This is a genomic window from Paenibacillus abyssi (assembly GCF_014640295.1).
Lineage (GTDB): Bacteria > Bacillota > Bacilli > Paenibacillales > Paenibacillaceae > Paenibacillus_D > Paenibacillus_D abyssi.
In genome coordinates, this window is record NZ_BMGR01000017.1 from 1 (window position 1) to 57,671 (window position 57,671).

At 53.5% G+C, this 57,671-nt stretch carries 54 protein-coding genes, 2 pseudogenes and 1 riboswitch (1 of these 57 running past the window's edge); of the genes and pseudogenes, 8 read left to right on the forward strand and 48 right to left on the reverse strand.

Annotated features, from left to right (window positions below; translation table 11 throughout):
- Window positions 1–119: 119 nt before the first annotated feature.
- The 20 genes from IEW11_RS21040 to IEW11_RS21135 all read right to left on the reverse strand — a co-directional run bounded on the left by IEW11_RS21040 (window position 120) and on the right by IEW11_RS21135 (window position 23,345).
- Window positions 120–482, reverse strand: a complete 363-nt coding sequence (locus IEW11_RS21040; RefSeq protein WP_229725535.1) for a hypothetical protein — start codon at window positions 480–482, stop codon at window positions 120–122.
- 64 nt (window positions 483–546) lie between these two features.
- A complete protein-coding gene (locus IEW11_RS21045) occupies window positions 547–1,728 on the reverse strand; it encodes an MFS transporter (protein WP_188533053.1) in 1,182 nt (393 codons plus the stop codon).
- Window positions 1,729–1,972: 244 nt separating this feature from the next.
- Complete coding sequence (gene purD / locus IEW11_RS21050; protein WP_188533054.1) at window positions 1,973–3,259, reverse strand: phosphoribosylamine--glycine ligase; 1,287 nt, start codon at window positions 3,257–3,259, stop codon at window positions 1,973–1,975.
- A gap of 79 nt (window positions 3,260–3,338) precedes the next feature.
- Window positions 3,339–4,886, reverse strand: a complete 1,548-nt coding sequence (purH, locus tag IEW11_RS21055) for a bifunctional phosphoribosylaminoimidazolecarboxamide formyltransferase/IMP cyclohydrolase (RefSeq protein WP_188533055.1) — start codon at window positions 4,884–4,886, stop codon at window positions 3,339–3,341.
- Window positions 4,887–4,990: 104 nt separating this feature from the next.
- Entirely contained in the window at window positions 4,991–5,599 is a 609-nt protein-coding gene (gene purN / locus IEW11_RS21060; RefSeq protein ID WP_188533056.1) for a phosphoribosylglycinamide formyltransferase, read from the reverse strand.
- Window positions 5,599–6,642, reverse strand: a complete 1,044-nt coding sequence (gene purM / locus IEW11_RS21065; RefSeq protein WP_188533057.1) for a phosphoribosylformylglycinamidine cyclo-ligase — start codon at window positions 6,640–6,642, stop codon at window positions 5,599–5,601. Before purM ends, purN begins: the two co-directional genes overlap by 1 nt.
- Window positions 6,643–6,730: 88 nt before the next feature.
- Window positions 6,731–8,209, reverse strand: a complete 1,479-nt coding sequence (gene purF / locus IEW11_RS21070; protein ID WP_188533058.1) for an amidophosphoribosyltransferase — start codon at window positions 8,207–8,209, stop codon at window positions 6,731–6,733.
- Window positions 8,194–10,437 (reverse strand): phosphoribosylformylglycinamidine synthase subunit PurL, encoded by a 2,244-nt coding sequence (purL, locus tag IEW11_RS21075; protein WP_188533059.1) that lies wholly within the window; start codon window positions 10,435–10,437, stop codon window positions 8,194–8,196. Before purL ends, purF begins: the two co-directional genes overlap by 16 nt.
- The gene (gene purQ / locus IEW11_RS21080) at window positions 10,415–11,110 is read right to left on the reverse strand and encodes a phosphoribosylformylglycinamidine synthase subunit PurQ (RefSeq protein ID WP_188533060.1); all 696 of its coding nucleotides are present in this window, start codon (window positions 11,108–11,110) and stop codon (window positions 10,415–10,417) included. The genes purL and purQ overlap by 23 nt, the downstream gene beginning before the upstream one ends.
- 3 nt (window positions 11,111–11,113) lie before the next feature.
- On the reverse strand, window positions 11,114–11,356 hold the full coding sequence (gene purS / locus IEW11_RS21085) for a phosphoribosylformylglycinamidine synthase subunit PurS (RefSeq protein WP_188533061.1): 243 nt from the start codon (window positions 11,354–11,356) through the stop codon (window positions 11,114–11,116).
- Window positions 11,357–11,454: 98 nt separating this feature from the next.
- Window positions 11,455–12,339 carry a phosphoribosylaminoimidazolesuccinocarboxamide synthase gene (locus tag IEW11_RS21090; protein WP_188533062.1) on the reverse strand — a complete coding sequence of 295 codons (885 nt, stop codon included), beginning with the start codon at window positions 12,337–12,339 and terminating at the stop codon, window positions 11,455–11,457.
- 24 nt (window positions 12,340–12,363) lie between these two features.
- Entirely contained in the window at window positions 12,364–13,659 is a 1,296-nt protein-coding gene (purB, locus tag IEW11_RS21095; RefSeq protein WP_188533063.1) for an adenylosuccinate lyase, read from the reverse strand.
- A 6-nt stretch (window positions 13,660–13,665) separates the two neighbouring features.
- Window positions 13,666–14,832 (reverse strand): 5-(carboxyamino)imidazole ribonucleotide synthase, encoded by a 1,167-nt coding sequence (gene purK / locus IEW11_RS21100; protein WP_188533064.1) that lies wholly within the window; start codon window positions 14,830–14,832, stop codon window positions 13,666–13,668.
- Entirely contained in the window at window positions 14,829–15,314 is a 486-nt protein-coding gene (purE, locus tag IEW11_RS21105) for a 5-(carboxyamino)imidazole ribonucleotide mutase (protein WP_188533065.1), read from the reverse strand. The genes purK and purE overlap by 4 nt, the downstream gene beginning before the upstream one ends.
- Window positions 15,315–15,541: 227 nt before the next feature.
- Window positions 15,542–15,643, reverse strand: a riboswitch (purine riboswitch).
- A 223-nt stretch (window positions 15,644–15,866) separates the two neighbouring features.
- Window positions 15,867–18,023 carry a transglycosylase domain-containing protein gene (locus IEW11_RS21110; protein WP_188533066.1) on the reverse strand — a complete coding sequence of 719 codons (2,157 nt, stop codon included), beginning with the start codon at window positions 18,021–18,023 and terminating at the stop codon, window positions 15,867–15,869.
- Between the two features lie 195 nt (window positions 18,024–18,218).
- Window positions 18,219–19,301, reverse strand: a complete 1,083-nt coding sequence (locus IEW11_RS21115; protein ID WP_188533067.1) for a Gfo/Idh/MocA family protein — start codon at window positions 19,299–19,301, stop codon at window positions 18,219–18,221.
- A 19-nt stretch (window positions 19,302–19,320) separates the two neighbouring features.
- Window positions 19,321–20,043: a ThuA domain-containing protein gene (locus IEW11_RS21120; RefSeq protein ID WP_188533068.1), complete on the reverse strand. Its 723-nt coding sequence runs from the start codon at window positions 20,041–20,043 to the stop codon at window positions 19,321–19,323.
- A gap of 179 nt (window positions 20,044–20,222) precedes the next feature.
- Entirely contained in the window at window positions 20,223–21,389 is a 1,167-nt protein-coding gene (locus IEW11_RS21125) for a Gfo/Idh/MocA family protein (RefSeq protein ID WP_188533069.1), read from the reverse strand.
- Window positions 21,390–21,463: 74 nt separating this feature from the next.
- Window positions 21,464–22,522 carry a LacI family DNA-binding transcriptional regulator gene (locus IEW11_RS21130; protein ID WP_188533070.1) on the reverse strand — a complete coding sequence of 353 codons (1,059 nt, stop codon included), beginning with the start codon at window positions 22,520–22,522 and terminating at the stop codon, window positions 21,464–21,466.
- A gap of 82 nt (window positions 22,523–22,604) precedes the next feature.
- Window positions 22,605–23,345, reverse strand: a complete 741-nt coding sequence (locus IEW11_RS21135) for a YwaF family protein (RefSeq protein WP_188533071.1) — start codon at window positions 23,343–23,345, stop codon at window positions 22,605–22,607.
- A 197-nt stretch (window positions 23,346–23,542) separates the two neighbouring features.
- Between IEW11_RS21135 and IEW11_RS21140 the strand changes: the two genes are divergently transcribed.
- Entirely contained in the window at window positions 23,543–23,896 is a 354-nt protein-coding gene (locus tag IEW11_RS21140) for a TM2 domain-containing protein (RefSeq protein WP_188533072.1), read from the forward strand.
- Between the two features lie 6 nt (window positions 23,897–23,902).
- Window positions 23,903–24,325 carry a TM2 domain-containing protein gene (locus IEW11_RS21145; protein ID WP_188533073.1) on the forward strand — a complete coding sequence of 141 codons (423 nt, stop codon included), beginning with the start codon at window positions 23,903–23,905 and terminating at the stop codon, window positions 24,323–24,325.
- Window positions 24,326–24,425: 100 nt separating this feature from the next.
- On the opposite strand, the gene IEW11_RS21150 is transcribed toward IEW11_RS21145, so the two are convergent.
- The 3 genes from IEW11_RS21150 to IEW11_RS21160 all read right to left on the reverse strand — a co-directional run bounded on the left by IEW11_RS21150 (window position 24,426) and on the right by IEW11_RS21160 (window position 28,727).
- Entirely contained in the window at window positions 24,426–26,012 is a 1,587-nt protein-coding gene (locus IEW11_RS21150; RefSeq protein WP_188533074.1) for a peptide chain release factor 3, read from the reverse strand.
- Between the two features lie 145 nt (window positions 26,013–26,157).
- Window positions 26,158–27,711 carry a glucose-6-phosphate dehydrogenase gene (gene zwf, locus IEW11_RS21155; RefSeq protein ID WP_188533075.1) on the reverse strand — a complete coding sequence of 518 codons (1,554 nt, stop codon included), beginning with the start codon at window positions 27,709–27,711 and terminating at the stop codon, window positions 26,158–26,160.
- Window positions 27,712–27,893: 182 nt separating this feature from the next.
- On the reverse strand, window positions 27,894–28,727 hold the full coding sequence (locus tag IEW11_RS21160; protein ID WP_188533076.1) for a YwmB family TATA-box binding protein: 834 nt from the start codon (window positions 28,725–28,727) through the stop codon (window positions 27,894–27,896).
- Window positions 28,728–28,787: 60 nt separating this feature from the next.
- Here IEW11_RS21160 and IEW11_RS21165 point away from each other — a divergent pair, with 60 nt between their 5' ends.
- Together IEW11_RS21165 and IEW11_RS21170 are read left to right on the forward strand one after the other, a co-directional pair.
- On the forward strand, window positions 28,788–29,138 hold the full coding sequence (locus IEW11_RS21165) for a hypothetical protein (protein ID WP_188533077.1): 351 nt from the start codon (window positions 28,788–28,790) through the stop codon (window positions 29,136–29,138).
- A gap of 282 nt (window positions 29,139–29,420) precedes the next feature.
- On the forward strand, window positions 29,421–30,680 hold the full coding sequence (locus IEW11_RS21170; RefSeq protein WP_188533078.1) for a flagellar cap protein FliD N-terminal domain-containing protein: 1,260 nt from the start codon (window positions 29,421–29,423) through the stop codon (window positions 30,678–30,680).
- 69 nt (window positions 30,681–30,749) lie between these two features.
- Here IEW11_RS21170 and IEW11_RS25385 read toward each other — a convergent pair.
- From IEW11_RS25385 to IEW11_RS21195, 5 genes and pseudogenes are all read right to left on the reverse strand, one after another.
- Window positions 30,750–31,157: pseudogene (locus IEW11_RS25385) on the reverse strand (gephyrin-like molybdotransferase Glp); the annotation flags it as partial.
- A 267-nt stretch (window positions 31,158–31,424) separates the two neighbouring features.
- Window positions 31,425–32,306 (reverse strand): annotated as a pseudogene (locus IEW11_RS25390) (molybdopterin molybdotransferase MoeA); the annotation flags it as partial.
- A gap of 184 nt (window positions 32,307–32,490) precedes the next feature.
- Window positions 32,491–33,342 carry a formate dehydrogenase accessory sulfurtransferase FdhD gene (fdhD, locus tag IEW11_RS21185; RefSeq protein WP_229725536.1) on the reverse strand — a complete coding sequence of 284 codons (852 nt, stop codon included), beginning with the start codon at window positions 33,340–33,342 and terminating at the stop codon, window positions 32,491–32,493.
- 30 nt (window positions 33,343–33,372) lie between these two features.
- Entirely contained in the window at window positions 33,373–35,727 is a 2,355-nt protein-coding gene (locus IEW11_RS21190; protein WP_188533079.1) for an FdhF/YdeP family oxidoreductase, read from the reverse strand.
- A gap of 235 nt (window positions 35,728–35,962) precedes the next feature.
- Window positions 35,963–36,331 (reverse strand): Na-translocating system protein MpsC family protein, encoded by a 369-nt coding sequence (locus tag IEW11_RS21195; RefSeq protein WP_188533159.1) that lies wholly within the window; start codon window positions 36,329–36,331, stop codon window positions 35,963–35,965.
- Window positions 36,332–36,525: 194 nt separating this feature from the next.
- Here IEW11_RS21195 and mobB point away from each other — a divergent pair, with 194 nt between their 5' ends.
- Window positions 36,526–37,077 (forward strand): molybdopterin-guanine dinucleotide biosynthesis protein B, encoded by a 552-nt coding sequence (mobB, locus tag IEW11_RS21200; protein WP_188533080.1) that lies wholly within the window; start codon window positions 36,526–36,528, stop codon window positions 37,075–37,077.
- 32 nt (window positions 37,078–37,109) lie between these two features.
- Here mobB and IEW11_RS21205 read toward each other — a convergent pair whose 3' ends face one another.
- The 15 genes from IEW11_RS21205 to IEW11_RS21275 form a co-directional block, all read right to left on the reverse strand.
- Window positions 37,110–37,817 (reverse strand): PspA/IM30 family protein, encoded by a 708-nt coding sequence (locus IEW11_RS21205; protein ID WP_188533081.1) that lies wholly within the window; start codon window positions 37,815–37,817, stop codon window positions 37,110–37,112.
- 227 nt (window positions 37,818–38,044) lie between these two features.
- Entirely contained in the window at window positions 38,045–38,716 is a 672-nt protein-coding gene (locus IEW11_RS21210; protein ID WP_188533082.1) for a PspA/IM30 family protein, read from the reverse strand.
- 33 nt (window positions 38,717–38,749) lie between these two features.
- Complete coding sequence (locus IEW11_RS21215) at window positions 38,750–39,043, reverse strand: LiaF transmembrane domain-containing protein (protein ID WP_188533083.1); 294 nt, start codon at window positions 39,041–39,043, stop codon at window positions 38,750–38,752.
- A gap of 268 nt (window positions 39,044–39,311) precedes the next feature.
- Window positions 39,312–39,962, reverse strand: coding sequence for a response regulator (locus tag IEW11_RS21220; RefSeq protein ID WP_188533084.1), 651 nt, complete (start codon window positions 39,960–39,962; stop codon window positions 39,312–39,314).
- 4 nt (window positions 39,963–39,966) lie between these two features.
- A complete protein-coding gene (locus IEW11_RS21225; protein ID WP_188533085.1) occupies window positions 39,967–40,962 on the reverse strand; it encodes a sensor histidine kinase in 996 nt (331 codons plus the stop codon).
- A 328-nt stretch (window positions 40,963–41,290) separates the two neighbouring features.
- Window positions 41,291–41,980 carry a PspA/IM30 family protein gene (locus IEW11_RS21230; RefSeq protein ID WP_188533086.1) on the reverse strand — a complete coding sequence of 230 codons (690 nt, stop codon included), beginning with the start codon at window positions 41,978–41,980 and terminating at the stop codon, window positions 41,291–41,293.
- Between the two features lie 2 nt (window positions 41,981–41,982).
- On the reverse strand, window positions 41,983–42,438 hold the full coding sequence (locus tag IEW11_RS21235; RefSeq protein WP_188533087.1) for a PspC domain-containing protein: 456 nt from the start codon (window positions 42,436–42,438) through the stop codon (window positions 41,983–41,985).
- A gap of 7 nt (window positions 42,439–42,445) precedes the next feature.
- Window positions 42,446–43,132, reverse strand: a complete 687-nt coding sequence (locus IEW11_RS21240; RefSeq protein WP_188533088.1) for a PspA/IM30 family protein — start codon at window positions 43,130–43,132, stop codon at window positions 42,446–42,448.
- A 33-nt stretch (window positions 43,133–43,165) separates the two neighbouring features.
- Window positions 43,166–43,459: a hypothetical protein gene (locus IEW11_RS21245; RefSeq protein ID WP_188533089.1), complete on the reverse strand. Its 294-nt coding sequence runs from the start codon at window positions 43,457–43,459 to the stop codon at window positions 43,166–43,168.
- Between the two features lie 243 nt (window positions 43,460–43,702).
- On the reverse strand, window positions 43,703–44,452 hold the full coding sequence (gene tatC, locus IEW11_RS21250; protein ID WP_188533160.1) for a twin-arginine translocase subunit TatC: 750 nt from the start codon (window positions 44,450–44,452) through the stop codon (window positions 43,703–43,705).
- 84 nt (window positions 44,453–44,536) lie between these two features.
- On the reverse strand, window positions 44,537–44,770 hold the full coding sequence (tatA, locus tag IEW11_RS21255) for a twin-arginine translocase TatA/TatE family subunit (protein ID WP_188533090.1): 234 nt from the start codon (window positions 44,768–44,770) through the stop codon (window positions 44,537–44,539).
- A gap of 46 nt (window positions 44,771–44,816) precedes the next feature.
- Window positions 44,817–45,842 (reverse strand): molybdopterin-binding protein, encoded by a 1,026-nt coding sequence (locus IEW11_RS21260; protein WP_188533091.1) that lies wholly within the window; start codon window positions 45,840–45,842, stop codon window positions 44,817–44,819.
- The gene (locus IEW11_RS21265; protein WP_188533092.1) at window positions 45,842–46,333 is read right to left on the reverse strand and encodes a MogA/MoaB family molybdenum cofactor biosynthesis protein; all 492 of its coding nucleotides are present in this window, start codon (window positions 46,331–46,333) and stop codon (window positions 45,842–45,844) included. Before IEW11_RS21265 ends, IEW11_RS21260 begins: the two co-directional genes overlap by 1 nt.
- Before the next feature lie 46 nt (window positions 46,334–46,379).
- Window positions 46,380–46,889 carry a cyclic pyranopterin monophosphate synthase MoaC gene (gene moaC / locus IEW11_RS21270; RefSeq protein WP_188533093.1) on the reverse strand — a complete coding sequence of 170 codons (510 nt, stop codon included), beginning with the start codon at window positions 46,887–46,889 and terminating at the stop codon, window positions 46,380–46,382.
- Entirely contained in the window at window positions 46,886–47,587 is a 702-nt protein-coding gene (locus IEW11_RS21275) for a 5-formyltetrahydrofolate cyclo-ligase (RefSeq protein WP_229725537.1), read from the reverse strand. The genes moaC and IEW11_RS21275 overlap by 4 nt, the downstream gene beginning before the upstream one ends.
- A gap of 87 nt (window positions 47,588–47,674) precedes the next feature.
- On the opposite strand from IEW11_RS21275, the gene IEW11_RS21280 reads away from it, so the two are divergent.
- Complete coding sequence (locus tag IEW11_RS21280) at window positions 47,675–49,612, forward strand: ABC-F family ATP-binding cassette domain-containing protein (RefSeq protein ID WP_188533094.1); 1,938 nt, start codon at window positions 47,675–47,677, stop codon at window positions 49,610–49,612.
- Between the two features lie 132 nt (window positions 49,613–49,744).
- On the opposite strand, the gene IEW11_RS21285 is transcribed toward IEW11_RS21280, so the two are convergent.
- Both IEW11_RS21285 and IEW11_RS21290 read right to left on the reverse strand, forming a co-directional pair.
- The gene (locus IEW11_RS21285) at window positions 49,745–50,629 is read right to left on the reverse strand and encodes a trypsin-like peptidase domain-containing protein (protein ID WP_188533095.1); all 885 of its coding nucleotides are present in this window, start codon (window positions 50,627–50,629) and stop codon (window positions 49,745–49,747) included.
- A gap of 692 nt (window positions 50,630–51,321) precedes the next feature.
- Window positions 51,322–52,884, reverse strand: coding sequence for a 2-isopropylmalate synthase (locus IEW11_RS21290; RefSeq protein ID WP_188533162.1), 1,563 nt, complete (start codon window positions 52,882–52,884; stop codon window positions 51,322–51,324).
- Between the two features lie 953 nt (window positions 52,885–53,837).
- Between IEW11_RS21290 and IEW11_RS21295 the strand changes: the two genes are divergently transcribed.
- Window positions 53,838–54,263, forward strand: a complete 426-nt coding sequence (locus IEW11_RS21295) for a flagellar basal body-associated FliL family protein (protein WP_188533096.1) — start codon at window positions 53,838–53,840, stop codon at window positions 54,261–54,263.
- The gene (locus tag IEW11_RS21300) at window positions 54,260–55,336 is read left to right on the forward strand and encodes a phosphodiester glycosidase family protein (RefSeq protein WP_188533097.1); all 1,077 of its coding nucleotides are present in this window, start codon (window positions 54,260–54,262) and stop codon (window positions 55,334–55,336) included. The genes IEW11_RS21295 and IEW11_RS21300 overlap by 4 nt, the downstream gene beginning before the upstream one ends.
- A 540-nt stretch (window positions 55,337–55,876) precedes the next feature.
- Here IEW11_RS21300 and tsaD read toward each other — a convergent pair.
- The 3 genes in view from tsaD to tsaB are tightly spaced (at most 4 nt apart) and all read right to left on the reverse strand, a layout consistent with a single transcriptional unit that may run on beyond the window.
- Window positions 55,877–56,932 (reverse strand): tRNA (adenosine(37)-N6)-threonylcarbamoyltransferase complex transferase subunit TsaD, encoded by a 1,056-nt coding sequence (gene tsaD / locus IEW11_RS21305; RefSeq protein ID WP_188533098.1) that lies wholly within the window; start codon window positions 56,930–56,932, stop codon window positions 55,877–55,879.
- On the reverse strand, window positions 56,929–57,441 hold the full coding sequence (gene rimI, locus IEW11_RS21310) for a ribosomal protein S18-alanine N-acetyltransferase (protein WP_188533099.1): 513 nt from the start codon (window positions 57,439–57,441) through the stop codon (window positions 56,929–56,931). The genes tsaD and rimI overlap by 4 nt, the downstream gene beginning before the upstream one ends.
- Before the next feature lie 4 nt (window positions 57,442–57,445).
- Window positions 57,446–57,671, reverse strand: partial view of a tRNA (adenosine(37)-N6)-threonylcarbamoyltransferase complex dimerization subunit type 1 TsaB gene (gene tsaB / locus IEW11_RS21315; protein ID WP_188533100.1) — the 3' portion only. Its footprint extends 602 nt past the window's final position; only the last 226 of its 828 coding nucleotides appear in the window; its start codon lies off the right edge, out of view; it ends in the stop codon at window positions 57,446–57,448.

Sequence of the window (57,671 nt, forward strand, 5' to 3'; positions counted from 1 at the left end):
ACTACTCCAATAGTGACATTTTCTCGGATGAGTTAGGGTGACATTTTCTCAGACAATTGACATCCGCTCACATAATCAATCCGTCGAAGTATCGTACCTCCGGCGGAGAACCACCGCATTTACCGGTCACTATTGTCTCGCCGCTCAGACTTGACCTTCATGTATGTATCGACAAATGAGCGGGGCTCCTCCCGTATATAAAAGGTGCGCACCCCGCTGTCCGTATGCAAATAAAGGAAGCCAATGGCTTCCTTATCGCCGTTTTTCCGGTAGGAGATATCGAATACATTGTTTAAATGGAACCGGTCATTCTTAACCGAAATAGCATCCTCATAAAGAATCATATCAAATGAAGTCTCGATGATTCTTTTTTCCGTCCGGTTGATCTCGTGTTTGATTTCAATGCAGCGGTGCGATGCCAAAGCCCTCATCCGGATCAGTTCCTTTCTTTGGCCTGCGCCTATCGTTGCTGAATACAGCATTCATATCTTACATTCAGCATGTATAGCGTATTTCAACCTATAACATGCGCGGCCTTTATCGCTTTCATGCGTGATGTTTACCGGCGCAAGGCTGTACATCCATTCTGCGCAGCATGACAGTTAATCCGGCGCTTACAAGCAGTACGCCTATCGTCACGAAAATCCAGTGGATGTTCAGGAAGAACCCCAGCCCTCCGCCTACAAGCGGTCCGATCATCGCCCCCAACTGATTGGCGCTTGTCGTGAGACCGAATGACCGGCCCCGGAACTCGTCCGCCGTACTCTGCACCACCAGCGTATTGATCGTTGGTACAATGCCCGCCATAAACAAGCCGAATATAAACTGAACCGCTGTGAACAGCCACAGGTCATACACAAAGAACTGCAAGCTGACAACAATCCCCGAGGTGATCAGGCAAAAAGCCAGCACGTTCGCGTAACCGCGTTTCACCCCTGCTTTGCCCCACATTGGAGAGGCCAGAATGCCGGCGATGCCGATCAGCGCAAATACGATACCCGACGATAACACCGCTCCCTTTACATCTCCCTGCAGCTCGGCAATATGCAGCGTTAGCAGCGGCTGAATCATATTGAACGACAGCTGGAAGGTAATCAATAACAGCAGCAAATTTGTCAGCGTACCGCTCTGCAAGACAACTCTAAAGTCCTCCATAATGCTCGTTCTCTTGCCGGCAGTCCCTTGGGTGCCTTCCTTGACCCAGACTATGACCGCAATCGTGGCAATAAAGATCGTGACCGCTGCAATAACGAACGACATCCGCTGACCGAAATAGAGCGCCAGCAGACCGCCGAACAACGGCCCGACAATGCCGCCTGTCATCGTTCCGGCCTGCATCATCCCAAGGCTCCAGCCCATTTTCTCTTTTGGCGACACCGAGGCAACAATTGCCATCGAAGCAGGCACGAAGCCGCCGACAAATCCGTGCAGCATCCGCACGATGACCAATTCCCACGGATTCCGCACAAAGGCGATGAGCGCATAAATGACGGCCAAGCTGAGCCCCGCCCGGATGACCATTTTACGCTTGCCATATTTGTCCGCCAGCGATCCCCATAACGGAGCCATAATGGCGCCCACGAGAAACGCCGATGAGTGTACGATACCGGCCCACAGATTGACCGCACTTTTATCCACGCCAAGATCAAACAAAAACAGCGGCAGAAAAGGGATAGCCATCGTATAGCTGGCACTGCAGAGAAGTACGCCGACCCATAAAATCCACATCGTTCGCTTCCAAGATTCCAAATCCGTTCACATCCGTTTTTTGGTCTTTTGCTGCAGTTAAGCTTATTATCCGGGTTTCTATACCTTTATTTTACCGTAATCTTCCACTTCATACGAGGTGATAAAAAATTGTTATCGATCATTCGAAAAAAACGAACATTGCCGGAGAAGGAGCAGTCATGCCCTAGGCTTAGTAAAAAAAACCGCCAGCCCCGCAAAAAAGCGGCAACTAGCGGTTTTCACATTATATAATCGAGCTATTGTCCTGCAAAGCTTTGACGGCAATGTCCGAACGGTAATGCACACCGTCAAAATGAATGCCTTTGGCCGCATTATAAGCCCGCTCGCGAGCTTCTACGGTATCTTTGCCGACGCCGACAACGCCTAGTACGCGCCCTCCGCTCGTTACGATGCGGTCATTCTCCATAGAGGTTCCCGCATGAAACAGCAGCACGCCGTCCATTCCTGCCGCCTCGTCGAGGCCATCGATCACACGGCCTTTCGGATAGCTGGCCGGATAGCCTTCAGAAGCGAGAATGACGCATACTGCCGCATCATCGCTCCACTCAATGTCCAATTCATCCAGACGGCCGTTAAGCGAAGCGAGAATGATGTCTACCAGATCGGTTTTCAGCCGCGGCAGCACAACTTGCGTCTCCGGATCGCCCATACGCGCATTGAACTCGATTGTTTTCGGGCCATCCTTTGTAATCATCAGACCGGCGAACAGCACGCCGCGGAACGGGCGTCCTTCGCTAACCATCGCCTTCGCGGTCGGTTTGATGATATTCTCGATGGCGTTCTCAATAATCGAATCGGCAATGTGCGGAAGCGGGGTATACGTACCCATCCCGCCTGTATTCGGACCTTTATCGCCATCGAATACCGGCTTGTGGTCTTGGGCAGGAACCATCGGACGGACGATCTCGCCATCTACGAAAGCGAGGATCGACATTTCCTGTCCTTCGAGGAATTCCTCGATAACAACCTGCGTTCCGGATTCGCCGAACACTTTGTTCACCATCATATCGGTAAGCGCCTGCTGTGCTTCTTCCATCGTAAAAGCAACGGTTACCCCTTTACCCGCTGCAAGTCCGTCCGCTTTAATAACGATTGGCACAGCCTGCTTGCTCAAATAATCCGAAGCCGTCTCGTAATCAGTGAAGGTCTCGTACTTTGCTGTAGGAATGTTATATTTCTTGAGCAGCTCTTTCATGAAAATTTTGCTGCCTTCGATCTCTGCCGCATTCTTCCGTGGTCCGAAGATCGGAATGCCTTTCGCTTCGAACGCATCCACAATGCCTGCCGCCAGCGGATCGTCCGGACCGACAACGACTAGGTCAATCGCGTGGTCGATCGAGAACTGGATTAAATCCGTAAACCGGCTGACCGGGATCGGTACGCATTCAGCAAGCTGGGCGATGCCCGCGTTGCCCGGCGCACAATAGATTTCTTTTACCTTCTCGCTTTTCTTCAATGCCCATACGATTGCGTGCTCACGCCCGCCGCCGCCGATAACTAATATACGCAATTGGAACCCTCCCATAATGTTCGTCTATCAATCGGCGAGTCCGAACGCTATGCAGCATCCGGACTCCTCAATGTACGCATTAATGTTTGAAATGACGCACTCCGGTCATGATCATGGCGATATTATGCGCATTCGCTACCGCGATCGACTCTTCATCCTTAATGGAGCCGCCTGGCTGAATGACTGCTGTGATGCCTGCTTTAGCAGCCAGCTCAAGCGTGTCGCCCATTGGGAAGAAAGCATCCGAAGCGAGAATCGCGCCCGCCGCTTCAGCACCCGCTTGTTCGATTGCGATGCGGGCCGCGCCGACACGGTTCATCTGGCCTGCGCCTACGCCAATTGTCATATTGTTTTTCGCCAGCAAAATCGCATTGGATTTCACATGTTTAACAACCTTCCAGCCGAACAGCAGCTGCTTCAGCTCTTCTTCAGTCGGCTGACGGTTGGTAACGACCTTAAGGTCCGCTTCCGTGAGGCTGTGCACATCGCTTTGCTGCACGAGCATGCCGCCGTCTACCGAAGTCACGAGCCATTCCGGTTTGCGCTCTGCTGCCGCTTGGAGCTCGCCCAGCTTCATCAGGCGGATGTTTTTCTTCTTCGTCAATACATCCAAAGCTTCTTGCGTGAAGTCTGGAGCAATGACGATCTCAAGGAAGATTTCGTTCAGCAGCTCAGCCGTTTCCTTGCCGATTGTGCGGTTTGCCGCTACGATGCCGCCGAAAATCGACGTTGGATCGGCTGCATAAGCTTTTTGATACGCTTCGTGGATATCTGCTCCGATGCCCACGCCGCAAGGGTTCATATGTTTAACTGCGACAACCGCCGGTTCGGTGAATTCCTTCACGATCGCGAGCGCAGCATTTGCGTCATTAATGTTATTGTAGGAGAGCTCTTTGCCGTGAAGCTGCTGCGCTGTCGTAATGTTGCCGGATGCCGCAAGCGGTTTGCGGTAGAACGCAGCCTGCTGATGCGGGTTTTCTCCGTAGCGCAGATCCTGTACCTTCTCGTAAGTGACTGTATATTTCTCAGGCAGCGGTTCGCCGTTGAGCTTGGAAAGATAATCCGAGATAAGTGCGTCATAAGCTCCGGTATGACGGAATACTTTGGCAGCAAGACGTTTGCGCGTATCGAGCGTAGTATCGCCGTCCGCACGCACTTCCTCCAGCACGGCCGCATAATCCGAGCTATCCACCACAACGGTTACGAACGCGTGGTTCTTCGCAGCGGAACGCAGCATCGTCGGTCCGCCGATATCGATATTTTCGATGGCATCCTCATACGTGACATCCGGCTTCGCAATCGTCGCCGCGAACGGGTACAGGTTAACGATGACCAGATCGATATAGTCCATGCCCAGCTCTTTCATCGCTTTCTGATGCTCTTCATCATCACGCACCGCAAGCAGTCCGCTGTGAACAGCCGGATGCAGCGTTTTGACGCGGCCATCCAAAATTTCCGGGAATCCGGTCACATCCGAGATACCGATAACTGGAACGCCTTCCTTCTCCAGCAAGCTTGCCGTACCGCCTGTAGAAATAATCTCCACACCCAACTTTGCCAGTTCACGGGAAAACTCCACAATGCCCGTCTTGTCGGACACACTAATCAACGCTCTACGTATAGCCAACTTTATAAACCCTCCTTGAGAAATGTGTATGGGCGAGCCCCCATATGACGCAGACCCGCTATTCAAAGCCCCTCAGGGCATAATCCCGATGCCGGTTACCGGATCTATCGCACCGTTACACGCCGGCCGTCCAGCGTGACGTTGCCTTGCGCGATTTGCTGCACAGCCCATGGAAGCAGCGCTTGCTCCGCCGCATGAATCCGCTGCGCAAGCGAGGCTTCCGTGTCGCCGTCAGCCACTTCGACAGCGCGCTGCGCGATAATCGGGCCGCTGTCCATTCCGCCATCGACATAATGAACCGTCACACCGGTAATCTTCACGCCATACGCCAGCGCCTGCCCAATCCCGTTCACGCCCGGAAACGCCGGCAGCAGTGCCGGATGGATATTGATCATCCGACCGTAATAAGGCTTGACCAGCACCGGAGTAATGATTCTCATATACCCTGCAAGCACGATCAGCCCGATTTCACGCCGCTGCAGCTCAGCTAAGATCTCCGTCTCATACGCTTCGCGGGAAGCATAGTCCTTCGGATTAAACAGCCAGGTGTCCACGCCCGCTTGGCGAGCACGCTCCACTACGGGCGCAGAAGGCTTATCACAGACAAGAAGCTCGATGGAACCATCGAGCCGCCTCTCCTTTGCCGCATCGGCCAGCGCCTGGAAGTTCGTTCCTTGGCCTGACGCGAACACGGCAATTTTTAATACTGCCATTACACATCCGCTCCTGTGAATGTCACAACGCGGCTGCCTTCCGTTACCGTTCCGATCCGGTAGGCTTGCTCGCCAAGCCCGTTAGCAGCGCGAAGCGCTTCTTCCGCTTGCTCGGCAGGAACGACAACGACCATGCCGACGCCCATGTTAAACGTCGTGAACATATCGCGGTTGGAAATGCCGCCCTTGGACTGCATCAGCTGGAAGATCGGCAGAATCGGCCAAGAGCCGTATTCGATTTCCACATTGACGCCTTCAGGAAGCACGCGCGGAATGTTCTCGATGAAGCCGCCGCCGGTAATGTGCGCCATCCCTTTCACATTCACGCGCTGGATGAGCTCGAGCGCAGATTTCACATACAGCTTCGTCGGCTCCAGCAGCACATCGCCAAGGCGCGCACCGTCAAGCTCCGGCAGCGTATCAGTCAATGCGTAACCGCTCTGCTCGAGGAGCAGCTTGCGTACGAGCGAGAAGCCGTTGCTGTGAATACCGCTTGAAGCGAAGCCGAGCACCGCATCGCCAGGGGCGATCGTGGAGCCGTCGATGATTTTCTTCTTGTCGACGATCCCAACCGTAAAGCCGGCAATGTCGTACTCGTCCTCATCGTACATGCCCGGCATTTCAGCCGTTTCGCCGCCGATCAGGGCGCAGCCGGACTGCACGCAGCCGTCGGAGATCCCTTTCACGATCGCTTCGATTTTCTCCGGCACCACTTTGCCGCATGCCAGATAGTCGAGGAAGAACAGCGGCTCCGCGCCCTGCACGACGATATCGTTGACGCACATCGCCACCGCATCGATGCCGATTGTGTCATGCTTGTCCATCGCAAAAGCGAGCTTTAGCTTCGTTCCGACTCCATCCGTACCCGATACCAGCACCGGCTCTTCATACTTATCCTTGTTCAAACCGAACAAAGCGCCGAAACCGCCTAAATCTGTCAGCACCTCCGGGCGGAACGTTCTTTTCACATGTTTCTTCATCCGTTCGACCGCTTCATTACCTGCAGCGATATCGACGCCGGCTTGCTTATACGCCTCTGCCACCTTCGATCACTCCTCCTAAAGGTCCTTCTACCAGTTCTATTAAGCTTGATCTAATCTTGAAACAACCGATGATTCGGTATCGCGGCTGCTAACAGCTGCAGCTTTTTTCCGATTCCGCATCAATCGGTGTTGGATAGTCATTATCAAAGCACGCCATGCACATGCCGCGGTTTATCTCGCCGTCATTGCCGCCTACCGCATCGACATACCCTTGGTTGCTGATGAAATAGAGCGAATCGGCATTGATAATTTCGCGGATTTCTTCCACGGACTTCGATGAAGCAATCAGTTCCTTGCGGTCAGGCGTATCAATCCCATAATAACAAGGATTGGCAAAAGGCGGTGACGTAATCAGCACATGAACCTCGGTCGCACCGGCCTCGCGCAGCAAATTGACGATCCGGCGGGACGTCGTGCCCCGTACGATCGAGTCGTCAATCATAACGACGCGTTTGCCCTCAACGACCTTGCGAACGGCGCTCAGCTTCATCTTCACGCCCTTCTCGCGCAGCTCCTGGGAAGGCTGAATAAACGTACGGCCCGTGTACTTGTTCTTGATCAAGCCAAGCTCGTAAGGAATGCCCGTCTGCTCGGCATAACCGATCGCCGCGGAAATACTCGAATCCGGAACGCCGGTTACGATGTCCGCATCCACAAACGATTCAATGGCCATCCGGCTGCCCATCCGCTTGCGGGCGGAGTGCAGGTTGATGCCGTTAATATCGCTGTCGGGGCGGGCAAAATAGATATATTCCATCGCACAGGTCGCGCGGCGCACCAGCGGCGCATACCGGTCCTCATGCAGACCGTCCTTGTCCAGCACCAGCATCTCGCCTGGCTGTACATCGCGAACATAAGCCGCGCCAACGGTCTCCAATGCACAGGTTTCGGAAGCGAATACGTACCCGTCGCCAAGCTTGCCCATCACGAGCGGACGAAGGCCATGCGGATCCGACGCAACGACCAGCTTGTCATTGGTCATAATAAGAAAAGCAAATCCGCCTACAATACGCTGCAGCGCATCTTTGGCCGCCGACACGAAATCCTTCGGCGAGCGCGCGATCAGATGGGCGATAACCTCGGTGTCGCTCGTCGTCTGAAAGATCGAGCCTTGGTACTCGAGCTCGCGGCGGATTTCCGGCGCGTTCACGATGTTGCCGTTGGTTGCGACAGCCAGATCGCCGTCTCGGTATTTGAAGATCAGCGGCTGCGCGTTAGCCAGCTGGCTCTCGCCAGAGGTGGAATACCGCACATGGCCGATCGCTCTGGTGCCTTTTAAGCCTTCCAGCTTAGGCTGATCGAAGACTTCTTTGACCAGTCCCATGCCGCGGTGGTAGTGGAAGCCTTTGTTCTCCACGTCCACCGTGCAGATGCCGCAGCTCTCCTCGCCGCGGTGCTGCAGCGCATGCAGTCCGTAGTAAGCAAGCGAAGACGCGTCCGAATAACCGAACACGCCGAATACGCCACACTCCTCTTTCAGCTTGTCAAACATATCGTCCCGGCCAATGCCCTCGTTGTAATGGTCGCCTGTCCACAGCTTCGGAAGCTGTCTTACTTCATCAGACATGGAATCGCATCCTTCCAGACCTTCTCCAGTTGCTCAACCGGTGAATCAATCGCCGGTTTGCCGTTCACGCTAATCGTTAATCCGTTACCTCCAACTACGCCGACTTCCGCATTCACAACGCCTTGCTCGTTCAACCAAGCTTTCAGCTCTGCCGCTTTTTCAGGTTTAACCGACAGCAGAATACGCGATTGGCTCTCACTGAATAAAGCTACATCCGTGCGAAGCCCTGTTTCCACATTAACCTTCGCGCCCAGACGGCCGCTGATACAGGATTCTGCAACCGCAGCTGCCAATCCGCCCTCGGACAAGTCATGCGCCGATGCGACAAGCCCTTGCTGAATCGCACCCAGAACCGCGCTAAGCAGCGTTTTTTCTTCCGCCAGATCAAGCGCCGGCGGACGTCCTTCCGTCACGCCGTGTACCGCATACTGCAGCTCGCTTCCGCCAAGCTCGGCTTTTGTCTCGCCCAGCAGCACGATGATATCGCCTTCTGCCTTGAAGCTTTGTGTTGTAATGTGATCCGTATCGTGTACGAGACCTACCATGCCGACAACCGGCGTCGGGTAGATCGCGCCTTTGGCATTCTCGTTGTACAAGCTGACATTGCCGCCGATAACCGGCGTATCCAGGATACGGCAAGCCTCTGCCATACCATCGACGGCTTTCTCGATTTGCCAGAACACTTCCGGCTTCTCCGGGTTACCGAAGTTCAGGTTATCCGTAATCGCAAGCGGCTCTGCACCGGAGCACACAATGTTGCGCGCTGCTTCCGCAACGGCAATGCGTCCGCCGACTTCAGGATCAAGATAGACATAACGTCCGTTGCAATCCGTTGTCATCGCCAGCGCCTTGCGCGTGCCGCGAATCGTGACAACAGCCGCGTCCGAACCAGGCTGCACAGCTGTGCTCGTGCGAACCATATAGTCATATTGATTATATACCCATTCCTTGCTGGCGACAGTCGGGGATGCCAAAACTTTCTTGAGTGCATCCGTCAGATCCGTCACTTCAGCATAGGCTGCCGTATCGATTGCCGCATTCGCCGCATAATAAGCCGGCTCTGCGCTTGGCTTGTTATATACCGGACACTCGTCGACGAGTGCGGTTACCGGCATATCGGCTACCTGCTCACCTTGATGGAACAGACGCAGGCGGCCGTCGTCGGTTACTTTACCGACTTTGGCGCATAGAATGCCCCAACGCTCGAAGATTTCTCTTGCTTGCGCTTCATGCTGCGGCTCCACAACGAATAGCATGCGCTCCTGGGATTCCGACAGCATCATTTCATATGGCGTCATGCCCGGCTCGCGCTGCGGCACCTCGTCCAGATACAGCTCCAGGCCGTTGCCGGCTTTGGATGCCATCTCCGAACTGGAGGAAGTCAGGCCTGCTGCGCCCATATCTTGAATACCGAGCACGATGCCGGTATCGATCAATTCCAAACACGCTTCCATAACGAGCTTCTCCATGAATGGATCGCCAACTTGAACCGCCGGACGTTTGGCATCCGAGTCCTCTGTCAGCTCCTCGGAAGCAAAGGTCGCGCCGTGGATGCCGTCGCGGCCTGTAGCCGGTCCGACATAGAATACCGGATTGCCTACGCCTTTGGCGACACCGCGCTGAATTTTGTCATGGTCGATCAGACCGACGCACATCGCATTAACGAGCGGATTGCCTTCATAGCTCTCGTCGAACATCACTTCGCCCGCTACTGTCGGAATACCGATACAGTTGCCGTATCCCGCAATCCCGCTGACGACATGCTCGAACAGATATCGTACGCGCTCATTCTCCAGGCGTCCGAAACGCAAGCTGTTCAACAATGCGACCGGACGTGCGCCCATCGAGAAGATATCGCGAATAATACCGCCCACGCCGGTTGCCGCGCCTTGATAAGGCTCGATCGCCGATGGATGGTTATGCGATTCGATTTTGAATACAACCGCCTGGTTGTCGCCGATATCCACGATCCCCGCGCCTTCGCCCGGTCCCATCAGGACGCGCGGCCCGCTTGTCGGGAAACGGCGAAGCACGTTTTTGGAATTTTTGTACGAGCAGTGCTCAGACCACATAACGCTGAATACGCCGATTTCCGTGTAGTTCGGCTGACGGCCCAGAAATCCGCAGATTAGCTCATATTCCGCGTCCGTTACACCCATTTGCTTATATATTTTCTGCTCGGCAATTTGCTCCGCTGTCGGTTCTTTAGCCGTTAACTGCTGCGCCATGCTGTTCCCTCCATGCGTTCAAGATCGATGTAAACATCCGTTTTCCGTCCTCGGATCCAAGAATCTGATCAATTGCGCGCTCCGGATGCGGCATCATGCCGACCACGTTGCCGCGTTCGTTGCTCACGCCTGCGATATCCGCTACCGAACCGTTCGGATTGTTGCCCGCCACATAGCGGAACACAATCTGATTGTTCGCTTTCAGCTGCTCCAGCGTCGCATCGTCGCAATAGTAGTTGCCTTCGCCGTGCGCGATCGGAATGTCGATCACTTCACCTGCGCTGTATTGATTCGTGAATGCCGTCTTGTTGTTCACTACTTCAAGCAGTGCGGAATGACAGCGGAATTTCATGTTGTTGTTGCGAAGCAGCGCGCCCGGAAGCAGTCCCGCTTCGGTAAGAATTTGGAAACCATTGCAGATGCCAAGCACATATTTGCCCGCTTCCGCCGCCTTGCGGACTTCATTCATGACCGGTGCAAAACGGGCGATCGCGCCGCAGCGCAGGTAGTCGCCGTAAGAGAAACCGCCGGGAACGAGAATGCAATCATATGCCGACAAGTCTGTCGCCGTATGCCATACAAAATCAACCGGTTGACCGATCGTATCTTCTACTGCTTTGTAGCAGTCAATGTCACAGTTCGAGCCTGGAAAAACGAGTACCGCAAACTTCATCGTTTATCCCTCCAATTCAAAACGGTAGTCTTCGATCACCGTGTTAGCGAGCAGCTTTTCGCACATTGCCGTAATGCGGGTTTCAGCCTCGGAGCGGTCGGTTGTATCCAGCTCCAGCTCCAAATATTTGCCGATACGCACTTTGCCTACTTCAGCAAAGCCCATGGAATGAAGCGCACCTTGCACCGCGCTGCCTTGCGGGTCCAAGACGTTCTGTTTGATTGTGACATAGACGGTTGCTTTCATCGTTCGTAGTTCCTCCTAGGAATAAGAAATGGTTTCGTTCTAGACTTGCACCAGAAATATAAATGAAGAGCGTTAGAGTTGAGGTTATTCCGGCCTGCTCAGCGTCCGGTCAATTTCTTATATATATCGAGATAACGGTTCGTCGTTTCCTCTACCACTTCCGCAGGAAGCGGTGCAGGCGTGCTGTTTCGATCCCAATCCGATTGCAGCAGATACGTGCGGACAGGCTCTTTATCCATGCTGTCGATCTCAATATCAAGCTCGTACTTTTCCTTTGCCCAGAAGCGCGAGGAGTCCGGCGTGAACAGCTCATCGATCAAGATGACCTTGCCGTCCACCAAGCCGAATTCGAACTTGCAGTCGGCTAGGATGATGCCGCGCTCCGCGCAGTAGGCATGTGCGAATTCATACAGCTTGATGCTGCGGTCGCGCAGCTCTTCCGCCAGTTCCGCACCGACCATCTCCTCCATCCGCTCGAACGGAATATCTTCATCATGGCCGACATCGTTCTTCGCCGCCGGCGTGAAGATCGGCTTCTCGAAACGCTCGTTTTTCCTCAGGCCCGCCGGCAGCGCAATGCCGTTGATGGCGGAGGTTTGTCCATATTGTCTCCACCCGCCGCCGGTGATATAGCCGCGCACGACACATTCGATGTCGATCCGCTCCGCTTTGCGGGTCACCATAATCCGGTCCTTCAGCAATTCCGGCTCCGTTATCACATCGCCGAGTTTCGTTACATCGGTATGGATCACATGGTTCGGTTGAATATCCTTCGTCTGGTCAAACCAAAACGCGCTAAGGCGGTTCAGCACATTGCCTTTGTTCGGCACGGCCGGCTCCAGCACATAATCGAACGCCGAGATCCGGTCGGTCACCACAATCAGGTAAAACTCGCCAAGATCATACAGCTCGCGCACTTTGCCTTTGTATAGCAAAGGGGCTTTTACATAATCCACCGCAGTGGAGATCGCTTGCGTATTCATCGCCCGGTCGCCGCCTCCCTCTCTTTAGCTCAGTCCGAGCCGTTTGAATATCGTATCGACATGCTTCAGATGCCACGAAGGATTGAATGCATCCTCGATCTCATCCGCAGACAGCGCGCTTGTTATTTCCGGCGTTGACTCAATGATGTCGCGGAATTGACGCTGCTCTTCCCAAGCCTGCATCGCGCGCGGCTGAACTGTATCATACGCTTGCTCGCGGCTGAAGCCTTTATCGATCAGCTTTGTCATGACGCGGCCGGAGAACGGCACGCCATACGTACGCTGCATATTGCGTTTCATATTTTCAGGGAATACGGTCAGGTTCTTAATAATGTTGCCCAGACGGTTCAGCATGTAATTCAGCAGCATCGTTGCATCCGGCAAAATAACACGCTCTGCCGATGAGTGGCTGATATCACGCTCATGCCACAGCGGCACGTTCTCATAGGCGGTCAGCATATGGCCGCGAATGACGCGGGAGAGACCGGAAATATTCTCGCAGCCGATCGGGTTGCGCTTGTGCGGCATTGCCGACGAGCCCTTCTGGCCTTTGGCGAACGGCTCTTCCACCTCGCGGAACTCGCTCTTTTGCAGGGCGCGGATTTCCGTTGCGAATTTGTCGAGCGAAGTCGCAATCAGCGCCAGCGTCGCCATATATTCGGCATGACGGTCACGCTGCAGCGTTTGCGTCGAGATCGGAGCCGGTTTTGTGCCGAGCTTGCCGCATACGAACTCTTCTACGAACGGATCGATGTTGGCGTACGTACCGACCGCACCGGAGATTTTACCGTATTGAACGCCGTCAGCCGCATGGTTGAAGCGCTCCAGGTTCCGTTTCATTTCCTCATACCACAGCGCCATTTTCAAACCGAACGTTGTCGGCTCGGCATGTACACCGTGCGTACGGCCCATCATTGGCGTATCTTTATATTCAATCGCTTTGTCGCGCAAAATCGCAATGAACTGCTCGACGTCGCGCTGCAAAATTTCGTTGGCTTGGCGAAGCAGGTAACCGAGCGCCGTGTCGACAACATCGGTTGAAGTCAGACCGTAGTGCACCCATTTGCGTTCCGGTCCGACGGTTTCGGATACCGCACGGGTGAACGCGATCACGTCATGGCGGGTCTCCTGTTCGATCTCGTAAATCCGGTCGATATCAAAGCTCGCGCTTTTACGCAGCGCTTCTACGTCTTCCTTTGGAATAACGCCCAGCTCAGCCCAAGCCTCACAGGCGCAAAGCTCAACCTCAAGCCATGCCTTAAATTTGTTCTCTTCCGTCCAAATCGCTCTCATTTCCGGTCTGCTATAACGTTCCAACATACGCTCTTAAACCCTCCAAATAGTGGTTTCGGCTATCCAGGCCAGCGCTGCATCCACATCAGGCGCCAGCACGTTCACATGGCCCATCTTCCGTTTTGTTATCGCTTCGCTCTTGCCATACAAATGAATCTTCGGCTCGACGCCGAGCCGTTTTGCAGCGTCATCGGCCACAGCCATCCGTGCGAGCAGCGGCTCCACATGCTCACCGAGCACATTGACCATCACGACCGGCGTCAGCAGCTCGGTTCCGCCAAGCGGAAGATTGCATACCGCACGAACATGCTGCTCGAACTGTGATGTCCTGCATGCTTCCATCGTGTAATGGCCGCTGTTATGCGGCCTTGGAGCCAGCTCATTGACGAACAGCTCGCCGCCCGATGTCAGGAACATCTCGACCGCGATCAGTCCGACGACGTTCAGCCCTTCGGCAATTCGCATCGCCAGCTGCCTGGCTTCCTCTTGAACCCGCTCCGCAACCCGTGCCGGAACAATCGACAGGTGGAGAATGTTGTCCACGTGAATGTTCTCCGCCACCGGGAAGGTCTGAATCTCGCCCTGTGGACTGCGAGCGGCAATAACCGACAGCTCCTTGTCAAAACGGATGAACTGTTCGAGCACAAGCTCCACACCCGAGCGGCTCAATTCGGCATAGGCTTGTCCGATCTCCGCTTCGCTGCGGATCACCCACTGGCCTTTGCCGTCATAACCGCCGGTCGCCGTCTTCAGCACGCTTGGAATGCCCAGCTTAGCGACCGCCTCGCGCAGCTCCTGCTCGCTGCGGATCTCCGCATACGGCGCGACGCGCACGCCGGAAGCTTCGATAGCGCGCTTCTCGCGCAGGCGGTGCTGCGTCGTGTACAGCAGCTCGCTGCCCTGCGGCACGTACGATTCCTCCATCAGCATCGCCGCCACGCCGGCGTCGACGTTCTCGAACTCGTACGTAATCACATCGGCCCGCTTCGCCAGCTCACGCGCCGCTTCGCGGTCGTCGTAAGCGGCAGTGATCTGCGCCGACACTTGGCCGCATGGCGCATCCGGAGCCGGATCCAGCGCCACAAAGCGATAGCCCAGGTTGCTTCCGGCCAGCGCCATCATCCGGCCGAGCTGGCCTCCGCCGAGAATGCCGATCGTACTGCCCGGCAGAATCGTCTGGCCCCTCTTACTTATGCTCATAAAGTGTCACTGCTTTCCAGCACTTCCTGTGCCACGCGGTCGCGGCGGGCTTGCACGCGTGCCTGCGCTTCCGGGTCGAATGCCCCGAGGATTTGCGCGGCCAGCAGGCCTGCGTTAGTGCCGCCTGCATTGCCGATCGCTACGGTAGCAACCGGAATGCCGCCCGGCATTTGGACAATCGATAATAATGAATCGAGCCCGCTCAAGTTAGAGGACTTGACGGGCACGCCAATCACCGGCAGAATCGTCTTCGCAGCGACCATGCCAGGAAGATGGGCGGCTCCGCCAGCTCCCGCAATGATCACTTTAAGACCGCGCTCTGCGGCTGTTTCTGCGTATTCGAACATGAGATCAGGCGTACGATGCGCCGAGACCACTTTCTTCTCATAAGGAATTTGCAGCTCTTCCAAAACGTCACAGGCTAATTTCATCGTATCCCAATCCGACTTACTGCCCATGATGACGCCTACTTTCGCAGACATGACATCAAACCCACTTTCTTTATTCAGATAATAGACAAGCCAAATTTAAACACGGTGTTATCTTTTCCAATGTGGATGCTGAAAAAAGAAAAGTCCCGGTAAGCTACACTCAAATAAGCGCCGCCGCGGGACACAAGCCACAAGGAAAATGCCAAGAAGGCAATGCCTGCCGTCCTCACAAGAAGGTACGAAAAGACAGGAGAAGGCTGCCCCCTGCGGGACAACCTGTTCTTATTTTCCAAGCTCGTAGTCCGAAAATTTATGGTTTCCGGGTAGAGACTTTCGGGCCTTATTCCCGAGAATATACGAGGCTTCTACATAAATCGACATATACGATCAATTAACCTCTTTTAGTTTATCAATCCTAACACACCTTGTCAACGATAAAAGACGAACATTAATTATAAATATCCATAATAAAGTTCGTTTTTTGGATAGGTTTACAAAATCCCCTACCATCTGTTACCTAAAACATCGTCCTGATCCTCTTTTTAAGCGTTACAATCATCATTCAACATTCTCCCTTATTTTCGCAAAGCTTGCGGATCACGCTTAATCATCATCGTCATCGTCGTCATCCCTCTCGCGCTTTTTTTCCCTTTCCTTGCGTTCCTTTTCCCGTTCTTTTCTTTCCTTTTTCTCTTCTTTTTCACTTTTTTTCCGTTCTTTCGCTCGTTCCTTACGATCCTCTTCCAGCTTCTTCTCCCGTTCTTCCCGTTCTTTCTCGCGTTCCTTCCGGTCTTCCTCCAGTTCCTTTTCCCGTTCCCGGTCCCGGTCCCGATTTTCTCGTTTAGGCACAAACACAGGCATCTCCAACGTATAGCCGTCAGGAATCTGGAACTCGGATACCGGCACATCGACCAGCGCTTTGGACATCATTTCTTTGAACAGCACTGCCGTATATGAACCTCCCGTAGCATCCATGAAGTGTTTGCTGTCTGTTTTGTCATATCCCATCCATACCGCCGCGGCCAGCTCCGGCGTATAACCGGCAAACCAAATATCATTCGTTCCGCTTATGCCCTCGAACTCTTTTGTTCTCGGGAGCTGCGTCGTGCCTGTCTTGCCGGCTGTCGGCCGGTTCAGCTGTGCGCGCTTACCTGTGCCGTCCGTTACAGCCTCCTGCAGCAGACGCGTCATCGTATACGCTGTAGCTGCGCTAACCACCTGCACTTCGCTCGGCTTCGCCTCGGCAATGAGACGTCCGTCCTTCGTCTCGATCTTTACAATTGCATGAGAGGTCACCCGCTTTCCGCCATTGGCGAAAGAACCATATGCCCCGGCAAGCTCCAAAGGTGACACCCCCCGGTTCAAGCCGCCAAGCGCTATGCTCAGATTGCGATCCTGATCGGTAACGGGGATGGCCATCCGTTCGAGATATGTCAAGCTTTGCTGGACGCCAATCTCATTAAGCAGCCACACAGCCGGGATGTTATACGAATATTTCACCGCATCCGCAAGTGTAACTTCTCCGCGTGTCTGGCGGTCATAGTTCTGCGGCTGGTAACCGTTAATATCCAGCTCATCATCATATAGAATGGAAGAAGGTGAATACCCGGCTTCCAGAGCAGGCGCGAACACAGCCAGCGGTTTGAATGCCGAGCCCGGCTGCCTTTTCATCTGAGTTGCCCGGTTAAAGCCCCGAAATACCTGTTCACCACGCCCCCCTGCCAAGCCGCGAATGCCGCCGGTAGCAGGGTCAATGATTGCCGCTCCGCTCTGTACCGGAATCTCATCCGGACTGCCGGGGAAGAGGGTTTCATCTGCAAAGACCTCCTCCATCGCCCCCTGCACCGCCGGATTCAGATTCGTATACACTCTTAGGCCGCCGCGCAGTATTTCGTCCTCGGTCAAGCCATAGATCTTTTCCGCTTCTTCAATGACATGGTTGACATAAGGCGTATATTTTCCCGAAAGCTCATCGACGACTGTTTTTTGCACCTGCAGCGGCTCATTAACCGCTTGACTATACTCCTCTTCAGTAATCATCCCCTGATCTTTCATCAGGGAGAGCACCAGATTCCGGCGCTCCAGCGCCTTGTCAGCATCCACCAGCGGAGAATAATTAGACGGCGCCTTTGGCAGCGCGGCCAGCAGAGCGGATTCCGCCAACGTGAGATCCGCGACAGTTTTGCCGAAATACGTTCTGGATGCCTGCCCGACTCCCCAACTGCCCTCGCCAAAATAAATCTGGTTCAAATACATCTCCAGAATCTCGTCTTTTTCATACGTATTATCGATTTTTATGGCCATGGCAGCTTCCTTCAGCTTGCGTTCATAGGATCTCTCGGACGTTAAAAACACATTTTTCGCAAGCTGCTGCGTGATCGTGCTGCCACCTTCGACAACGTCGCCCGCTTTCGTATTCCGATACAGCGCACGGAACAATGCGCTCGCATCGACGCCCTCATGATCATAGAAACGTTTGTCCTCAACTGCAATAATGGCATTGCGCATCGATTGCGGCACCTGCTCCAGGGATACCGGAACAATCCGTGAACCGGTCAGCCGGGAAGCCGGTTTTCCGTTCATATCATAAATAATTGTCGGCTCCGGCAATGGATTGTCTAACGCGCTGACGTCCTGCCGGTCGATAAATACTGCTGCTGTAAGCACAAGGCCAATGACTGTCAAGATTAGAACAAAGATAGCCAATTGCCATATACGTTTCTTTGTGGATTTGGAGTTTTTTGCGGTTTTTGTCGCCATGTTCTCTCTCCCCTTTTTATCTATACCCATAGTATTCGAACAGTTCCCATGGTTTGGGGACTTAAACAAATACTATGCGGTTATTAAACCAGTAGAGGAGGAACAAAACAGGTAATGCTGCGGCCACTTCAGCGGGTGCCCCAATATGAAAAGCCTGCCGGTCTCCCGGCAGGCCTATTCTTCAATATGGTGCACTTACAGCGCCGGCATCGGAGCCGGGCGATCGCAGGTGCTTTGCATGGCGTAATGCTTTCCGTCGCGCGAGGCGTCGTGGAAACCGTGCATCGCCTCCAGCACATGGTAGGCCATTTCCCCGCTTGCGCGATGCGGCCCGCCCTCTGCCAATGCGCGTGCCAGATCGGCCACGCCAATGCCGCGGTTGTTGTCCGTGAAACCGTGCGTCAGCGGAATCTCCTCCCATTCCGAATCACGCGAGCGGCGCAGCTTCACCGTCCCGCCGAATCCATTCGGATCAGGAACGAGCAGCGTTCCTGCGCTGCCGTGGATCTCAATGTTCGGCAGCGAGGTTCCAGCCATTGCATCAAAGCTGGTGATCAGCGTACCGACAGCGCCGCTCTGGAAATCGAGCACGCCGGCGATGTGGGTCGCCGTTTCCACTTGGATCTTTTTGCCGTGCTTCGGCTGGCTCGTGATCGTGCGTTCCGGATAAGAAATCACGGCTGAGCCGGTTACGCGGCGAATCGGGCCCAGCAGCGTAACAAATGCGGTTAAGTAGTACGGCCCCATATCAAACATCGGCCCGCCGCCGATCTGGTAATAAAACTCCGGATCCGGATGCCAATGCTCGTGCCCGGCACCGATCATGAAGCCGGATACCGAGATCGGCGTTCCGATCACACCGTCATCGATCAGCTTGCGGCAGGTCTGAATGCCACCGCCCAAGAACGTCTCCGGCGCGCTTGCCACCCGCACCCCCTTCTCACGGGCAACCCGCAGAATCTCCTGCCCTTCCTCCCGCGTTACCGCCAGCGGCTTCTCCACGTACACATGCTTGCCGGCCTGAAGCGCTTGGATGCACACCGACGCATGCGCCTGCGGGATCGTAAGGTTGACGACGATGTCGATATCCGGATCGGCGAGTAATTGCTCGACCGTATAAGCCTTCGCCACATCGAATTCCGATGCCCGCGCCTGTGCGCGCGCCACATCCAAATCCGCGGCGGCCACAAGCTCCACTTCCTCATATTTCTTCAAATTCGTAAAATAGATTTTGCTAATATTTCCGCATCCGACGATCCCGACTCTGCTCTTCATCATCGCTTCACTCTTCCTCTATCTATAATTGGTTGTCTGCCATGCCGCTGTATGCCGCTTCCGTACTTCCCGACCGCTGGGCCAGCGCCTTGCCCTCAGCAGTCCAGAGGAACCCTCTGCGCATCAATTCCTTCACTACGGGCATATCGATGATATTAGCTACGTGGCCAAGGGCATTGTAATAGACCCGTCCTACGCCCCAGCGCTTCGTCCACACAACAGGCATATCCACAGCTTTATTTAATGAGTGCGGCCCGGGCACAACCGGAAAACGGGTTGTCGCGAGCACCTCGACCGCAGGATCAACGTGCAGATAATACTGCTCGGACTTCACAGGAAAGTCCTCGATTCCATCAACAAGCGGACTGGAGCTATGCTTGACGTTGACGACATATTCCACGCCGTCATTACCCGGATGAGCCACCCAGTTGCCGCCGGTCATGAACTGCCAATCCACATTTTCACGGAACGCGTCACACATGCCGCCGTGGCAGCCCGCTAGCCCGACACCGCTCTGGACCGCAGCCGATACATTGTTTACCAGCTGTTGTTCAATGCGTCCCATCGTCCATACGGGAATGATCAGATCCAATGATTTCAATTTCTCCGCATCTGCAAATGCCTCCAGCGTATCCGACACTTCCACCTCGAAGCTTTCCTGCTCGAGCACCTCTTTGAAGATGCCGGAGACCTGTTCAGGCTCATGTCCGTCCCATCCGCCCCATACTATGAGTGCTTTTTTCATCGCAACGAATACCGCCTTTCCTATGCTGATTGTCTTCCGCTGTTATCCGACTTCCCGACTGCCGTTTCGTTCCATGTTTCTTTTTCCCGGGGCTTTGTTTTTCGTTAGCTGCTCCTACCCCGTTAGCCTCTATGCCATTAGGTCTTTGCCATTAGGTCTTTGCCATTAGGTCTTTGCCATCAGGCTTGATATTCTTTCAAGGACACCCATCTGCGCTCAGCGATCGACCGGTCGACCGCCTCGAGCACTTCCTGGCATTTCACCCCGTCCACGAAGTTGGGCACCGGTTGGCGGTCCTCTTGAATCGCTTTCATCAGCTCGTGCACTTCATGCGTAAAGGTGTGCTCATAACCGATTGAATGCCCCGCCGGCCACCAAGCGTCCATATAAGCGTGTGCGGCGTCCGTGGCATGCACGCGGCGGAAGCCCTGTACATCCTCGGCATCATCCGAGAAATACACTTGCAATTCGTTAAGCCGTTCAAAATCGAACTTGATGCTGCCTTTGCTGCCATTGATTTCAAACGAATTCGTGCAGCGGTGGCCTGCCGCAAAACGCGTAGCTTCAAAGCTGCCGAGCGCCCCGTTTGCAAAACGTGTCATAAACAGCGTAGCGTCATCCACGGTCACTTCGCCGCGCGGCGCGTCTTTGCTGCCTTTGGCGCTCAGGCCGGTCATCGCCGATGGCATCGGACGTTCCTTAATGAACGTTTCGCTCATCCCGATCACTTCATCAAATTCTCCAACCAAATAACGGGCCAGATCGATCAAATGTGCGCCAAGGTCGCCATGCGAGCCCGAGCCGGCTATCTCCTTCTGCAGGCGCCATACGAGCGGGAATTCCGGATCGATAATCCAATCCTGCAAAAACCACGCGCGGTAATGATAGATCTCTCCGATTCGGCCTTCCGATACCAGCTTCTTCGCCAGCTGTACCGCAGGCGCAAACCGGTAGTTAAAGCCAACCATATGTTTAACGCCCGCATTCTCGGCTGCCACCAGCATCTCACGGGCATCTGCAAGCGTAAGCGCTAACGGCTTTTCACAGAACAGATGTTTACCTGCCGCGGCCGCAGCAATCGCGATCTCCTTATGCGCGTCGCTCGGTGCGTTGATATCGATCAGATCAATATCATCCCTGCCGACAAGCTTCCGCCAATCCGTCTCGGCTGTTTCCCAGCCGAACTGCGCACGCGCCTGTTCGAGCCCTGCCGGATCGCGGCCGCAGATCGCTTTCATCTCCGGCTTCGGCACATCCGGCAAAAACATCGGCAAAGCACGGTAAGCATTGCTGTGCGCTTTTCCCATAAATTTATAACCGACCATTCCTACGCGAACATTACTCATTCCTGTTCATCCACCTTTCCAAGTGAGAAGATTGGATCGTGATTGATCCGGATCGTTGAAGCATCAAATCATGATCAATTCGGTTTATATCGCAAAGAAGAAGCACGCGGAATCAGCCGCACGGGAAGCTTCTCCACATTGAAGCCGGTCTCGGTGTCAATTATCGCTGGTTTTTCCTGTCCGATCAGCTTGGATACCGCTGCAGCCCCCATCTCATAGAACGGAACGGAAACAGAAGACAGCTGCGGATCGGTATAACGCGCCTCTTCAGAATCGTCATATCCGATCAGCGCTGCATCGCGCCCGGGCTCAATCCCATGCTCCCGCAAGCCTTGAAGCAGGCCCAGCGCCATCCGGTCGTTCGCGGCAAATACAGCATCGATCCGCTGATCCTTAATCGCGCCGGCAATCTCAGGCGCAGCTATGTATCCGCTCTTTCGGCTGTAATTCCCCGTGAACAAAATATCCTGGTTGACCGAAATGCCGTTGTCTGCAAGCGCTCTGCGGTAGCCATCATAACGGTCCGCGCTGTTCGAGTAGGTTAACGGTCCGTTGAGGAAAGCAATGCGGTCGCAGCCCTGCCCGATCAAATGCGCGGTCGCCGCATAGCTGCCGCTTACATGATCCGCTTCAATCGTAGGGAACGCCTCGCCTTCAAAACGCTGGTTAACGAGGCAAAAAGGATGCTCTTCCTGAAGGAGCTCCCGAAGCGCCTGCCGCTCTTCCTCTCCGTCCTGCGTGCCCAGCATGATGCAGGCATCGACCTTCTGCATGCGGAACAGCCTTGAATAATTACGCTTCTCCTCAGGCGATAAGAACATCAGGAGCATATCGTATCCCTCTTTTTTGGCCGTCACCCCGATCCCGCTCAAAATTTCAGAGAAATAATAAGTCGAGAACAGATGCACTTTCGGGACAAACGGGATAATCACGCCCAGGTTGCCGCTCTTTTTTCTCGCGAACTGCTGAGCGAGCGCGCTTGGCACATAATTAAGCTGTTCAGCCGCCTCCAGCACCCTTTTGCGGGTTTCCTCCCGGATCGGACCGACCCCGTTCAACACGCGGGATACCGTCGCTTCAGAGACGCCTGCAAGTTTCGCTACTTCTTTTCTACGGATAGGTCCTTCCTCCAAGCTTTATGTTCTTACCACTAATGTACACGCGTACATTTTCGCATGAAAGCCGTTACATGTCAATGCATCGCCTATTTCATTTTTACGCGTTCAAACGTTTCTTCTGCTTCCTGCGCCTAACCGCTTTTTCGACAACAAACGGCATATACAGCACGACAAATAACGCCAGCGCCACAAGCTCCAGCCATAATAAATACCACGGCCATGGTCCAAGCAGGTCAAGAAGCGAGGCCGTCTGAGGCTTGCGTGACACAAAGAGATAATTTCCGCCCGTCCATACATTGATAGGATATACGATGAGAAGCAGCACATTCAGCCACACCATGGTCCGAAGGATGGACATCCATCCGGGACGGTAGCCATCCACGGCGGTCATGTAGATCGCGGTTACGATAATTCCCCCATGGCCAATGAAAAAATAGAGGTACCAGAAATGCGGAAAACCGACATTCAGAACCGGTGTGAACAGCGCCTGCAGCGCGCCGCCGATCCCTGCAAAATAAATAAACTCATATAACCGGTAATTTCGGTATAACAATAATACGGCAGATAAGATCAACGTTACCGTGCACAACTGCAGCGGCAATGATTCATCCCAGGTCCAGCGCTCCGCCCTCACGTACCAGACATGCAGCAATCCATGCAGCGCGAGCAGCAGGCCCGCCATCCCATAACGAAAGACACGTGCCCGCTTCGGATGTTTGAGCCATTGTCTGAAGATCACGAGACTAACAAGCACAATGCCAAGGGTCGCTAGTGCCACCGCGTGCTGCGGCGAATACGGAATAAAGCCCGGGCCGTTCGGACCAAAAAATGGGTCCATGCTGCACCTCCTTCCTTTTTTATTCCTGGATAAGGATATTTTGTATGATAACTTGCATATCGTAAAGTGTCATTATTTTATGGTACCTAGGTGAAATGTCCCAGAAAACTTTAACAAAAATTATATTGTCGAATAATGGGATGTCCATTATACTTGAAACGCATATGTGAACATTTTATGAAAAGGGGAACTGGAACATGAACTATAATAGCCTGGCTATGAAAAGCCAGCTTGACGCCAGAGAACTGCTTCTGCTGGAACAAGAAGTAAAGAGCCAAGGGAAAAGCATGGTTCTCGCCTATGTGCTGTGGTACTTCCTCGGCGTATTCGGCGGACATCGCTTCTATATGGGGCGTACCGGTTCAGCGATCGCGCAGCTTGTGCTGACAATTACCGTCATTGGGGCGCTTGTGACATTTATATGGTGGGTCATTGACGCTTTCCTGCTTCACCAATGGGTAAAAGACCGCAATCAAGAAGTAGAAATGCGTGTGATGAACGATATGATGTCCAACAAACATTTTAACTCGGCGATGAATCGCCCGCTGTAAGCGATGATGGACAAACGCGATTTAACGTTGAATGAGCTGATGGTTTTCCAATCCGAGGTGCGCGCTCATGAGAAATCGGCTGCCATTGCTTATCTGATGCTGGTTGGCGGACATCTTGGCGTTCATCGTTTCTACCTGAAACGAACCGGAACTGCCATCGCGCAGCTGATCCTGTTCCTGGTCACAACCGGCGGTTATGCGCTCACGGTACTCGGATCCGCAGTCGAGAGCGAAGCGCTCACTCTCTTTTCTCTTTTGCTGCTTGTCGTTCCGGGCCTTGTCTTATTCATCTGGATTATCGTCGATTTATTCCTTATGCCTCGCATGGTCAGGGAATATAACGAAAAAGTGGAACAGCACATTATCGCACAAATTATACAGCATCGGCAGCATATGCACATGCAGCCCCAAAGCCCCGGCACATTGTAGCCGAGGCTTTTTCTATTTCACGCTGCGGCCGCCGTATTCAACAATGCATATTAAAAGTTAAAAGCCGCCCCTTGGGGCGGCTTAAGCATGCTTATATCTATTATGGCGCTGTCTCCAGGAATTTGGAGGTTGGATTTTTGTCCATAGCGGTGCGCATCGCGTATTCGTTCTCGAACAGAGCCACATAGTTGCCCTTCTTGTCCTGCACCAGGGTTGAGTTGATGCGGAATTTGGATGGGTCGATCTTCTCGTCCACGATCCAGCGCGCAAACTGGTACGGCATGCGGTGCAGTTGAATATCGACGCCGTATTCGCCCTTCATCCGGTACTCGAACACCTCGAACTGGAGCTGGCCGACTACGCCGAGAATCGTCTCATCGAAGCCGCTGGTCGAATGGAACACCTGAATCGTGCCCTCCTCAGTCAACTGATCGATTCCCTTCTGATACTGCTTATGCTTCAGCGCATTTTTTACCGTTACCTTGGCAAAAATCTCCGGAGAGAATGTCGGCAGCTCATCGAATATGACTTCCCCGCCCTGCGACAACGAATCACCGATCCGGAATATGCCGGGGTCGAACAAACCGATAATATCGCCCGGATATGCCGACTCGACAATATCGCGGTCCTGAGCAAGGAATTGCTGCGGCTGCGAGAGCTTAATCTCTTTGCCCACCCGTACATGCTTGACGGCCATGCCCCGCTCGAAGCGGCCGGAGCAAATGCGCAGAAACGCAATGCGGTCGCGGTGCGCAGGGTTCATGTTCGCTTGAATTTTGAAAATATAACCGGTAAACTTCTCCTCCGTCGGTTCGACTCTGCCTTCCGTGCTGTTGCGCGGCGCAGGTGAAGGCGCCAGCTTCAGGAAGTTTTCCAGGAACGTCTGAACCCCGAAGTTATTGACTGCACTGCCAAAGAACACCGGTGTCAGCTCGCCGCGGCTTACTTTCTCAAAATCGAATGGATCGCCGGCAACATCGAGCAGCTCCAGCTCGCCAGTCAACTGATCATGCAAAAATTCACCGGCCATCTCGCGGATGATCGGATCATTGTAATCCTCGACCTTTCTCACTTCGATCGTCGAATGGTCGTTGCCCTGGAACAATTCCACCTGGTTATTCATCCGGTCATAGACTCCGCACAGGTCTCTGCCCATTCCGATCGGCCAGTTCATCGGCACGGAACGGATTCCGAGCACCTGCTCCAGTTCTTCCATCAGCTCGAACGGGCTGCGGCCTTCACGGTCCAGCTTATTAATGAACGTGAAGATCGGGATGCCCCGCTTGCGGCATACTTGGAACAGCTTGATCGTCTGGGCCTCCACGCCTTTGGCGACGTCGATCAGCATGACTGCGCTGTCGGCCGCTGTCAAGGTACGGTACGTATCTTCACTGAAGTCTTGGTGACCTGGCGTATCCAGAATGTTCACCCGGTGTCCCAAATAATCGAACTGCATCACGCTGGACGTAACGGAAATTCCCCGCTGCTTCTCGATTGCCATCCAGTCCGAGGTCGCATGTTTGCTCGCCTTTCTCGCCTTGACCGTCCCTGCCTCCCGGATTGCCCCGCCGAATAAAAGCAGCTTCTCCGTTAATGTTGTTTTCCCCGCATCGGGATGGGAGATAATGGCGAAGGTTCGCCTTCTCTCCACTTCATTCTTGATTTCCTCGGTTAACGTTTTACTCATAACTGCCGTCCCTTCATCCTCACCCGTTGGCGACCGGACCTGCGCATTCTAACGCTTCGTCGGTCCCTCCCGGCCAATTTTATAGCTTTTCGCACGAAGAGCGCCTCATCACCTGTACAGCAAGGCTTGGGCGCTCGTGAGCTTCTTATTTTCCGGTGTTGGTAACCCAAATTACATTATCTTCTTCCTGTCCATTGACCGGCCACCAGCGGTATCCGTCTTTCGCCAGCATCTCGTCGGCTTTCTCAGGTCCCCATGAGCCCGCAGGATAGAACTGCAGATCAGAGGATTCTTCCCGCCAAGCCGATGCAATCCGATCGACAAATGCCCATGCTTGCGAAACCTCGTCCCAACGCGTGAAATACGTCGAATCGCCGCGTGCCGCATCATAGATCAGCCGCTCATAAGCTTCCGGTGTATTCAAGCCGATCTTGCAGCTCTGGCAGAATTCCATCGCTACCGGCTGCACGCCTGTATCGGAGCCCGGCTCTTTTGCATTGATCTTGATGTAGATGCCTTCCATCGGATTAACACGAATGACCAGCAGGTTAGGTGTCAGATCATGGCGCTGGCCGAATAGTACGCTGCCCGTATTTTTAAACTCAATAACGACCTCTGTCGTTTTCACCGGCAGACGCTTACCGGTACGAATGTAGAACGGTACGCCGGCCCAGCGGAAATTATCGACGAATACCTTGGCTGCGAAGTACGTCTCCGTAACGGATTCCGGATTCACCGAATCCTCTTGACGGTAGCCGGGAAGCGCCTTGCCTCTCCACGATCCTTCAGCATATTGCCCGCGGGTGACATTCGTGCGCACATCTTCCGATGTCGCATATTGCCGCAGGGAACGAAGCACCTTCACCTTCTCATCGCGAATATCTTCCCCTTGCAGGCGGCTGGGCGGCTCCATCGCGATCATCGTCAGCATCTGCAGCATATGGTTCTGGCCCATATCGCGCAGCGCGCCGGACTTATCGTAATAACCGCCCCGCTCTTCGACCCCTACCGTCTCCGACAAGGTAATCTGAACGTTTGCGATATGCTTGTTGTTCCAGAGCGGCTCAAAGAACGCATTAGCAAACCGGATCACCTCGATATTTTGCACCATTTCCTTGCCGAGGTAATGGTCGATCCGGTAGATCTCCTCTTCTCTGAACACTTGGTTGATCTGGTCATTAAGCTTCTGTGCGGAAGGCAGGTCATAACCGAAAGGCTTCTCAATAACGACCCGGTGCCAGCCTTTTGATTCGAGCAAGCCTCCATCCCGAAGATTGAAGGACACAGGCCCGAAAAGCTCAGGCGCGAGCGCCAAATAGAATAAACGGTTACCCGGAATATTAAACTTGGCATCCAGCTGAGACGACAGCCGGTCCAGCTCGCGGAAGCCTTCTACATTATTGATGTCAAGCGACATATAGACAAAATGTTCGGCAAAACGGTTCCACAGCTCGGCATCATCCGACTTGTACCTGGAAAACTCTCCGATCGATTCATATACATCATCGCGGAACTGCTCATCCGTGCGCGGACGGCGGGCAAGACCGACAACCGCAAAGTCTTCAGCCAGTTTGCCTTCTTTATATAAGCTGAACAGCGCCGGAAACAGCTTCCGGCGTGCCAAATCACCTGTAGCTCCAAATAAATAGAACACTGCACTCGCTGATGCGAGTTCTTCTGATTTGAATTGATCCGTCATAATACCTCATTCTTTCTTATGTATTTTTTTGTATATTTATTGCGTCTCTTGTAACATCTCTTGTAACTTGCTTAACCTGTAGTTTAGCACATTCGACTTGCAAGCGCTATTGATCTACCTATAAAAAAAACTAATTATTCCTTCAATTAATTCTGATCAAAAAATCGTCATCATTCGATCAATTATGAACCGGTGTCCTTCCTGTAATCCCCTGTGATAAGCGGAATGCCCCCGATGAAGCGAATGACCCCTGTATCGGGATCGGAATGGACGGCCAGCTGAAGATTCACCTTATGATCGCCGCTTTGCACCTTGTTCAACAAATGATGGGTATAAAACGTTTGGCTGATCGTATTCGCGTCTTCATACTGCTCCAGAAGCTCAGCCTGCGCTTGCTCCGCAAGCTGTTCAGCCGCGGCAGGAGCCTTAGCAATGCCGCGAAACGATACGCTTGGAGCTCCAGCGATATGCTGCCTGCGCAGTTCCGACTCCACTGCGGCGACCGTATCAAGCAGGGACGCTTCGGACTGGCCCTCCAAGCCTTCATATATGAGGACGAGCTCGCCGCTTTCATCCGGGTTCATGGCGTCCGTTTGCTGAAACCACAGCTGCAGCAATCCCTTTCCGGTTTGCAGGATCGCATGCACCGCTTCGCCTTCCGCCCGGGATACAGCATGCAAAGACAGCTCCCTGCTTAACTCGGAGACGGCCTCGAGATTGCTTTTCCCATCCCAGCGAATCGACCAGCCGGCGGCTGCGGCGCCTTCCAGGAGCAAAGGATCCGTCCACTGCCAAAGCGTCTTCATATCCTGTTCGATCGACAGGCCGGAAGCACCGGGCTCATCCCCTTCCGGAATCCCGTATGACACCAGCCATGTGGCCGCCATGATCAGGACGAACAGCGCCGGAAGGATCCCTTTTATTCTGCCCTTTTGCATGGCCGGTTGATTCATAATAACCGCCTCCATTTCAATATTCGGGATAAATAGGCGAATATCAGCTGGGTATTTAACCATACACATCAGCCCTTGGGTGAATATAATGCGCTAAGGAAAGGTTAGGAGGTGTCTACACGCATGCAACCTATTTATCCGTTAAACGAAAAGAATATTTCCAGGCATTGCGGACAATTGGTCTGTGCCGTGACCGCAGACGGTTCGCGCCACATCGGAATACTCAGCAGCTGCAGAGGCGGCCAGCTTATCTTGAATGATGAAGCTGTCGATGATGTAAGCGGCGGCACACTTCAGATGAAAGGAGCAAAAAAAGCTCCGCGCAAAGGCAAAGGCAGAAAAGCCAAGCCGGCGGTTGCGCAAACATTAGGTTATCCGGCCGGCCCGTTTGGCCCTGGCCCATTCTTTCCGTTCGGATCGAGGGTCGTACTGGATCTTGCGCTGCTCACGCTGTTGTTCCTGATCGTTCTGTAACGCACTGCCGCCCCGGCTCGAGGCACCGGATGCTTCCGCCGGGATGCTGTCTTTCTATTGTACTGCAAGCATTCTGCGCAGCCAATCCATCAAGCTTATTTCAGCAAAGCCCGGATCCGATAAATAAACAAAAACGACCCGCTATGGTAAACTGGAAGAAGACAAGCTTGGAAACAAATGACACTGCCAATAGAGCATTATTAATGTGTGCGCTCACCGGGTACATAAGGTATAGAATAGCTTGCGCCCTTTAGGAACATCTCATGTGGAGGTGCTTGAACGATGATTATCGGTCCAAACAGGAGTATCCGGCGCTTAAGGTCATCCGATCCTGTTCAATCGGTTGCTCCATACGCGCACTATCCTCACCGGGAGGAGCAGGCGATGCTCTCTCCACTGGAAAACCCGCTGCCGCTGGGTACATGGTCCAAAACGGCAAAAGCGGCGGCAGACAGTGTGCATCAATGGCTGCAAGGCAGTCACGAGACCAGCGTGGCCGTCTCTCGTTTTCTCGGTTCATCTACCTCGGCTTGGGAGCAGCGCAGCATCTCCTCCTCATCCGGTGAAGCTGTAACTGTACAAGCTGCCAAGGGCGCGACACGCAAAACGTACGAGGTGGAAGTCGGCTCGATCGCGGTCTCGCAGCGGAATGAGGGTTACGAGCTGGCAAAGGCGGCCGGCTCTTTGATCGAGCCGGGCACCCATCATTTTTCGGTATTAACCGCAGGCAGCCTCACAGACCTCTCTCTTACCGTAACGGAGAAGGACACGAACGCCCAGGCGCTTGTGAAACTCAGGGACGCGGTCAATCAGGCCCGGCTCGGAATAACAGCAGTGATCCGAGAGGATGCAGCAGCCGGCACGGTACGGCTGGCGTTGGAATCCAACCTCACCGGTACAGGCTATGCCTTCTCGCTTGCCGACCTAAGCGGCAATGCGGTCGCCGCATCGGGGATCGGCAAGGTTTCAAATACGGCGGAAAATGCCAGTTACCGCATAAATAACAGCGTCTTCAAAAGCGTGCAAAGCAATACAGTAACACTGGATAAAGGAAAGGTTACGATGACATTTCATCATCCAACCTCTGCTCCGGTTCGCCTTCAAGTCGAAGTGGACGCCGGGGCGGTTGCACAGCAAATCAGGTCCGTGCTCGGCCAAGTCAATGAATTAAACAGGATGTACAATACAATGTCAACCTATCTTCATCCCGGCTTGAACCGCAGCTTAAACGAGGCCGTGTCCTCTTCCATTGCGGCTCGGGTCGGCATTTCACGCAGCCTGTCCGGTGAATGGAGACTGGAGGAAGACAAGCTGCTCTATGCGATCGCGGACAACGCCGACCGCGTGAAGCGTGAGCTGCACAGCTCCGAGGGATGGGCATACTCGATCCGGGCTGCGCTCGGCCAATTCGAGCAGCTGCCTGCGGAAGCGATGATGAATCCCGATACACAGGCTATGCAGCAATATACGATCTACCATCCAACGATGCAGCCCTACCGGCCTATACCGGCCAGCGGATGGTTCATGAACGAAAAAGGGTAGCAAAGGTACAGTAAAGGTCGCAATCGAACACTTCCTGATGACCCGGGAAGCGACGCTTGCGACCTTTTTTTAGCGTTGAATTGGAATCAGTTTTACACGTTCTCCGCTTGATACCCCTTTAGAACCCGGCGGTACGACAAGTAACGCCTCGGCTTCCGGGATCGAAGCCATCATGCTGGATTTACCGAAGCCCAGCGGTTCGGCCAGCACCCTGCCCTCCCGCATCAGCAGCTTCGCCCGCACATAGCGCTCATGGGGGCTGCCCTTGATGATCGATTCGGTAAGCTCGGCTTCCACTGCCAGGGGAAGCGGCTCGGGATCGCCTTGCATCCGGCTGAGCGCCGGGCGCACGAACAGTTCAAAGCCGACGAAGCAGGCCCCCGGGTTGCCCGACAATGCAAAGAGCGGTTTTCCACCCAGCAGCATCGCCGAGGTTGGACTGCCCGGACGCATCGCCACCTTATCGAACAGCACCCTGCTATCGTCTTGGAACAGGGAATGAAGCTCCGCCTCGATGCTCCGATTGGAATCATCTTCACCGTCAGGCGATACTGCGGATTCGGGTTCCGGCAATAGGGTACCATCGCAGCTAAACCGTTCAACAGCATCGCAGTCATGCGGTTTAGCACCTTCGACATCAGCAGGCATCGTGCTTTCTGCACCTTCGCCGCCGACAGGCATAGTGCCTTCTGCGCCTTCGCGGTTCTGGCATGCTTGCCGGCTATTACGTCCCTGCTGCTTCAAGCGCGATAATATGGCAGCCATCACATCGTAGTCACCGACGGATACGCCCCCGGTCGTGACAATGCAGTCGGCCACGGCAAGCGCTGCAGTGAGCGCTTCGACAACAGCATCCACACGGTCCGGCAGCGTCCCCATCACGACCGGCTCGCCGCCGTACTGCACGACCATTGCCGCAACCATCGCGCTGTTGCTGTCGCGGATTTTGCCCGGCTCAAGCGGGGCATCCACCGGCAGCAGCTCGGTGCCGGTGGCGAACACCGCGACGCGCGGGCGCGCATATACCGGCAGCTCGGCGTATCCGAAGGAGCCGAGCATGGCAATATGGCCAGGCCGGATGACGGCGCCTGGCTCAGCCAAGGCGCTGCCGCGGCGGAATTCTTCGCCGGGCGGCGCCACGTTCTGGCCGGGCACGGCAGCGTGTTTCACCCGCACCGCCGGCTGCCCGTCCAGCTCGGCGTCCGCGGTCTGCTCCAGCATGACGACCGCGTCCGCCCCATCCGGCACCGCCGCGCCTGTCATGATGCGCACGGCCGTGCCGGGCCCAACGCGCTCGCGGGCAACCTGCCCCGCCGCGATCGCGTCAACGACACGCAGCGTCACCGGGTGCTCCGGTGACGCTTGCGCCGCATCGGCGCCGCGGATGGCGAAGCCGTCCAGCCCCGAGCGCGCGAACGGCGGCCAATCCGATGTCGCGACCAACTTCTCCGCTAATCGTCTGCCGCCGCTTTGCCAGAGCGCCGCTTTCTCCGTATGCAGCGGCTGGATCGCTGCCAGCACACGCTGCTGGGCCTCGCTCACCTTCACTGCGCGCCGGTTAAACCGTGATGTACCCTGTAATCCCACTTTCGTCTTCCTCCCCAAACCGCCATAACCCTGCTGCACCGAAACAAATAGTCGAACCGTCAAATAGTCGACCTGAGAGAACTATTCCTATTCAACATTACTAAGTATTACCTAATCATACCTAGTATGATCTTTTTTTCAATCTTACTACCATCTGCCCGCGCAAAAGTGCTGCACGATATAATAGTACCAGATTAAGGGCCGAACGTCTTGCCCCTTCATCTCACTCCGCCGCAATTCCATCAACGTCAACGCGCTCCGGATGGGTGTAGACATTCAGCCGGCCGCCCCGCGCAAATCCGATCGCCGTGATTCCCAGGTCATGCGCCAGCCTTAGCGCCAATGCGGTCGGGGCCGACTTGGACACGATGACGCCCGCTCCGATCTTGGCGGTCTTAATAATGACCTCCGAAGAGAGCCTTCCGCTGAACGCTATGATCTTATCGGAGGTGCGTATTTTGTTCCGAATCGCATGGCCATACAGCTTGTCGAGCGCATTATGGCGTCCGATATCGGCACGCACGGCCAGCATCCGCTGGCGAACAGCCTCATCGGATACATCCGCTGAGGCATCTTCACCTGTGCAAAGCGCCGCATTATGCACGCCGCCGGTGCGCGCAAAATCATCAGACGATGCCTGGAGCTGCTCCATCAGCCCCAAGCATCCTTGGGCGGTGACCTGGATACGCGTCGTCACCGTTTTGGCTGTACGCACATCCGTCTTCAAGTAAAACTGCCTGCTCTTCCCGCAGCAGGAGCTGATGACCCGCTTGCCGAAGTCGGCTTGCGCCAGCGTCATTTTACGCTTCAGCTGCAGGTCGACCATGCCGCGGTCCTCATCCCAATCCAACGCCAGGACATCGTCTGCGGACATAATCGCGCCTTCCGAAGCCAGAAATCCGTAGACGAGATCCGTCAGATCCGAAGCAGAACATACCAAAGTTGCGAATTCCAGACCATCAAGCCTTACCGTAAGCGGCATCTCCTCCGCAACCTCATCTTCCAGTTCACTCCAGCCGTCCCGGGTGTACTGGAAGACCGGCCATGAAGCGGTCATTTGATCATCGGTCTCCATCCTTCAAGCTCCCTTCTCTTGCGCTCGTTATTATACCGGCTCCATCTCCAGCTCAGGCACCGGCTTCTCAAGGGAGCTGATGTCTTTGCGGGAGCGGTAAGCTTCCGCTTTTTCCATTGTCACTGCTGTATTATATTCCGGAATTCCCGCATGCGGCTCATATACGCCTTTTGGAAGCAGGACGTTGCCTTCCGGCCAGAACACTTCCAAATTGCCGGCTGCAACATCATTCGTGCGCGCATATCCGTAGAATACGCCATGCTTGTTGTGCAGGACAATCTCATCACCGTCAGTGAGGCCCAGTTTTCTGGCATCCTGTTCGTTAATCAGCACGTCTTGTCTGCCTGCTCCGTTGAACGGATCAATGTCAGAATAAACCATGGAGTTGAACTGCTTGCCACGGCGTGTCGTCACATGGAATTGGCCCTCAGGACGGTATCTGTTCGGCGATTCGATCGCCAGCAGTTGCCCTCTGCCGTCCGGAGTCGGACATTCGCCGTCTTCACACAGCCAAGCGCCGCCCCATTGGAATACGTCTCCACGCTTGGACAGGTGCTGGATGCCGTCATAGTTAGGTGCCGCTTTGGCAATTTCACGGCGTACTGCCGCCGCATCTCCGAAGTGAAGCAGCTCAGCCGCATCGTCTGGTCTGACACGCCGTGCCAGGTCCTCAAAGATCCGCCATTCTTCACGCGCTTCGCCGATCCGCGGGCCCTCGATTTCAGGAGAGAAATACACCATGCGCTCCGTCGAAGTTGAAGTGCCGCCGCCCACCTGCTCATAACGGGTTTTGGCCGGCAGAACAATAACCGCTTCTTTGGCATCAAGCAGCGTCGATGTATTGAACATAATATCCTGGTGGACACGCAGCTCTACCGCTTCAAGCTGACGCTTGACGCTGTCCGGATCCGGCATCGTCTCCAGGAAATTGCCGCCCGACGTGTAGAACAGCTTGAGCTTACGCTCATGATCCTCCGGCAGCGCCGCATTTTCCAGCGACACGCCTACGATATCGCCCTGCCATGTCGGAAGCTTGAAGCCCCATGTGCTCTCCAGCCGTTCGACATCCTTGCCTTTGAACTCGCCGCCCGGCAAGCTGAACGGATCCGCGCCCATTTCTCCGGAGCCTTGTACGCCGCTATGTCCGCGAATTGGCATCAAACCGCAATTTTTGCGTCCCAAAAATCCGCGAAGCAATGCAAGGTTGGCCACCTGCGAAATGTTGTCCGTTGCAAAACGGTGCTGCGTCAATCCCATACTCCAGACAAATACAGCCGACTTCGCTCCTGCAAGCAGCTTGGCAAACTCTTCGATCCGCTCCTTGGACAATCCGCTTCCTTTTACAATATCTGCCCAATTCAGGCTTTCGATATGCGGTTTCAGCTGCTCGAAGCCATTGGTGTGCTTTTTGACAAAGTCAGCATCAATGGCTGAACCCGCCTGCTGCTTCTCCATTTCAAACCAGACTTTCATGACGCCGTTCATGAAGTCGATGTCGCCGCCGATATCTACCTGGTACAAATCATCAGCCAGCTTGGTACCGAATAACGCCGATTCCGCAACCGAAGGAATCCAATAACCGTCCATTGCAGGCTCGCGGTATGGATTGATGACGATGATCTTTGTGCCTTTGCGTTTCGCCGCATACATGTATTTCGTGGATACCGGCTGATTGCCCGCAGCTACGCTGCCCCAGAATACGAGTACATCCGTTCCGATCCAGTCGTTGTAATTGCAACTGGAAGCCCCGATCCCAACCGAGCGCTTGAGCGCTGTTTTGGAAGGCGAGTGACAAATACGGGATGCATTATCAATGTTATTCGTGCCGAGAAAACGTGCGGTCTTGGCAGCCACGTAGTAAGTTTCATTCGTCAAGCCGCGGCCTGTCAGGTAGAAAGCCGATTGTTTCGGTTCAATGGAACGGTATTTCGCCGCAATTCTGTCCATCGCTTCATCCCATTGAATCCGGCGGAAACGCTTCTCGCCTTTTTCACGAATCATCGGATACGGAATCCGTCCCAGCTCGCGAAGCTCCGCGCTGTTCATACGACGCAGCTCATCCACGTCTGCGAACAGCTTCGAATCCGGAATCGCCGGCATCGTGTTGAGCCTCAGCACATTGAGCCGGGTCGTACACAGATGCGGCCCTTCAAGCGTCTGATCATACAGGCCGGATACCCCAAGCGCACAGCCGTCGCAGACGCCTTGTGTCAGAATCCGAAACGCATATGGCAGATTATCTTTGTTCTTCCACGCCACTTTCATCGTGTCGCGAATATGATGCGGCTTGATTTTTCCTAATCCAAAAGGTACAGCGCTGACCCAAAGACCCGGAGCGGGCATACTTGGCAGCTTCATCCGTCCCGCGTGTTTTGTTTTTCCCATGTTGAATTTCTCCCTTTGATTGCAAGCTGAAACGGCTGTCACCGCCTTTGGATGACAGCACGGTTTCGCGTTGAAAGATAAGCTGCCAGACAGACAAAACTTATCATTCAAATAAAAAAACCGCCGCAGCATACTTCGACTCCCTCGTTCAAGAAGAAATCCAAGTATCCCGCGGCGGTTCGCCTCCGGCAGGTTCGCTGCCGAGCGCCAACAGCCATGGCTGTTATGAGTGTGATTAAGAATCCGATTGTCCGAACTTCTTTTGCAAATCCTGGTCAAACACAAAAATCGACATTCCGATATCCTGATCGATATCAATGTCCACAAACAGGCTGACAAATTTCGCGCCGAGCATCTCTTCCATTTCCACCGGATGGTGCTCGCGGTACATGTCCTTTACCATTTTTGTGCGTGCCTCTTGTACCATCTGCTTGCCTTCTCCTGAACCGGCGATAAATTTCTCCACCGGCGACAGGTTGCCTTGCATCTCGCAAATCGCCCAATTGTTACAGAAGGTCGTGCGCACCTCGCGAGGGCCTTTGCCCATGTGACGTTTGCGGTATGCTTTAACTAAATTACTGAATTCTGCTTCGTGTTTGTTCATCATTCGTTTTGCCAAAATTCCCGATTCCCCTTTAGTATGACCGGCTGGCAGGCTCGCTCCCCCGCATCAAACGTCTTTTGAATCTTCGTATGGCCGCACCTTTGTAAAGTATGATCTTATTTTATATTATCAAGAAAGCGTCCCCATGACAATCATGTTACAATAGAAGAATCATTTATTTTTTGGAGGCCAGCATGAACACCCCTTTCATCCTGCAAATCGCGGGCTACAAAAACACAGGAAAAACAACGCTCCTCTGCCGTTTGATCGAGCGGTTCAAAGCAGATGGGTGCACCGTCGCGGTCATCAAACATGATGGGCATGATTTTCAAATGGATCATCCAGGTACAGACACCTGGAAGCATCAGGCCGCCGGCGCAGACACCGTGGCCATCACTTCACCGCATCGAACGGCGATGCTCCTTCATCGCCCGTTGTCATTACAAGAACTGCTGCTGCAAATGAACGATTACGATGTTGTGCTCGTTGAAGGCTTCAAGTCGGAAAACTATCCGAAAGTCATCATGATCAAAGAACCTGCGCATTTCGGGCTGCTCACGTCTTTGAGCCAGCCTATTGCCGCAGTTGTATGGCCGGATACGCAGGAAGAGTCAGCTAAGCTGCAGCAGCATGGGGAACTTGAGAAGCCTGTCTCCTTCTTCGGTTTAAACGACGCCGACAGTTTATACCGCTGGCTGGCTGACAATGCTGAGCTCATCTCCGGCAGAAAGAGGAACGCCCCTTAACAAGAGCGTTCCTCTTTCTCTTTCGTATCGAATTAAGCTTCCGGCTGCCCGGGAGCATTGGTTGTGTTCAACTTGCGCTTGAGCGCTTCAAGCTGCTCATTGACCTGCAGTTCCTTTGCCGGATCAATCGGGGCTGCAGCCGATGCGGCCGATGTTTGGCGATAGAATCCCGGCATCCGCGCAACCTCTGCTTCAGCCTCGAGCTGCATGATTTTCTCTTCCATCCGGTAAAACCCTCTCGACGCGCCGCCGCTCTCAATCGTATGCTGCGTCCCGATCTGCGCCACTTGCTTCTGCGCTTTTGCCGCATCGGCACGGGAAGCCAGCTCGCTGCGTTTGCTGCGCAGATCTTGCAGTTCGTTTCTCATGTCATCCAGCTGCTTGCGAAGCTCCTCTGCCTGTGCTTTGTTCTGCTCGTAAAGAGCGCTGAACTCATCGGCTTGCTGCTCGTAATAAACCTTCTCCTCCAGCAGCTTGCGCGCCAATTCCTCTTGACCTGCGAGGAGCGCTTGCTCCGCTTGACTTTGACGTTCCGCCGCCTTGCTGACCGCTTCCCCGTAACGGTTCTTCATCCGCTGCTCGGCGGCCATTTGTTTTGCTACCGTGCGCTCTGCTTCATGAATCTCCGCTTCCATATCACGTAAGTATTGGTTCAACATCACAACCGGATCTTCCATTTTATCCAACATTTCATTCAGTGATGCCTTCGTCATGTCCGTCATTCTTTTCAAGATTCCCATAATTATAAATCTCCCTTCTCATATTGGGCCAATTTGGCGCGGTATTGTTCTACTTCTTTGCGTAACGCTCGCTTTTCCATATCGTTCATCATGGCATCGATGTTTGCGGATTGCTGCGGCTCTCCATAACCTCCGGATCTCGATGGATTGCCGCCCGGCGAACTGCCGACGGAACCGTAACTGCTATAAAGCGGGGGTTCCTTCGGTATAGCTTCTTCACGTCGACCTCAGCCTCCCTTGGCTAATTTCAGTTTTAGCTGCTGCAGCTCCAGCTCAATTGCTGATTGCTGCCGGGCACCGGCTCCGATTGGAGCTGAAGCCGAGCGGCGCAGTTCGCGCAAGCTCCGTGCTTCGAGCTCCTGATCGTCCAGACGATCTTCCAGTCGGCGGAATAGTCCTTCAGGCTGATAACCTCCACCTTGCAAGCCGGAATGGCGATCATTCAATCGCTGCTGCAGCCTTAACGATTCCATGCGTGCGATATAGAAATCACGTTTATCGGCGACCGTCCGGTACTCATTTTTCAGCTCACCCAAGCGTTCTTCCAGCTCTATCAGCGTCTGTTTGCTTTGTTCTATTAACTGCTTATATTGTGCCGCGCGCTCTTCATGCGTCGTTTTATCCACCAGTGCCATTCTCGCAAGCTCTTCCTCACCGGCTTTCAGAGCCGTGATCGCTTGCTGCTCCCGCCGATCCTTCTGCTGCTCTGCATCGAGCCACTGCCGTTTCAGCTGAATCGTATGTGTTGTGCATTGCTGGTACAACTGCTCCGCCTGAATTATCTCATCCCTTGTCGCTCCGAGGAAGCGGTCGATCAGCTTTACCGGATCCTCTGCCTTTTCCAACCGGTCATTCAATGCGGCAACCGTCATATCGCGAACTCTTCGTAATATACTCATCGTCTATCCTCCAACCCCTTATCTTCTCATCCGTTACCGGTATTTTCTTCGTGTTATTAACATCGAAATGCCCCACACCGCCAAACCAATCGCCAGCAGGACAAAGATCAATTTCGATAATTTGACGAGCAGCAGGATCGCCCCAACGGCAATGAATAAACCGCCGATCAGCTTGCTGTTATTACGCAGGCCAATGAATCCAATACCGATTAAAATCAGTGGGAATAGGAAGCTGATTACCGGTCCAAGCGAAATGCCCAGCAAGTGAAGCGCAATCCATACGCCGACTACCGTCAGCACAATCCCAAACGTTGTTCTTCCATTCATTCTCTTGTTTCACCGCCTCTCGCCAATGTGTGATGTGTCGTCGTTTCCTTATGTACTTATTGTAGAATGAATTGCCAATTGCCAAAACAGACCTGCGGCGGTTTTTCAACCTGGCTTTAGGTCGGGGTTTGTGCCGACCTTGAGGCGGAGCTTGCCGGCCGGGAGTGATAATGGAGGTGCATGGAGGTATGGCGGGAGCATCCGGCTGGTCATGAACAAGGCCGTCCCCTAAGCAGTTAATGCTGCTTAGGGAACGGCCTTCTATCGCTTACTCCGCTATTCCATTTTTATGTGCATAAATCGCTGCCTGGGTACGGTCTTCGACCTCCAGCTTGGCGAAGATATTGGTAATATGATATTTCACGGTTTTGATGCCGATAAACAATTCGTCCGCGATATCCTGATTGGACTTTCCTTGTGCGAGCCGGTGCAGGACATCCATTTCCCGCTCCGTCAGATCCTCATGCAGCGCTTTTTGCGGAGCGACCTTCGGCTGGCGGAGCCGGTTCATCATCTTGGCCGCTACCTGCGACTCCAGAACGGACTGTCCCCGCGCCGCGGCACGGATCGCATCGGCAATCTCATTGGCTCTGGATGTCTTTAACAAATAACTGAACGCACCGGCCTCAATCACCGGATACATCTTACTGTCGTCGATATAACTCGTGAGCACGATGACCTTGCATTCCGGGTAAAGCTCGAGCAGCTTCCTCGTTGTCTCGACCCCGTCCATTCCTTCCATGACCAGATCCATCAGCACAATATCCGGCTTGTAGGCTTGTGCCAGACGGATGCCTTCCTGCCCGTTGCTCGCTTCACCGACAACCTCAATTCCCTCTTCGGTATCAAGCACCGCTGCCAAGCCGATCCGCACCATCTCATGGTCATCGACCAGCAATACTTTAATCGGTTGTTCCATTCTGCTACCTGCTCCCCCTCTCATCCGCCATGGCCGGTATCCAAATTTCGATCGTTGTCCCCCGGCCTGGAGCCGTAAGCAGCTGCAGCGCGCCGCCCAGCTCATTCACACGCTCTTCCATCGTTAATAATCCGTATGAGGTCTGATTCTTCGCTTCCAGATCAAAGCCGACCCCATTGTCGCGCAGCGTCAGACGAATCTGCTTGCCATATTGAAACAACCGGATTTCCATTGACGTTGCCCGGGCATGCCGGAGCGTATTAGAGAGCGCCTCCTGCACAATCCGAAACAGATGGTCCTCCGCGTCCGGCATGATCGCAATGACCGGATCGATATCCAGCGTAATCGCCATCGGCACCTTTTGCTTCAATTCTTCAATCAAGCTGTGCAGCGCTTGCGCTAAATTTTTGCCGTCCAGATGAATCGGACGCAGATGCAGGAGCAGCGCGCGCATCTCGGATTGCGCGACCGAGGCCATCTCCTCGATCAGCTCGACCTGTCTGCGCGCCCGCTCAAAATCTTTGTCGAGCGTACGGCCTACAGCAGTCGCTGTCATCGAGATGGCAAACAGCTGCTGGCTCACCGCGTCATGCAGCTCCCGGGCTAACCGCTGCCTCTCCTCGAGCACGGCGGAGAACTTCACTTTCTCCGTCCATACCTGGTCCTCTTCCTCCTGGATTTCCGCTCCATCCGCTGAGCCTTCTGAGGAAGTTAAGGTAACAGCTCGTCTGCGCCGCTGCTGCTCCGTCAGCCGCTTGATCGTCTCCCGCAGCTTTAAGCGCTGCAAATAACTGTAGACCGCTCCTGCGGCCAAGGAGAGTCCGATGACCGACAAGCCTGCCGCTGCGGCAGGCCCCTGCAGTTGAAACCATTTAACATAGCCGGTACTCTGCAGCACCAGTACAAGCAGTCCGATAATAACGAGAAGCCACAGCACCGTCTCTGTCGTATTGCGGCGGGTTGGCTCACTCATCTTGCCGGCGGGCTTCTTGCCCTCCATGACCGCACTCCCCTTTCAAATCTATGTATGAAAACGAACCGGTGTGCCAAATAGTTGCAGCATCCCGCTTATCCGATACCTAAATCGTTCTATCTCATCCATATGGTTGGCTCACTCATCTTGCCGGCGGGCTTCTTGCCCTCCATGACCGCACTCCCCTTTCAAATCTATGTATGAAAACGAACCGGTGTGCCAAATAGTTGCAGCATCCCGCTTATCCGATACCTAAATCGTTCTATCTCATCCATATATTAGGTTTATCGACAAATACACGGCGCTTCGTAAAGAAGCGCCGTACAAATTCCCATGATATGATCACTCGAGCGAGTTACTCGGCGTTTGATGGAGGCGGCGTCAGCTTGGATTTAAGCGCTTGAAGCTGCTCATCCACTTTCATCTTTTTCTCGATATCTACCGCGCTTAGGCTTGGTTGGTGCGAATACATGCCGGGCGCACGCATAACATCCGCTTCAGCTTCCATCTGCATAATCTTCTCTTCCATCCGGTTGAAGCCGCGCGAGGCGCTGCCGCTCTCGATCGAATGCGTCGTGCTCAGCTGTGACATTTGCTTCTTCGCCTTCGCCATTTGGGCACGTGCGGAAAGCTCGTTGCGTTTGTTGCGTAGCTGGTAGAACTCATCCTTCATATCATGCAGCTGCTGCATCAGCTCATCCGCCTGCGCTTTGGCTTCCGCATGCAGATCGCTGTATTCCACCGTTTTTTGATCGAAGAATACTTTCTCTTCGAGCAGCTTGCGGGCCAGCTCCTCGTGACCGGAGCGCAGTGCTTGCTCAGCCTTGCTCTCGCGATCCATCGCGCTGCGCGCTGCTTCTTCATAACGCTGTCTCATCCGGCGTTCATTGGCCATTTGCTTGGCCACCGTTACCTCGGCCTGGTGAATCTCAGCTTCCATATCCCGTAAATATTGATTTAACATGACCACCGGATCTTCCATTTTATCCAACATCTCATGAAGCGATGCTTTTGTCATATCCTTCATCCGTTTAAAGATACCCATAATTAGTTATCTCCCTTCTCGTATTTCGCTAGTTTGGCGCGCAATTCATCGATTTCCCTGCGCAGCGCCTTCTTCTCGAGGTCTTCCATCATCGCGTCCAGATTGGACGATTCCGGCTTTGCCGGCCCGGCCTGCTGCGCTCCGCTCTGCCAGCTGTTCCAGCTTTGTCCGGCAGAGGGACCATGACCGGGATTATAGTAACCTTGGCTGTTCGAGCCATACTTGGAATTTCCATAACCGCTGCCTAAGCCTCCGCCGAAATCGTTGTAATATGGCGGTTCCTTCGGAACGACAAGACCTGCGAGAATGTAGACAAGAATGAGCGCTCCGCTGGAGAAAATCACGGCCACAATGAACAGCACCCTGAGCAATGTGGCATCGATATTCATCATTTCGGCAACTCCGCCGCACAGGCCAAGCACCTTCTTATCCCGTGTCGATCGGTATAGCTTCTTCATCTTGACGTCATCCTTCCTTCTCTAATTTCCTTTTCAACTGCTGCAGCTCACTCTCGATCAGCGACTGCACCGATGTACCGGCCTGCACCAGAAATTGTTGTCCTGCCCGGCGCAGATCGCGCATGCTTTTGGCTTCCAGCTCCATGTCGGTGATCCGGTCATCGATCCTTCTGAACATGCCCTCCGGCTGCTGTGCGTGACCTTGACCCGCACCATGTCCGCCGCTGTATCTCGCGTTCATCCGCTGCTGCAGCCGCAAGGACTCCATGCGTGCCGCGTAATATTCGCGTTTGTCGTAGACTGTCTGGTATTCGCTGCGCAGCTCGCGCAGTTGTTCCTCCAGGTCCGTGATGCTCTGTCTGCCTTGCTCGTACAGCTCTTTATACTGAGCCGCCCGCTGATCGTGGGATGCTTTCTCCTGCAGCGCCAGCCTTGCCAGGTTCTCTTCACCGGCTTTCAGAGCCGTTATCGCTTGCTGTTCGCGCTTTTCCCTTTGCTGCTCCGCTTGCAGCCACTGCATTTTCAAGTGGTTGCTGTGCGATGTATATTGCTGATAAAGCCGTTCCGTTTGAATGATGTCTTCTCTGGTCGACCATAAGAACTGATCGATCATTTTTACCGGATCCTCCGCTTTCTCCAATCGTTCATTTAACGTGGCGACCGTAATATCGCGTACCCGTCGAATCAAGCTCATCGTTTACCCTCCACATCTATATTCATTCGATGATTAATATACTCTTTTGTCCCGTCTCAGCATTGAAATGCCCCAGATCACCATGCCAACCGCCAGCAAGAAGAATATCAATCCGGACAGCTTCCCGAGCAGGACGACCAGTCCGATACCAAACAGGATGCCGCCAATCAGCTTCTTATCGTTTTTAATGCCGACTACGCCAAGCCCCATTAAAATGAAGGGGAAGAGGAACCCGATAATCGCACCTAATGTCAGGCCGATAAATTTCAGTGCGATCAGTCCTCCGACAGCAATCAACACCACGCTTAAAAATGTTTTTCCGTTCATCCGCCTCATCACCGCTTTCGTTGTTATCAACAGTTCAACCTTATGTCTTTATTCTAGGTGTTTTCGAAGCTTTCCAAAACAGACCTGCGGCGGTTTTTGCACCTGGACTTAAGTCGGGGAGCGTGCAGAACCCTGGACCGGGGAGCCTTGCAAGAGCTCCAGCCAGCCTGTCTTCGATAATAAAAAAGAGCGGTCTCCCAATCGATGCATGGAAGAGACCACTCGGTGTTGTGATAATGCGGTTTACGTATTCTGCAGGCTGTTGAACTCTTCTTCCCATGCAGCGTCCTTCTCCAGCTGTTTACGGTAAACGATGGACGACAAGAAAACGCTGAATTCATAGAGCAGGATAAGCGGTACCGCAACCATGAGATCGGATATGACATCCGGCGGTGTAATAAAAGTACCGATGACCACCATCAGAAAGTAGGCGAGCCGGCGCATCTTGCGAAGCCGCAGCGGATTCAGAATGCGCAGCTTGGTCAGGAACATAATGACTAAAGGAAGCTCGAACATTAATGAAATCGGAATAACGATGTTGAACAAAAAGCTGAAATATTGCACGACACCGTACGTTTCCACCAGCCCCAGACGCTCGGATACACTGGTTGTAAAATTGTAAGCCATCGGAAATACGACAAAATAAGAAAAGGCGAATCCCAGCAGCAGCATCAGCAGCGCAAACGGGATGTACCGAAGCGCGGCACCCTGCTCCTTTTCCTCAAGTGCCGGTTTCACAAACGACCATACTTGAAATAAGGTAAACGGCAGCGCCAGCACCAATGCCACAATGAATGCAATCTTCATGTAAATCCCGATGCCGTCCCAATAGGAAAAGGTATGCAGCGGCAGTCCATTCACAGGCTCTTGGGCCATTAGATAATTATAGACAGGGTTGGCTGCCACCAATCCGATGATCAGTCCGACAAACACGACAAGCAGTATCGCAATGAGCCGTTTTCGAAGCTCTCCGATATGCTCCAGAATCGGCATCAGATTTTCTTCCTTACCCTGCTTCTTCGCATCTTGTCCCAACCTGCAGCCTCCTTTTCATTCCATAAAAAAAGCGTATCCCGATCAATCCGGAAGCCGCTTGTTTTTCGCTTGGTCCTCAGACTGACTCACATCGATCCGACTTGTATCCTTGCGGTCCTGTTTGTCATCGTCATCCATAATGTCTTTGGCGCCGTTCTTGAACTCGCGCAGCGTGCGTCCAAACGCTCTGCCGAGCTCAGGCAGCTTGTTCGGGCCGAACAGCAGCAGCGCAACGATAACGAGCAGAACAACACCGGAAACACCTAATCCGCTCATGGTTTACCTCCTTAATAATTAACTCTATACTTCCTGACATAATGGACTAACAGCCCAATAAACCTCCGTAACCCATCGTTACGATATCATCTCTGGTGATCGTGTCACCAGCCAGTATTCGCGGCAGCAGTACATCAAATGATGTATAGGGATCATGCATAACACAGCCAGGAAGCCCTAATATCGGCACGCCTTTCAAATAGCCCATCAACAGCATGGAACCCGGCAGCATCGGTGTACCGTAGCTGACAACATCGGTGCCGGCCTCGCTGATTGCGGCGGGCGTCCGGTCGTCCGGATCAACGGACATACCTCCTGTTACGAGTATCATATCATAACCGGCTGCAAGCAAGTAGTGTATTTCCTTGACAATTGTATGTCGGTCATCAGGTGCAAAACGCTGCTCGATCACCTCGGAGCCGTATTCGGCTGCCTTGCTGCGCACTGCCGGACCGAACTTATCCTGAATTCTGCCGCTGAATACCTCGCCGCCCGTTGTCAGCAGACCGATTCGAAACGGCTTGAACGGCCGGATGCTGAGCGGGCTTCTGCCGTCATGCTGCTCACGATACGCGGCTGCAAGCTTTTCCACCCCGGCAACCTTGCTCTCCTCCACGAATAACGGAATCACGCGAGTGGACGCGATCGGATTCCCCGGCTTCACCACGGTGTGATTGCGCACAGTAGCCAACGCGATCTCGCCTAACCGGTTGATGGACTCGACCAGCGCACCATCAATCTGGGCCAGCCCGAGCATCCCCGACTTCAGGCTGACTTTGCCCTCATGCGGTTCAGATAACGTGATCCCTTCTCCTGTAAAGGCCTGCGCCATCCGCAGCGCCGCATCATCCTCATGAAGCTCGCCCTCGCCGAGCTCCATAATGTATATGTGTTCCTTGCCAATATCAAGAAGCTTCGGAATATCGGATTCGGTAACAATATGGCCTTTCTTAAATAAACGGCCCTTGAATTCGCCCGGGACGATTCGGGTGAGATCATGAGCAAGACGCATGCCGATGGCATCTTCCACCCGGACTTCGGTTAATTTTGTTCCGCTCGTTTGTTTATTCATCAATTATGCTCCCCCACACGTCCCGTTAAAATTCCCAGCGCATGCGGCAGTTGGTCCATAATCGCCATCAAGCACTCATGCACGCCCTTAGGGCTTCCCGGCAGATTGATAATGAGCGACCTGCCGCGCGTCCCGCAAATGCCGCGGGTAAGCATGGCCCGTCTAGTTTTTTGCATCGAGCCGATGCGCATAGCTTCGGCAATACCCGGAACGACACGATCGATAACCCGCTGCGTGGCCTCCGGCGTCCAATCCCGCGGGCTCAGCCCGGTGCCGCCGGTTGTCAGTACAAGATCTGCCTGGAAGTAGTCGGTCATCTCGATTAGTGCAGCCATAATCTCATCCTGCTCATCGGGTACAATCCGGTAATCTACAATTTCCCCGCCGAGTTCTTCCTCTATAAGCTCCCGGATCACCTGAGCGCTCGTATCCTCACGTTCCCCGCGGGAGCCTTTATCGCTCGCTGTCAATATCGCTACTTTCCACTGCACCAACAACCCCCCCATTTACAATAACATCTCAAAGTGTCTGCTAGTATTAATGATCTGTATCTGTCGATTCCTCGGATGCCGGTGTGAAAAGATAGTCACCGCTCTTGCCGCCAGACTTGTGGATCAGCAGCGTCGGTCCGATGACCATGTCCTTCTGCAATGCCTTGCACATGTCATATACAGTAAGCGCCGCGGCCGACACGGCCGTTAACGCCTCCATTTCCACGCCTGTCTTGCCCGTTGTTTTCACCGTAGCCTCTATTGTAAGCTCATCGATTGCATTATCCGAGAACGTCAGGTTGATTCCGGTAAGCGGAAGCGGATGGCACATCGGAATCCAATCCGATGTTTTCTTGGCTGCCATAATGCCCGCGACCTGCGCCACGGCCATGACGTCGCCCTTGCCTATCGTTCCGGCCTTGATCCGGCTTAACGTATCGGGCGCCATCTTCACCATCGTTCGTGCGATTGCGCTGCGCGTCGTAATGTCCTTATCCGATACATCGACCATGCGCGCTCTGCCTTGTTCATTGAAATGCGTCAATTCCGCTGTCATAAAAAACCTCCTTTACAAGTATACTGCGAATTTGCGTACAGGGTCCGTTCCGTCATTACAGCATCGACATTTGCGTCGTGCGGCTCACGGGGAATGCGGTCCGCGAGTTGAGCTTCGAAGGCCAGTCCAATCCAGCACGGCATCGGCCGCCCCGGACCGAGCTTGCTTAACAGACGCTCTCTGAAACGGTCATAATATCCTCCGCCATAGCCAAGCCTGCCGCCTGCAGTGTCAAAGGAAAGGCCGGGAACAAAGACCGCATCCGGCACAAAATCCTCTGAGCAGACCGCCGCTTTGCCGGGATCCGGCTCCAGAATGCCGTATGCGCCCGGGCGAAGCTCACTCCAATCGCGGAGCTCGTACAGCGTCATGGTCCGGCTGAGCGGATCACTCAATGGCACGATGACGGTCAATCCGGCCTGCCAGGCCCATTCCACCAAAGGCCTCGTATCGACCTCTGAACGAAAGGCAACGTACAGCATCACGTTCTTGCCCCCGGATGCTTGCAGCCACTCCGCGGCCCTGTTACATATCAGCCGGGACCATTCGCTCCGATGCTCCTCTGTAATCCCGTTGCGAAGCCTGTTCATATGCTGTCTGATGGCCTGTTTTTGAACAGATGCTCCGCTTTCCTCCATAGTGATAATCGCCACGCTCTCATCTTGTTTGATTGCTTCTAGTTTACCATTGATGGCCATTTTCGCCAACACCGTCGCCCTTGCTTATCGCACTGCAGCGCAATTTCATGTACACTAAAAGATATACATTCTTATTCGGAGGTCACTATGCTTCTTCAAGTATCCGACATTTCCAAAAATTACGGCGTGAAGTCCGTGCTTTCCCATATTTCCATGCAAATTCAGGAGCGCGAAAGAGTCGGCCTGGTCGGCGTCAACGGCGCCGGCAAATCAACCCTGCTGCAGATCATAGCAGGCGAATTAACGGCAGATTCGGGAACCATCTACAAAGCCAAGGAAACCCGCATCGGCTATCTCGCGCAAAACAGCGGTCTGCAGTCGGACCGCACCATCATCGAAGAGATGCGCGCCGTCTTCTCCGAGCTGCTTAACGTTGAACAGGAGCTGCGTGAGCTCGAACGGCAGATTGCCGATCCGAAGCTGCATGATGACAGCAAGCGGTACGAAGACACACTGGAGCGGTATGCCATCCGGTCGGAATGGTTCCGCGAACAGGGCGGCTTTGAGATTGAGACGCGCATCCGCAGTGTGCTGCACGGGATGGGCTTTGGCGATTTCGCTCCGGATACGCCCATCGCAACGCTGAGCGGCGGCCAGAAGACAAGGCTGGCGCTGGCCCGCATTCTGCTGCAATCGCCTGATCTGCTAATGCTCGACGAGCCGACGAACTATTTGGATATTCCTACATTAACCTGGCTTGAAGATTATTTAAGAGGATATTCCGGCGCCGTGCTGGTAGTCTCCCATGACCGTTTTTTCCTCGACGCGCTGGCAACGACAATTGTCGAGATCGAAAGGCATGCGGCGAAAAAATATACCGGGAATTACAGCCGTTATATCGAGACGAAAGCGCAAGAATACGAAGCCGCGATGAAGCAATTCGAGAAGCAGCAGGACGAAATTGCGCGAATGGAGCAATTTATCGAGCGCAATCTTGTGCGCGCCTCCACGACAAAACGCGCGCAAAGCCGCCGCAAATCGCTCGAGAAGATGGATCGTCTCGACAAGCCGCTTGGCGATCTGAAGAAAGCCCATTTCTCTTTTGAAGTGGAACGGACCACAGGCAAGGATGTGCTGGATGCCCAGGGGCTCTCCATTACCTTTCCGGGCAAGGACAAGCCACTGTTCCGCAATGTCTCTTTCCAGCTTCAGCGCGGTGAAACGGTTGCCTTGATCGGACCTAACGGGATCGGCAAATCGTCGCTGCTCAAGGTTCTGGTCGGCGAGCGCACCCCGGATGCCGGGACGATCCGCTGGGGCACCCATGTCCGCATCGGTTATTATGACCAGGAACAAACCGGATTAACGCCCACGAATACGGTATTGGAGGAAGTCTGGAGCGCTTATCCGCATATCGAGGAAGCGCGAATCCGTACGGTGCTTGGCAGCTTCCTGTTCAGCGGTGAAGACGTGAAGAAGAGAATCGCCGCACTCAGCGGCGGTGAGAAAGCGCGGGTCTCTCTCTCCAAGCTGATGCTTCAACAAGCCAACGTGCTGATTCTTGATGAACCGACAAACCATCTCGACTTATACAGCAAGGAAGTGCTTGAATCCGCGCTGATGGAATACGAGGGCACGCTGTTATTTATTTCCCATGACCGTTATTTCCTTAACAAGATGGCAGAGCGTATTGTCGAATTAACCCCGGAGGGCGTTCATCATTTCCTGGGAAATTACGACGAAATGCTTGAGAAAAAACAGGAATTGGCGGAACTGCAGGAAGAAGCGAATGCCCGTCTGCAAAAATCGGGAAAAACGGATGCTTCTCCCGAGCCAGTCTCCGGTTCTGCCTATGAATTGGAGAAGCAAGCGAAAAAAGACGAACGGCAAAAGCAGCGCAAGCTCGAACAATTAGAGAAGGATATCGCCTTGCTCGAGGAGCAGATCGCAGAGCTGGAGCAGCAGCTCACGGATCCCGAGGTTTATAACGACTATGTGCTGGTCCAGCAGAAGCAAACCGAGATTGACGACAAAAAGGCTGAGCTGACAGGTTATTATGAAACTTGGGAAGAGCTGTTGGCCTGAAATCGTTTGATAAGAACCGCCATGTGCGCCTGTTGTGCGCATGGCGGTTTTTCATATCGCACAATAAAAAGCCTGCTGAGGCAGCTCAACAGGCCGATCACCCATCAACTTGGGCGGCATCCGGGTCAAATGTTACGATTTACTTAATTCCTCCTGCACATACTGCATCGGAACCGCGAAATACAAGCTGGTATCTGTGATCTTCCACGTATTGATGCCGATCGCCTCGCCGTATTCATTCAAGAGCACGCCGCCGCTGGAGCCAGGTTCGATCGTCGCCGTATGCTGGATGTACTTGACGCCATTAATCGTTCGAATGCCGGATACAATCCCCTCTGACAGCGTATTTTCGAGACCGGCAGGACTTCCGATTGCATAGACTCTATCACCGATATCCGGAATGGTTGTCGTATATTCCAGTTGTTTGTGAGGTGTCGAACCGGTGATTGCTCCATCCGGGCTGTATTGTGTCGATAAAGCGGTGATAAAAACGTCCGTATTCGAATTATTATACCAATACCAGCCCTCTGTATCATAAGTCGTTCCATCTATCCGAACCCGGATGCCGGCAGCATCATAAGCGACATGGCTGTTGCTGATGAACCAACCGCCCTTGATCGAAAAGCCTGAACCGGTTCCGATTGTATTGCCGGATGAATTATACGCCTCTACATAGCCGACCCGATCGATTAACCGGGCGATTTCCCTTGCCGTTAATGATTTTCTTGTCTCTGCTTCTGTTTGAGCGGAGGCCGGCTTCGCTTCCGAGACAATGTTAACCGTCTGATTCTTCTGGTCCCACGTATACTTTATTCCCGCTTCTTTTAATAGATAGATCGGGATCATCGTTCGGTTATCGTACAACATGGCCGGCGCATCCGTAACCCTTACCGGAACACCGTCAACCGTCAATCGTATGATCGTATTCCCTTTATAAGTCCCCCACATACCGGCTGCATTAACGACCCCTGCAAAGCATAACGACGCTAACAAGCTGAGAATGATCTTTTTCTTCATATGAGTCACCCATGAATGACCCCCATCGGCTGGGGAATTTGCTTCACAATCGTATGCTCTCTCTTTACAAAGACTAATCTGGCTGCGCAACATTTCTATCTTTTCTTATCTTCTAGTGTAATTATATAGTTTCCCTCTCTTAAAATCTCCTGTTTTCGACAAAAAAATAGACTGCCCCTCATGGATGCAGACCTATTAAACGAACTTTTGAAGCACAATTTCACGATGAACGATAAGCAGCAGGTGAAGCTAGTGGATGCTGATTATCCATTCCGCTTGTGCATGACGATCTCTCCGCAAAAAAACTGCCCGACGCACAGCGTGCATCGGGCAGTTTTTCATCTATCCACGTTTTCCACAGCTTTATCCACAGGGTTGTGAGAGTTGTTTGGCAATTCTGTCGATAATTCAGCTTGAAAACCAAAGATTTCTTCCTGCTTTTTTAACAATACCTTCATATGAAACATTATAGTGAAAGTTTTACACACATTATCCACATTATCCACAACTAATTGTTGAAAATAATATCCCCAACTTCATAGATTTTAAAATCGTTGTCAACAGTGGATTTACTCACCTTATCCACATTAAACACAGGATATGTGGATAAGTTTGTGCACAGGTGGGATAACAAAAGCAATTTACGCCTAGTTTGCGTTATTTTCCTGCATTTTATCCACTTATTAATGCTGTTAACCAATTTGACTGTCTGTGTCAGTTCCATTACTGCTTGTGCCCGGCCTGGTTCCGCTGCTCATGACGAGCTGATTACATGCCGCTACATAAGCTTGGGCCGCCGCAAGAATAATATCCTTGTGGATAGCTGTGCCGCGGAATCGCTCACAGTTATGCACAATGGTGACAACTGCTTCGCCATGCGCATCCTCTCCTGTGGACAAGGAATGCAGCTCCAAATCCTCAAATTCCGCCGCAACCGGGATCGCTTGCTGAATGCAGTGGATAACAGCCTCTAACGGACCTGTTCCCATTCCCGAATACGTACGCTCGGTTCCATTTTGTTCCCGGATTGTTACCGAGGATATGCGTGCACGCTGCGTTCCTGAAAGCACCTGCAGATCGACAAGCACATAAGGATCCGGTTGGGTCTCGGTCGCTTCTCCCACCATCCGCAGCAATTGGTCGTCAGTCACGATTTTTTGCTCGTCGGCCAGCTGTTTGAACCGGTTATACACTTCTTCCATCTGCTCCCCATCCACCTGAATGCCGTATTGCGCCATTCGATGCTTAATTGCATGCCGGCCGGAATGCTTGCCCAATATGATCATGCTGCGCGGAATGCCCATTGCTTCAGGATCCATAATCTCGTAGGTATTGCGGTTCTTGAGCAAGCCATCCTGATGAATGCCCGACTCATGCTGAAAAGCATTACGGCCGACGATCGGTTTGTTGAAGGAGATTGGAAAATGCATCGTGCGGCTTACTACGCGGGAAGTATTGTAAATCTCCGGCATTTGAATGCCCGTTTCCATCTGCAGCGCTTCTTTGCGCGTTTCAATCGCCATCACCAGCTCCTCCAAGGAGCAGTTCCCCGCGCGCTCGCCGATGCCGTTCACCGTCACTTCAATCTGTGTCGCTCCGCCCCGGATCGCCGCCAGGCTGTTGGCAACAGCCAGGCCCAGGTCATTATGGCAATGCGCGCTGTAGCGCACCCGCTCTCCGCCCCTTACTTGGGTTCGGACCGTCCGGAACAGCGCTTCATATTCCTCCGGCAAAGCATAACCCAATGTATCAGGCAGGTTGATAATCGTCGCTCCTTCAGCGATCACCGCCTCGACGAGCTCGATGACGAACTCCATTCCCGTACGAGTGGAATCCATCGGGGAGAACTCGATTTCCTCCACATGCTGTTTCCCGTAAGCAACCATTTCTCTGGCGATCTGCACCACTTGATCCCGCGTCTTACGCAGTTGAAAGTCCAAATGGATATCCGACGAGGAAATAAACAGATGCAGCCTTCGCCTTGCCGCATCTGCCGTCGCGCGTACGGCAGCATCGATATCACCGCGCACCGCCCGGGCAAAACCGGCAATCTCCGTCTGCTGCAGCTCACGGGAAATCTGCTGCACAGCGGCAAACTCCCCGGGGCTTGAAACCGGAAATCCGGGCTCAATGACGTCAACGCCGAGCTTCGCCAGCTGGCGGGCGATGATAATCTTTTGTTCCGGTTCTAACGAAGCGCCCGGCGATTGCTCACCGTCGCGCAGCGTCGTATCAAAAATGTGGATGCGTTTCATTGCGTTTGTATTGGACATGGAAAAAACCTCCCTAATGATTGATGTTGTGAATCATTAAATACGAAAAAGGCCTGTCATCTCCTTATATAAAAGAGACGACAGGCCTTTCAGCTGCCGCGGTACCACTCTTGTTGGCCGGGGAAACGCCGTTTCCCCATGCCCGCTCATACCCTCTTACGGAGGTTAGCCGTAACATTGTAATCCGTGTGTGGATAACCTTCTTCCGCACCCGTTTCCAACGCTCCGCTCCCAGGCGAGTTCAGACGGCCTTCGACTGCGTCGCACCAATCCGCAGCTCTCTGCTTGCATCGCGGGATTCTTTCCCGTCATGCTAATCCAGGCGTTAATCCTACTGTTCCTGTTCATCGCGTTTACTCGTATTGTTTGCATTTTTATATCATCCGCCTGGCTGTCAACAAAAAAAGCCTGCCATCTCTATATGCAAGAGACGACAGACTGTGTGTCCGCGCGGTACCACCCTTGTTGACGCCTTCGACCAGGAAGCGCGCCCACCTTAAGCGCATCGTTCAATTCCGGAATTGAACCATGCGCACCCGATGACGGAGGTCAGCCGTTACGATGTACGACATGGGATGATCGCATCCGATGCTCCACCGTTCCGCTCCCAGGCGAGATTCAGGATTACTAGGGACTGCGTTGCACCGTACCGCAGCTCTCTGATTGGCCAGTGATCCGATGGATCGCCGCGCCATTTCCCTTGATGACCTTACTGCTCCTGTTCGTAGCGTTTGAAGGTATGGAAAAAATAAGTGTTGCTGATTATTATATTCGCCAATAAATTATCTGTCAATTCAGAAATAATAAATTTTTAATGGAATCCGGTTTCATAACGAACCGCGCCCCTGTTTCGCGCAACTTTTATTCGGTTATTTCGTAATTATGTAGGGACAAGCCTATGCGCAGCTGATCGACAGAGGAGAATCTTGTTAAGTATGAATACGGAAATCCAAACAGACTTACCCAGCGGATATGAAAGAAAGAGCCGGAAATCGGGCAAAGGCCCCGTTATTATGTTTCTTGTGATATGGGTGCTGCTTATCGGGGCCGGCATAGCCGGAACGATGTGGTACACGGAACGAACGAAAGCGGAGCTCACTGCTCAGCTTGAGCGCCAGACGGCGGCTCAGATTGCGACGATGCAGCAGGAGTATGAACAGCGGATCGTCCAGGTAGAAGAAGGCTTTGCAGCGCAGATGAGCGAGCTCGGCGGTAAAGTCGACGCGCTGAATGAGCTGCTGACGTTCACCAAAGATAACGCCAATGACAAAACAGATAACAGCAACAAACTATACACGCAAATCAATGATGTGAAAAAGAAACTGAATGAGCTGCAGAAGAGCTTGGATGTGTTGAAATGAATATCCAGATCAAACATCTGAACCGTCTGGCTCTGCTCGCTTGCGCACCGTTTATTGGCATGCTCATCTGGGTCTTATCCAGCAGCCCGTCTGTGGAACTTTCTCAGAATGCTTATCCACAGCCTTCACCGCAAGCTCCGTTAGCAGTGGAACAACTCAGCGGCGGAATTACGCAAGGGCTGGATGAAGCCAAGGCGATTGCCGGACTGACCGCCGAATCTATCAAGAAAAGCGCCTGGCTCTATGACCAGACGAACAAAGATATGAGCCAAATTGTCAAAACGGCGAACGCCCAAGCCAGCCGGCCGGCTCAAATCTATGACCGGCGGATTACGAGGAAGCTGGGTTCGCCCTCCGATGTTGTCCAGAGCGACAAGCTTCGGGCGCAATTATTTTATGTGCGGGCTGCGAATTTCAAAGGTTATGCCTTGAAAGTGAAGCTGAAATCGCCTGACGCGATGAAAATGGTGCTCGGCAATGACACATTCGGAGGAGCGGAGACGACCCTGTCTGCGGTCAAACGGCACCAGGCACTTGCTGGAGTGAATGCCGGCGGTTTCGCCGATCAGCGGGGGAAACGGTATCCGCTCAGCACCACGATGATGGACGGAAAGTACGTGAACGGCTTTGAGCCTTCATTTGCGGATCTGTTCTTTGTCGGGCTGAACAAAAGCATGCAATTAGTCGGCGGAAAATATATGAGCCGGGAGCAATTGGACAAAGAAGAGCCTGTATTTGGCGCAACATTTGTGCCTGTACTTTTAAAAGATGGCTTGAGACAAGCTATCCCTCTGAAATGGCAGGTAAGCCCGAAGCGCGCTCCGCGCACCGTGGTAGCAAATTATAAAGATGATCAGCTGCTGTTCCTCGTTACCGACGGTGCCGACGAGTCCGGGCGCTCCGGCGCAACCCTTGCAGAAATGCAAATTCTGCTGCAGCGCTTCGGAGCGGTCGACGCGTATAATCTGGACGGAGGCGGATCTTCTTCCATGATCTTCAAGGGCAGGGTTGTCAACGCCCCGTCCGATGGCACGCTGCGTAAACTATCCACCCATTTCTTGTTTTTTGATTAGCCGATAAGCCGGTGTCCCGCCATGTCTGGCGGGACACCGGCTATGCCGGGCGGCCACGCTGGCGAGTGCCGCATCGGCGGGCTACGGGCCGGCGAGTGATATACAGCAAGAAGAACCCGCCCTCTCGCGAGGGCGGGTTAAGTCTGTTTATCGTAAGGTCTAATAGTACCTCTACTCTGATCGATTAGGTTAGCGCTGTCGAGACCGGCAGATTACAAGAGAAGAGTGACCACGAGCTGCGAGCAACAAACAGCGAACAGAACTTCCACAGATCTTGGTCTCTCTAACGGACAAAAGTGACACTTAGAGAAGAAAAAATGAAGGATTTGATCGTTAACGGACATTATCGACCTTTACATGTATAAAAGCCACTCTTTTTTTCTCCATTTATCCGCTAAGAGTCCGAAATGTCCGTTAGATTTACAATTTCGATCATTCCGGGCGCTAAGCTGCAGTTATGTCCGTTACGCGCATCTTTGAGACATCATGAGTTCAACTTGCTATAGCACGTTAATGACCAGCATGAATTGAGTTAGTTAGTTACCTCACCGGCTCGCCTTGGACCGACCACTGCTCCAGGGAGAGCGACGGATCGGCTTTCATATCAAGTGATGTAAATTCTCCACGCTGCCATTTCAGATGAGCCGCTGCTCCAATCATGGCCGCATTATCCGTGCACAACGACAATGGCGGCACAAGCAGCGGCACCCCTTCAACTGCACAGCGTGCTTTTAATGCGCTGCGCAGGCCGCCGTTCGCCGCCACACCGCCGCAAAGCAGCAGCTGTTTTGCCCCGAACTCATGCACGGCACGGATCGACTTGGTCACCAGCACATCGATCACCGATTCCTGGAAGCCACGGGCCAGTGCCGGCCGATTCAGAGGCTCACCTTTCATCTTCGCCTGATTAATCACAGCAAGCACCGCCGATTTCAAGCCGCTAAAGCTGAAATCATACGAGTCCGCCTCCAGCCATGCGCGCGGCAACTCCATCGTGTCATCGGCCTCCTGCGCTAATCTGTCGATATGCGGTCCTCCGGGATAAGGAAACTGCAAGGAACGGGCCACTTTATCATAAGCCTCTCCCACCGCATCGTCCCGGGTACGGCCAATGATCCGAAATACGCCTTCCCGCTCCATAAGGACGAGCTCCGTATGCCCTCCGGATACGACCAAAGCCAGACACGGATAAACCAGGTCATGGACCAATTGATTCGCGTAGATATGGCCTGCGATGTGATGCGTGCCGATCAACGGCACGTCGATCGCCATCGCAAGCGTGTTAGCCGCTACAATGCCGACCAGCAGTGCGCCGACCAGACCGGGCCCTTGGGTCACAGCGACAGCAGAGATGTCCTGCAGTCTGACGCCGGCCTCTTTGATCGCCTGTTCCATAATGATCGTTATCGTCTCCACATGCTTGCGCGAAGCGATCTCCGGGACGACCCCGCCGAACCGCTGATGCGTCTCGATCTGGCTCGACACGAGATTCGATAATATTTCCTTGCCGTTACGCACTACCGCAACCGACGTTTCGTCACAGCTGGTCTCAATTGCTAAAATAAGCGACTGCCCGCTCTGATTGATCGTTGTCATGACCGTTCACCTGCCCCTACCTGCTCCAGATCCGCCCACATGATCAGCGCGTCTTCCTGGTTGTCCGAGTAATACCCCGGTCTGATACCGGAGGGCTCGAACCCTAATTTTCGATATAAATTTTGTGCGATCTCATTGCTTACGCGCACCTCAAGCGTCATGCGAAGCGACCCAAAAAAGACAGCAGTCCGCTGCATCTCCCGAAGCAGCCGCTCCCCAAGCCCTTGGCCGCGATAATCCGAACGGATCGCAATGTTCGTCACATGAGCTTCATCCATAATCGTCCACATGCCGCCATACCCGATGATCTCGCTTTCGAGCTGCACGACCATGTAACGGGCAAAATGATTATTTGTTAATTCATTCGTAAACGCTTCAGCCGTCCACGGGCTGGTGAAAGCTTCCCGCTCAATCTCACAAATCATCGGTATGTCGCCAACCCGCATTGCGCGAAATACGAGCAAGTCCATCCAATCCCCGCTTGCTGCCCGCTCTTCGTGTCCCGCCATGCCGTTAACCCTCCCGCGATTTGGCAATCAGCTTTACTTCCGCCTCCGCCAATTGAGTATAATTCGGAACCAGGGTATGCACATCATCCTGCCCGCCCCGCTCCAGCTTGTCCATCCCGAGCCGTGCAAGCCACTCCCCCTCCATCAACTGGGTAAGCAGCTTCACTTGGCCGCCGTATGCCTGCATGCGCTCCGCTTCCGCCTCATGCAGCGACAAATCTCCGGCAATT

Excerpts from the sequence above, each read along its gene's own strand:
- purN (WP_188533056.1), bottom strand. The coding sequence starts at position 5,599 with ATGGCAGTATTAAAAATTGCCGTGTTCGCGTCAGGCCAAGGAACGAAC.
- IEW11_RS21245 (WP_188533089.1), bottom strand. The coding sequence starts at position 43,459 with ATGAACGGAAAAACATTTTTAAGCGTGGTGTTGATTGCTGTCGGAGGA.
- purS (WP_188533061.1), bottom strand. The coding sequence starts at position 11,356 with ATGAAAGCAACCGTCTATGTCACAATCAAACAGAACGTCTTGGACCCG.
- tsaD (WP_188533098.1), bottom strand. The coding sequence starts at position 56,932 with ATGACAACGATCAATCAGAGCGGGCAGTCGCTTATTTTAGCAATTGAG.
- IEW11_RS21170 (WP_188533078.1), top strand. The coding sequence starts at position 29,421 with ATGATTATCGGTCCAAACAGGAGTATCCGGCGCTTAAGGTCATCCGAT.
- IEW11_RS21195 (WP_188533159.1), bottom strand. The coding sequence starts at position 36,331 with ATGAACAAACACGAAGCAGAATTCAGTAATTTAGTTAAAGCATACCGC.
- tatC (WP_188533160.1), bottom strand. The coding sequence starts at position 44,452 with ATGCCGATTCTGGAGCATATCGGAGAGCTTCGAAAACGGCTCATTGCG.
- IEW11_RS21140 (WP_188533072.1), top strand. The coding sequence starts at position 23,543 with ATGAACTATAATAGCCTGGCTATGAAAAGCCAGCTTGACGCCAGAGAA.
- IEW11_RS21135 (WP_188533071.1), bottom strand. The coding sequence starts at position 23,345 with ATGGACCCATTTTTTGGTCCGAACGGCCCGGGCTTTATTCCGTATTCG.
- IEW11_RS21090 (WP_188533062.1), bottom strand. The coding sequence starts at position 12,339 with ATGAATACGCAAGCGATCTCCACTGCGGTGGATTATGTAAAAGCCCCT.
- fdhD (WP_229725536.1), bottom strand. The coding sequence starts at position 33,342 with ATGGAGACCGATGATCAAATGACCGCTTCATGGCCGGTCTTCCAGTAC.
- purK (WP_188533064.1), bottom strand. The coding sequence starts at position 14,832 with ATGAGCATAAGTAAGAGGGGCCAGACGATTCTGCCGGGCAGTACGATC.
- IEW11_RS21120 (WP_188533068.1), bottom strand. The coding sequence starts at position 20,043 with ATGAAAAAAGCACTCATAGTATGGGGCGGATGGGACGGACATGAGCCT.
- moaC (WP_188533093.1), bottom strand. The coding sequence starts at position 46,889 with ATGACAGCGGAATTGACGCATTTCAATGAACAAGGCAGAGCGCGCATG.
- IEW11_RS21160 (WP_188533076.1), bottom strand. The coding sequence starts at position 28,727 with ATGGTTAAATACCCAGCTGATATTCGCCTATTTATCCCGAATATTGAA.
- purF (WP_188533058.1), bottom strand. The coding sequence starts at position 8,209 with ATGTCTGATGAAGTAAGACAGCTTCCGAAGCTGTGGACAGGCGACCAT.
- IEW11_RS21230 (WP_188533086.1), bottom strand. The coding sequence starts at position 41,980 with ATGGGTATCTTTAAACGGATGAAGGATATGACAAAAGCATCGCTTCAT.
- IEW11_RS21045 (WP_188533053.1), bottom strand. The coding sequence starts at position 1,728 with ATGTGGATTTTATGGGTCGGCGTACTTCTCTGCAGTGCCAGCTATACG.
- IEW11_RS21215 (WP_188533083.1), bottom strand. The coding sequence starts at position 39,043 with ATGAATGGAAGAACAACGTTTGGGATTGTGCTGACGGTAGTCGGCGTA.
- IEW11_RS21165 (WP_188533077.1), top strand. The coding sequence starts at position 28,788 with ATGCAACCTATTTATCCGTTAAACGAAAAGAATATTTCCAGGCATTGC.
- zwf (WP_188533075.1), bottom strand. The coding sequence starts at position 27,711 with ATGACGGATCAATTCAAATCAGAAGAACTCGCATCAGCGAGTGCAGTG.
- IEW11_RS21275 (WP_229725537.1), bottom strand. The coding sequence starts at position 47,587 with ATGGCCATCAATGGTAAACTAGAAGCAATCAAACAAGATGAGAGCGTG.
- IEW11_RS21225 (WP_188533085.1), bottom strand. The coding sequence starts at position 40,962 with ATGGAGGGCAAGAAGCCCGCCGGCAAGATGAGTGAGCCAACCCGCCGC.
- IEW11_RS21295 (WP_188533096.1), top strand. The coding sequence starts at position 53,838 with ATGAATACGGAAATCCAAACAGACTTACCCAGCGGATATGAAAGAAAG.
- IEW11_RS21300 (WP_188533097.1), top strand. The coding sequence starts at position 54,260 with ATGAATATCCAGATCAAACATCTGAACCGTCTGGCTCTGCTCGCTTGC.
- IEW11_RS21280 (WP_188533094.1), top strand. The coding sequence starts at position 47,675 with ATGCTTCTTCAAGTATCCGACATTTCCAAAAATTACGGCGTGAAGTCC.
- purB (WP_188533063.1), bottom strand. The coding sequence starts at position 13,659 with ATGTTGGAACGTTATAGCAGACCGGAAATGAGAGCGATTTGGACGGAA.
- IEW11_RS21220 (WP_188533084.1), bottom strand. The coding sequence starts at position 39,962 with ATGGAACAACCGATTAAAGTATTGCTGGTCGATGACCATGAGATGGTG.
- purL (WP_188533059.1), bottom strand. The coding sequence starts at position 10,437 with ATGGCGCAGCAGTTAACGGCTAAAGAACCGACAGCGGAGCAAATTGCC.
- IEW11_RS21115 (WP_188533067.1), bottom strand. The coding sequence starts at position 19,301 with ATGATGAAGAGCAGAGTCGGGATCGTCGGATGCGGAAATATTAGCAAA.
- IEW11_RS21290 (WP_188533162.1), bottom strand. The coding sequence starts at position 52,884 with ATGAAACGCATCCACATTTTTGATACGACGCTGCGCGACGGTGAGCAA.
- IEW11_RS21110 (WP_188533066.1), bottom strand. The coding sequence starts at position 18,023 with ATGGCGACAAAAACCGCAAAAAACTCCAAATCCACAAAGAAACGTATA.
- IEW11_RS21040 (WP_229725535.1), bottom strand. The coding sequence starts at position 482 with ATGCTGTATTCAGCAACGATAGGCGCAGGCCAAAGAAAGGAACTGATC.
- IEW11_RS21240 (WP_188533088.1), bottom strand. The coding sequence starts at position 43,132 with ATGAGCTTGATTCGACGGGTACGCGATATTACGGTCGCCACGTTAAAT.
- IEW11_RS21285 (WP_188533095.1), bottom strand. The coding sequence starts at position 50,629 with ATGAAGAAAAAGATCATTCTCAGCTTGTTAGCGTCGTTATGCTTTGCA.
- purE (WP_188533065.1), bottom strand. The coding sequence starts at position 15,314 with ATGTCTGCGAAAGTAGGCGTCATCATGGGCAGTAAGTCGGATTGGGAT.
- purQ (WP_188533060.1), bottom strand. The coding sequence starts at position 11,110 with ATGAAGTTTGCGGTACTCGTTTTTCCAGGCTCGAACTGTGACATTGAC.
- IEW11_RS21125 (WP_188533069.1), bottom strand. The coding sequence starts at position 21,389 with ATGAGTAATGTTCGCGTAGGAATGGTCGGTTATAAATTTATGGGAAAA.
- IEW11_RS21150 (WP_188533074.1), bottom strand. The coding sequence starts at position 26,012 with ATGAGTAAAACGTTAACCGAGGAAATCAAGAATGAAGTGGAGAGAAGG.
- IEW11_RS21260 (WP_188533091.1), bottom strand. The coding sequence starts at position 45,842 with ATGAATAAACAAACGAGCGGAACAAAATTAACCGAAGTCCGGGTGGAA.
- mobB (WP_188533080.1), top strand. The coding sequence starts at position 36,526 with ATGAACACCCCTTTCATCCTGCAAATCGCGGGCTACAAAAACACAGGA.
- IEW11_RS21190 (WP_188533079.1), bottom strand. The coding sequence starts at position 35,727 with ATGGGAAAAACAAAACACGCGGGACGGATGAAGCTGCCAAGTATGCCC.
- IEW11_RS21205 (WP_188533081.1), bottom strand. The coding sequence starts at position 37,817 with ATGGGAATCTTGAAAAGAATGACGGACATGACGAAGGCATCACTGAAT.
- rimI (WP_188533099.1), bottom strand. The coding sequence starts at position 57,441 with ATGGCGGGACACGAAGAGCGGGCAGCAAGCGGGGATTGGATGGACTTG.
- IEW11_RS21210 (WP_188533082.1), bottom strand. The coding sequence starts at position 38,716 with ATGAGTATATTACGAAGAGTTCGCGATATGACGGTTGCCGCATTGAAT.
- tatA (WP_188533090.1), bottom strand. The coding sequence starts at position 44,770 with ATGAGCGGATTAGGTGTTTCCGGTGTTGTTCTGCTCGTTATCGTTGCG.
- IEW11_RS21235 (WP_188533087.1), bottom strand. The coding sequence starts at position 42,438 with ATGAAGAAGCTATACCGATCGACACGGGATAAGAAGGTGCTTGGCCTG.
- IEW11_RS21145 (WP_188533073.1), top strand. The coding sequence starts at position 23,903 with ATGGACAAACGCGATTTAACGTTGAATGAGCTGATGGTTTTCCAATCC.